The 57,671-nt window shown below is 35.3% G+C and carries 55 protein-coding genes and 3 pseudogenes (2 of these 58 cut by a window edge); 7 read left to right on the top strand and 51 right to left on the bottom strand.

The window, feature by feature from the left end; all coding sequences use genetic code 11:
• The 14 genes from BLE01S_RS06810 to BLE01S_RS06745 all read right to left on the bottom strand — a co-directional run.
• Positions 1 to 735, bottom strand: partial view of an ABC-F family ATP-binding cassette domain-containing protein gene (locus BLE01S_RS06810; RefSeq protein ID WP_066138825.1) — the beginning only. It extends 822 nt beyond the left edge of the window; the window shows 735 of its 1,557 coding nt (coding positions 1-735); it begins with the start codon at positions 733 to 735; the stop codon falls past the left edge of the window.
• Between the two features lie 327 nt (positions 736 to 1,062).
• The gene (locus tag BLE01S_RS06805) at positions 1,063 to 2,136 is read right to left on the bottom strand and encodes an NAD(P)H-dependent flavin oxidoreductase (RefSeq protein WP_066140985.1); all 1,074 of its coding nucleotides are present in this window, start codon (positions 2,134 to 2,136) and stop codon (positions 1,063 to 1,065) included.
• Between the two features lie 49 nt (positions 2,137 to 2,185).
• Entirely contained in the window at positions 2,186 to 2,386 is a 201-nt protein-coding gene (locus BLE01S_RS06800) for a hypothetical protein (protein ID WP_066138822.1), read from the bottom strand.
• Positions 2,387 to 2,487: 101 nt separating this feature from the next.
• A complete protein-coding gene (locus BLE01S_RS06795; RefSeq protein WP_066138819.1) occupies positions 2,488 to 3,477 on the bottom strand; it encodes a zinc-dependent alcohol dehydrogenase family protein in 990 nt (329 codons plus the stop codon).
• Between the two features lie 299 nt (positions 3,478 to 3,776).
• Positions 3,777 to 4,286 (bottom strand): hypothetical protein, encoded by a 510-nt coding sequence (locus BLE01S_RS06790; protein WP_082788674.1) that lies wholly within the window; start codon positions 4,284 to 4,286, stop codon positions 3,777 to 3,779.
• A gap of 46 nt (positions 4,287 to 4,332) precedes the next feature.
• Entirely contained in the window at positions 4,333 to 5,055 is a 723-nt protein-coding gene (locus BLE01S_RS06785) for an ATP-binding cassette domain-containing protein (RefSeq protein WP_066138813.1), read from the bottom strand.
• Entirely contained in the window at positions 5,055 to 5,855 is an 801-nt protein-coding gene (locus BLE01S_RS06780; RefSeq protein ID WP_066138811.1) for a hypothetical protein, read from the bottom strand. The genes BLE01S_RS06785 and BLE01S_RS06780 overlap by 1 nt, the downstream gene beginning before the upstream one ends.
• The gene (locus tag BLE01S_RS06775; RefSeq protein WP_066138808.1) at positions 5,848 to 6,396 is read right to left on the bottom strand and encodes an RNA polymerase sigma factor; all 549 of its coding nucleotides are present in this window, start codon (positions 6,394 to 6,396) and stop codon (positions 5,848 to 5,850) included. Before BLE01S_RS06775 ends, BLE01S_RS06780 begins: the two co-directional genes overlap by 8 nt.
• Before the next feature lie 18 nt (positions 6,397 to 6,414).
• Entirely contained in the window at positions 6,415 to 7,098 is a 684-nt protein-coding gene (locus tag BLE01S_RS06770) for a hypothetical protein (RefSeq protein ID WP_066138805.1), read from the bottom strand.
• Positions 7,095 to 9,245, bottom strand: a complete 2,151-nt coding sequence (locus BLE01S_RS06765) for an ABC transporter permease (protein ID WP_066138803.1) — start codon at positions 9,243 to 9,245, stop codon at positions 7,095 to 7,097. The genes BLE01S_RS06770 and BLE01S_RS06765 overlap by 4 nt, the downstream gene beginning before the upstream one ends.
• Positions 9,242 to 10,117, bottom strand: a complete 876-nt coding sequence (locus BLE01S_RS06760) for an ABC transporter ATP-binding protein (protein ID WP_066138800.1) — start codon at positions 10,115 to 10,117, stop codon at positions 9,242 to 9,244. Before BLE01S_RS06760 ends, BLE01S_RS06765 begins: the two co-directional genes overlap by 4 nt.
• Before the next feature lie 121 nt (positions 10,118 to 10,238).
• Positions 10,239 to 10,604 (bottom strand): hypothetical protein, encoded by a 366-nt coding sequence (locus BLE01S_RS06755; RefSeq protein ID WP_066138797.1) that lies wholly within the window; start codon positions 10,602 to 10,604, stop codon positions 10,239 to 10,241.
• 219 nt (positions 10,605 to 10,823) lie between these two features.
• Positions 10,824 to 11,846 carry a DUF4179 domain-containing protein gene (locus BLE01S_RS06750; RefSeq protein ID WP_066138795.1) on the bottom strand — a complete coding sequence of 341 codons (1,023 nt, stop codon included), beginning with the start codon at positions 11,844 to 11,846 and terminating at the stop codon, positions 10,824 to 10,826.
• Positions 11,839 to 12,372: a sigma-70 family RNA polymerase sigma factor gene (locus BLE01S_RS06745; RefSeq protein ID WP_066138794.1), complete on the bottom strand. Its 534-nt coding sequence runs from the start codon at positions 12,370 to 12,372 to the stop codon at positions 11,839 to 11,841. Before BLE01S_RS06745 ends, BLE01S_RS06750 begins: the two co-directional genes overlap by 8 nt.
• Positions 12,373 to 12,740: 368 nt before the next feature.
• On the opposite strand from BLE01S_RS06745, the gene BLE01S_RS06740 reads away from it, so the two are divergent.
• On the top strand, positions 12,741 to 13,283 hold the full coding sequence (locus tag BLE01S_RS06740; protein ID WP_066138792.1) for a hypothetical protein: 543 nt from the start codon (positions 12,741 to 12,743) through the stop codon (positions 13,281 to 13,283).
• A gap of 110 nt (positions 13,284 to 13,393) precedes the next feature.
• On the opposite strand, the gene BLE01S_RS06735 is transcribed toward BLE01S_RS06740, so the two are convergent.
• Positions 13,394 to 14,881: an MDR family MFS transporter gene (locus tag BLE01S_RS06735; RefSeq protein ID WP_066138790.1), complete on the bottom strand. Its 1,488-nt coding sequence runs from the start codon at positions 14,879 to 14,881 to the stop codon at positions 13,394 to 13,396.
• A gap of 547 nt (positions 14,882 to 15,428) precedes the next feature.
• On the opposite strand from BLE01S_RS06735, the gene BLE01S_RS06730 reads away from it, so the two are divergent.
• Positions 15,429 to 16,328 (top strand): DUF4349 domain-containing protein, encoded by a 900-nt coding sequence (locus BLE01S_RS06730; RefSeq protein WP_066138787.1) that lies wholly within the window; start codon positions 15,429 to 15,431, stop codon positions 16,326 to 16,328.
• A gap of 361 nt (positions 16,329 to 16,689) precedes the next feature.
• Here BLE01S_RS06730 and BLE01S_RS06725 read toward each other — a convergent pair whose 3' ends face one another.
• From BLE01S_RS06725 to BLE01S_RS06675, 11 genes are all read right to left on the bottom strand, one after another.
• A complete protein-coding gene (locus BLE01S_RS06725) occupies positions 16,690 to 17,472 on the bottom strand; it encodes an ABC transporter permease (protein WP_174521706.1) in 783 nt (260 codons plus the stop codon).
• Between the two features lie 5 nt (positions 17,473 to 17,477).
• Positions 17,478 to 18,281, bottom strand: a complete 804-nt coding sequence (locus tag BLE01S_RS06720) for an ABC transporter permease (RefSeq protein ID WP_066138784.1) — start codon at positions 18,279 to 18,281, stop codon at positions 17,478 to 17,480.
• A complete protein-coding gene (locus BLE01S_RS06715) occupies positions 18,278 to 19,255 on the bottom strand; it encodes an ABC transporter ATP-binding protein (protein ID WP_066138781.1) in 978 nt (325 codons plus the stop codon). The genes BLE01S_RS06720 and BLE01S_RS06715 overlap by 4 nt, the downstream gene beginning before the upstream one ends.
• Positions 19,256 to 19,418: 163 nt before the next feature.
• Entirely contained in the window at positions 19,419 to 20,756 is a 1,338-nt protein-coding gene (locus BLE01S_RS06710) for a CoA-disulfide reductase (RefSeq protein WP_066138778.1), read from the bottom strand.
• A 190-nt stretch (positions 20,757 to 20,946) separates the two neighbouring features.
• Entirely contained in the window at positions 20,947 to 21,591 is a 645-nt protein-coding gene (locus tag BLE01S_RS06705; RefSeq protein ID WP_066138773.1) for a rhamnogalacturonan acetylesterase, read from the bottom strand.
• 24 nt (positions 21,592 to 21,615) lie between these two features.
• A complete protein-coding gene (locus BLE01S_RS06700; protein ID WP_066138770.1) occupies positions 21,616 to 22,506 on the bottom strand; it encodes a carbohydrate ABC transporter permease in 891 nt (296 codons plus the stop codon).
• 29 nt (positions 22,507 to 22,535) lie between these two features.
• Positions 22,536 to 23,468: an ABC transporter permease gene (locus BLE01S_RS06695; protein ID WP_066140980.1), complete on the bottom strand. Its 933-nt coding sequence runs from the start codon at positions 23,466 to 23,468 to the stop codon at positions 22,536 to 22,538.
• A 108-nt stretch (positions 23,469 to 23,576) separates the two neighbouring features.
• The gene (locus BLE01S_RS06690; protein WP_066138767.1) at positions 23,577 to 25,097 is read right to left on the bottom strand and encodes an extracellular solute-binding protein; all 1,521 of its coding nucleotides are present in this window, start codon (positions 25,095 to 25,097) and stop codon (positions 23,577 to 23,579) included.
• A gap of 266 nt (positions 25,098 to 25,363) precedes the next feature.
• The gene (locus BLE01S_RS06685; RefSeq protein WP_066138764.1) at positions 25,364 to 26,536 is read right to left on the bottom strand and encodes an oligogalacturonate lyase family protein; all 1,173 of its coding nucleotides are present in this window, start codon (positions 26,534 to 26,536) and stop codon (positions 25,364 to 25,366) included.
• 104 nt (positions 26,537 to 26,640) lie between these two features.
• Entirely contained in the window at positions 26,641 to 27,285 is a 645-nt protein-coding gene (locus tag BLE01S_RS06680) for a YesL family protein (protein WP_066138761.1), read from the bottom strand.
• Between the two features lie 161 nt (positions 27,286 to 27,446).
• Positions 27,447 to 29,783 carry a helix-turn-helix domain-containing protein gene (locus tag BLE01S_RS06675; protein WP_066138758.1) on the bottom strand — a complete coding sequence of 779 codons (2,337 nt, stop codon included), beginning with the start codon at positions 29,781 to 29,783 and terminating at the stop codon, positions 27,447 to 27,449.
• 206 nt (positions 29,784 to 29,989) lie between these two features.
• Here BLE01S_RS06675 and BLE01S_RS06670 point away from each other — a divergent pair, with 206 nt between their 5' ends.
• Genes BLE01S_RS06670 through BLE01S_RS06655 form a run of 4 tightly spaced genes read left to right on the top strand, consistent with a single transcriptional unit; the run spans position 29,990 to position 34,062 of the window.
• Positions 29,990 to 31,036 (top strand): LacI family DNA-binding transcriptional regulator, encoded by a 1,047-nt coding sequence (locus BLE01S_RS06670; protein WP_111703471.1) that lies wholly within the window; start codon positions 29,990 to 29,992, stop codon positions 31,034 to 31,036.
• Complete coding sequence (locus tag BLE01S_RS06665; protein WP_066138756.1) at positions 31,033 to 32,193, top strand: Gfo/Idh/MocA family protein; 1,161 nt, start codon at positions 31,033 to 31,035, stop codon at positions 32,191 to 32,193. The genes BLE01S_RS06670 and BLE01S_RS06665 overlap by 4 nt, the downstream gene beginning before the upstream one ends.
• A 24-nt stretch (positions 32,194 to 32,217) precedes the next feature.
• Positions 32,218 to 32,946, top strand: coding sequence for a ThuA domain-containing protein (locus tag BLE01S_RS06660; protein ID WP_066138752.1), 729 nt, complete (start codon positions 32,218 to 32,220; stop codon positions 32,944 to 32,946).
• Between the two features lie 18 nt (positions 32,947 to 32,964).
• Complete coding sequence (locus BLE01S_RS06655) at positions 32,965 to 34,062, top strand: Gfo/Idh/MocA family protein (RefSeq protein WP_066138749.1); 1,098 nt, start codon at positions 32,965 to 32,967, stop codon at positions 34,060 to 34,062.
• A gap of 71 nt (positions 34,063 to 34,133) precedes the next feature.
• Here the strand turns inward: BLE01S_RS06655 and BLE01S_RS06650 are convergent, their stop codons facing one another.
• From BLE01S_RS06650 to BLE01S_RS06545, 23 genes and pseudogenes are all read right to left on the bottom strand, one after another.
• Positions 34,134 to 35,117 (bottom strand): hydroxyacid dehydrogenase, encoded by a 984-nt coding sequence (locus BLE01S_RS06650; RefSeq protein WP_066138746.1) that lies wholly within the window; start codon positions 35,115 to 35,117, stop codon positions 34,134 to 34,136.
• Positions 35,118 to 35,183: 66 nt separating this feature from the next.
• Positions 35,184 to 35,483 (bottom strand): DUF5316 domain-containing protein, encoded by a 300-nt coding sequence (locus tag BLE01S_RS06645; protein ID WP_066138743.1) that lies wholly within the window; start codon positions 35,481 to 35,483, stop codon positions 35,184 to 35,186.
• 1,216 nt (positions 35,484 to 36,699) lie between these two features.
• The gene (locus BLE01S_RS06640; protein ID WP_066138740.1) at positions 36,700 to 36,963 is read right to left on the bottom strand and encodes a phosphotransferase; all 264 of its coding nucleotides are present in this window, start codon (positions 36,961 to 36,963) and stop codon (positions 36,700 to 36,702) included.
• 99 nt (positions 36,964 to 37,062) lie between these two features.
• Positions 37,063 to 37,707 carry an HD domain-containing protein gene (locus tag BLE01S_RS06635; RefSeq protein ID WP_066138737.1) on the bottom strand — a complete coding sequence of 215 codons (645 nt, stop codon included), beginning with the start codon at positions 37,705 to 37,707 and terminating at the stop codon, positions 37,063 to 37,065.
• 56 nt (positions 37,708 to 37,763) lie between these two features.
• The gene (locus BLE01S_RS06630) at positions 37,764 to 38,297 is read right to left on the bottom strand and encodes a DUF4269 domain-containing protein (protein WP_066138734.1); all 534 of its coding nucleotides are present in this window, start codon (positions 38,295 to 38,297) and stop codon (positions 37,764 to 37,766) included.
• Between the two features lie 73 nt (positions 38,298 to 38,370).
• Positions 38,371 to 38,793, bottom strand: coding sequence for a GNAT family N-acetyltransferase (locus BLE01S_RS06625; protein WP_326255596.1), 423 nt, complete (start codon positions 38,791 to 38,793; stop codon positions 38,371 to 38,373).
• A 270-nt stretch (positions 38,794 to 39,063) separates the two neighbouring features.
• Positions 39,064 to 39,963 carry a M23 family metallopeptidase gene (locus BLE01S_RS06620; protein ID WP_066138731.1) on the bottom strand — a complete coding sequence of 300 codons (900 nt, stop codon included), beginning with the start codon at positions 39,961 to 39,963 and terminating at the stop codon, positions 39,064 to 39,066.
• A 68-nt stretch (positions 39,964 to 40,031) separates the two neighbouring features.
• Positions 40,032 to 40,438 (bottom strand): annotated as a pseudogene (locus BLE01S_RS06615) (NUDIX hydrolase).
• 23 nt (positions 40,439 to 40,461) lie between these two features.
• Entirely contained in the window at positions 40,462 to 41,367 is a 906-nt protein-coding gene (locus BLE01S_RS06610) for a dienelactone hydrolase family protein (protein WP_066138728.1), read from the bottom strand.
• 38 nt (positions 41,368 to 41,405) lie between these two features.
• A complete protein-coding gene (locus BLE01S_RS06605) occupies positions 41,406 to 42,125 on the bottom strand; it encodes a nucleotidyltransferase domain-containing protein (protein WP_066138725.1) in 720 nt (239 codons plus the stop codon).
• 73 nt (positions 42,126 to 42,198) lie between these two features.
• Positions 42,199 to 43,317 carry a DUF1835 domain-containing protein gene (locus tag BLE01S_RS06600; protein WP_066138721.1) on the bottom strand — a complete coding sequence of 373 codons (1,119 nt, stop codon included), beginning with the start codon at positions 43,315 to 43,317 and terminating at the stop codon, positions 42,199 to 42,201.
• Between the two features lie 26 nt (positions 43,318 to 43,343).
• A pseudogene (locus BLE01S_RS06595) lies at positions 43,344 to 44,093 on the bottom strand (metallophosphoesterase family protein).
• 413 nt (positions 44,094 to 44,506) lie between these two features.
• Entirely contained in the window at positions 44,507 to 44,968 is a 462-nt protein-coding gene (locus BLE01S_RS06585) for a GNAT family N-acetyltransferase (protein WP_066138716.1), read from the bottom strand.
• A 55-nt stretch (positions 44,969 to 45,023) separates the two neighbouring features.
• Positions 45,024 to 45,327, bottom strand: a pseudogene (locus BLE01S_RS21370) (DUF6886 family protein); the annotation flags it as partial.
• A complete protein-coding gene (locus BLE01S_RS21365; protein ID WP_369691403.1) occupies positions 45,285 to 45,476 on the bottom strand; it encodes a DUF6886 family protein in 192 nt (63 codons plus the stop codon). The gene BLE01S_RS21365 and the pseudogene BLE01S_RS21370, both read right to left, overlap by 43 nt.
• Positions 45,477 to 45,555: 79 nt before the next feature.
• Complete coding sequence (locus tag BLE01S_RS06580; RefSeq protein WP_066138713.1) at positions 45,556 to 46,128, bottom strand: GNAT family N-acetyltransferase; 573 nt, start codon at positions 46,126 to 46,128, stop codon at positions 45,556 to 45,558.
• Between the two features lie 111 nt (positions 46,129 to 46,239).
• Positions 46,240 to 47,055 carry a lipid II flippase Amj family protein gene (locus BLE01S_RS06575; RefSeq protein WP_066138710.1) on the bottom strand — a complete coding sequence of 272 codons (816 nt, stop codon included), beginning with the start codon at positions 47,053 to 47,055 and terminating at the stop codon, positions 46,240 to 46,242.
• Between the two features lie 336 nt (positions 47,056 to 47,391).
• Positions 47,392 to 48,198, bottom strand: coding sequence for a methyltransferase domain-containing protein (locus BLE01S_RS06570; RefSeq protein ID WP_066138707.1), 807 nt, complete (start codon positions 48,196 to 48,198; stop codon positions 47,392 to 47,394).
• Between the two features lie 113 nt (positions 48,199 to 48,311).
• Positions 48,312 to 48,770, bottom strand: coding sequence for an NUDIX domain-containing protein (locus tag BLE01S_RS06565; protein WP_066138704.1), 459 nt, complete (start codon positions 48,768 to 48,770; stop codon positions 48,312 to 48,314).
• A gap of 48 nt (positions 48,771 to 48,818) precedes the next feature.
• A complete protein-coding gene (locus BLE01S_RS06560) occupies positions 48,819 to 49,394 on the bottom strand; it encodes a histidine phosphatase family protein (RefSeq protein ID WP_066138701.1) in 576 nt (191 codons plus the stop codon).
• 173 nt (positions 49,395 to 49,567) lie between these two features.
• Complete coding sequence (locus tag BLE01S_RS06555) at positions 49,568 to 50,275, bottom strand: class I SAM-dependent methyltransferase (protein ID WP_066140974.1); 708 nt, start codon at positions 50,273 to 50,275, stop codon at positions 49,568 to 49,570.
• A 186-nt stretch (positions 50,276 to 50,461) separates the two neighbouring features.
• A complete protein-coding gene (locus tag BLE01S_RS06550) occupies positions 50,462 to 50,815 on the bottom strand; it encodes a hypothetical protein (RefSeq protein ID WP_066138698.1) in 354 nt (117 codons plus the stop codon).
• 315 nt (positions 50,816 to 51,130) lie between these two features.
• Entirely contained in the window at positions 51,131 to 51,838 is a 708-nt protein-coding gene (locus BLE01S_RS06545) for a DNA alkylation repair protein (protein ID WP_066138694.1), read from the bottom strand.
• A 322-nt stretch (positions 51,839 to 52,160) separates the two neighbouring features.
• Here BLE01S_RS06545 and BLE01S_RS06540 point away from each other — a divergent pair, with 322 nt between their 5' ends.
• Positions 52,161 to 52,679, top strand: a complete 519-nt coding sequence (locus BLE01S_RS06540; protein ID WP_066138688.1) for a thioredoxin domain-containing protein — start codon at positions 52,161 to 52,163, stop codon at positions 52,677 to 52,679.
• A 488-nt stretch (positions 52,680 to 53,167) separates the two neighbouring features.
• On the opposite strand, the gene BLE01S_RS06535 is transcribed toward BLE01S_RS06540, so the two are convergent.
• Together BLE01S_RS06535 and BLE01S_RS06530 are read right to left on the bottom strand one after the other, a co-directional pair.
• On the bottom strand, positions 53,168 to 55,261 hold the full coding sequence (locus BLE01S_RS06535; protein WP_066138685.1) for a DUF5054 domain-containing protein: 2,094 nt from the start codon (positions 55,259 to 55,261) through the stop codon (positions 53,168 to 53,170).
• 15 nt (positions 55,262 to 55,276) lie between these two features.
• Positions 55,277 to 57,671 carry the 3' portion of a glycoside hydrolase family 38 N-terminal domain-containing protein gene (locus BLE01S_RS06530; protein ID WP_231955812.1) on the bottom strand. 65 nt of this gene lie beyond the right edge of the window, so only the last 2,395 of its 2,460 coding nucleotides appear in the window; the start codon falls outside the window, past its right edge; the stop codon is at positions 55,277 to 55,279.

Here is a 57,671-nt window from a genome sequence, read left to right as displayed (position 1 = left end):
ATTATAATCCCCAGCATAACGGGTGATCTCTTGATTCTCCATATGATAAATAAGTTGAACAACGCTATTCAAGAATGGAATATCATGGGATATCAAAATGAACGCATTTGCGTAATTCTGTAAATAATTGCGCAACCAATTGATATGCTCGACATCCAAATAGTTTGTTGGCTCATCAAGTAGCAAAATGTCTGGTTTCTCCAGCAACAACTTCCCTAGCAAAACCTTTGTCCGCTGACCTCCGCTCAAATCATGAACATCTCGGTCAAGGCCGAATTCATCCAATCCGAGTCCGTTCGCTACTTCTTCTACTTTTGAATCGAGAATGTAAAAATCATTATGTGATAAGTCATCTTGTATTTGACCTGTCTCTTCAAGGAGTACTTCCAGTTCATCCGCATCAACCTCAGCCATCTTCGCAAAGAGTGCATTCATTTCCGCTTCTTTGTCATATAAATATTGAAACGCTGTCCGAAGTACATCACGGATGCTCATTCCCTGTTTTAATTCAACATGCTGATCCAAATAGCCGACTCGCACTCGCTTGGACCAACTGACTGTTCCTGCATCGGGCTCTAATTTACGCGTAATAATATTCATGAACGTAGACTTTCCTTCTCCGTTCGCACCAATCAACCCAATATGTTCTCCTTGCAATAATCGAAAAGACACGTCTTCAAAAATCACGCGGTCTCCAAAGCCGTGACTTAAATTTTCTACAGTTAATAAACTCATATAGCAAACACCTTTTCCTTAACTAAGATTGTTTCTACCTAATCAACATGTCCATAATTGAGACATTTGAATCTTTTTTATTATAAAGGTATTTTGTGGATGAGGATAGAGCGGAATATGATGAACAGCAAGATCCTTTCATAATAATATAATGTATGAAAGGATCTATAGGGACGGAGATTTATTCAAGTATCTTAACAATAAGCGGAATCGAAAACGGATTTATCTTTGATAAACTCAGTATATTGTTCGGATTTTTAGAGAACAGGGAAAGTGAATGGAAGAACAACATTACTTTTAGAAAGTGTTGTTCTTTTATTATGTAATTCAAGTAAGTCGTAATTTAGTTGCATCCGTTATGATGCTATTCATGAATGTTTCAACGGATTGATTTTTAGCCAATCTTGGACTTTGTCCAGACCAAAGCGACATAAAATCTTGATTATTTTGTGAGGAAGAAGCTTTTCTTATAGATTGTGTAAGTGTATTTTGAACTGGGAAATCAGGTAAATTCAGTTCGTGCTCCTGCATTTCTTCAATAAAGTTATTTTTAATCCCTCTAGCCCATTTTCCAGAGAAGGTTCGAGTTAAAACAGTTTGCTCTTCACTAGCTTGAAGGATAGCTTCTTTATGTAACGGATGTGCTCCACTCTCTATACAAGCTAAAAAAGCAGTACCCATTTGTACACCTTTCGCTCCTAGGCAGAGAGAGGCCATTAAACCTCTACCATCCATAATTCCACCTGCAGCAATTACTGGTATACTTACATTGTCAACAACTTGTGGAATAAGTGACATGAGCCCAATTAAACCTTCTTGAAAATTATTGATAAAATTCCCACGATGTCCGCCAGCCTCACTACCTTGACCGACAACAATATCCATTCCGATCCTTTCGATTTCCATTGCTTCACGCACAGTTGTAGCAGTTCCTATTAAAATAATTTGGTTTTGTTTTAATTCGGCAATTACTTCTTTGGTAGGAATACCAAAGGTAAAGGAGCAAATAGGAACTTTTTCTTCAATCACTATTTTTATTTGTTCGTTAAATAGTTCAGACATACGGCTAAAAGTAGGCATTTCCAATTTATCTTGTTGAACGTTTAATTTGTCACGAATGGGTTGCAGCACATTATTAGCAATTGTAATTTGGTCCTTTGAAACTTTACATTCATTCGGGATAAATAGATTTACTCCAAAGTTTCTCGTTGTTAGTTGTTTTACTTCCTTGATTTGTTTACGCAACTGGGCAGGGGTTAAATACCCTGCTCCAATCGATCCTAAGCCACCACTATTTGATACAGCAGCCACTAATTTCGCAGTCGTTATGCCCCCGGCCATCGGAGCTTGAATAATTGGATGTTCTATTTGCATGCGTTTCGTCATTTCATTATGAAGCAAAGATTGCACCTCCGCATATCCAAGAATACTTTTTTCATCATGATTAATTTTATTCGTCATTTTTATTTTTACTGATAACTTGAATTAACTCATCGAGCTTGGCATTTCTTTCTCGATCAGATATTGTCTTTGCATTTATAAATTTAATTACTTTAATTACAAAATAAATGCCAAAACCAAGAATGGCTAAATATAAAATGATAGGTATAAAAGCAAATAGAGCAAATAAACCATTTCCGCTATATTCCATTTAAATCCTCCTAAGTTGATCAATATAGTAAAATTATACAACACTTTTTTCCTCAATACAGTTTAATTAACAAAGTTGTATGACATACAACAACGTCTCTATTAACTGAATAAAAGAGTTTTCCCTTTGTTTCCGCTAGAGGATTCAACAAAACGAATAGCTTCATGAACCTCTGATAAAGCATAATGAGAATTAGGGATCATAAGCCTTAGTTTTTTATTGTTTAGTAAAGTGAATATATAGTCAAAAGTTTCTTGCCATTTTTCCACGGATACTTGTTGATTCCAATGCCTTAAATGAAACATTTTGACTTTTACTTTTGTTTGTTTAGAAATTTTTGCCCAATTTATAGGTTGACCTGATAAAAGCCCAATAGTTAATATAATACCATCAGGTTGAAGGCAAAAAGCTAACTCTGTGCCCTCTACTCCGCCCACAGAGTCAATGGCGGCGTTCGCTCCACGTCCTTCTGTTAATTCCATTACCATGGAATGTAAGGATGTATCTGATGTATTTATTACATCTGAAGCCCCTAATTGGAGTAGCTCTTTAGTATGTACATTATTTCTTGTCACAGCAATAAGTCGAAATCCGAGAATATTAGATAGTTGGGCAAAGATCCTGCCAATTGCAGAGCCGCCGGCATTTACTAATAATATATCTTCTGGTTTAAGTGCTAAAACGTCTGTACAAGTCAGCCATGCAGTTAGCGGATTGATATATAATTGTGCCGCAGTTTCATCCCTAATAGAATGAGGTATAGGAACAGCCAGATTTGCAGATGTTCTCACAAATTCTTGCCACGTTCCTTCTCCGCGTAAAGGAAGAACGCGCCTGCCAATTAGGTCATGAGAAACGAAAGGTCCTATTTCTTCAACAACACCAACCCCTTCATAGCCAGGTATGGAAGGCAAAGAAATACGATGAGAATACGTGCCAAAAATCGGTAATAAGTCAGATGGGTTGATTGGACGCATCGTCATTCGCACAAGGACCTCCCCATTCATAGGTTGCTGAATGCTTTTGTTTTCCACTTTCAATACATTTTCAGGACTCCCAAACTCGTAAAACGTAACACATGTAGCTTTCAAAATGATAAGTCTCCTTTAAAATGAAAAGTCGATGTAATATTACTATTTTAAGTGAAATCATCTAAAGAGCCAATTTATGAATTGTGAGCTTAATACAGTATCCCTTAGATTAATACATATATTAAAAACCACCCTTTAAGGCCCTGCTAGTTAAGGGTAGTTTCATTTTTATTTATGATTAAATGATGGATTAGTAAAAATAAGAGCAACAAAACTAGTTTATAAAGTTAGCGGAGTTTTCTATCTTAGGGAAGTATAACCTTATATCCTAAACGAACATAGTAGACAGTTTTTTGTTATCAATGATAATTACCCCATAAAACATGATTAATTGATTGTTGGAATTCAGCTACTTTTGTAAAATGAAGCAACATATCTTTGTCGCTCGTTCCAACATATTCATCTTTATCTACATTATAATATTGAACAATAGTAACTTTGTATATGCCATTTTCAATATCAATTTTATAACGGGAACAATTTTTATCAGGTACTTTATCACTTTCGAATTGTGCTGCCATCGTAAGACAGTCATAATCAACTAAATATAATTGATTATCGGTTACTTTTATATAGCCTTCCGTTCGTCTAAAGCATTTATGTTCTACTGTATTTGTACCTATTTTCACTTCGACGTTCCATGAATGTTCAATGCCTTCTTCAGTCATCTGGCACACCAAAATATGTCCATTTTTCATTTCATCATTAAAATGTTTCAGTAGTATATCTAACTCCCAATCTTCATCTACAAACGACTTGTACTGCTCGGCATTGGCCACTCCGATCAAATTAGTATCACCAGCATCCATATAAAATCGCATTTTGTCCTCCCTTTATCAACTTAAAAAACTGAAACTATTCAGTTATGAAATTCAATTTTTCTTTTATTAGATCAAGCTTAGTCGTCCCTCCATAAAAAAGTAACCCCCCATTGTCCATATAGAGTAAGTTTACATCTTCCGATTGCTCTATATCTTCTAGTATATGTGTACTAATGATCACGACGCTATGAAAGGAAAGTCTTTGTAGTTTGCGTTTGAAAAATAATCTTTCTTTAGTATCCAATCCTTCAAATGGTTCATCAAGTATGCAAATTCTCGGTTGGTTTATGAGTGCTTGAATCAGTCCTACCTTTTGTAATTGTCCTCCTGATAGTTTACTGAGTTTCCGTCTTCTATATTTAGTTAAATTTGATTCTTGTAACCATCCCTCAACTGTCGATTTAACTAGCTTATGAGGTATTCCTTTATGATACGCTATATAGGTTAAATACCTTATGACGCTCATTTCTGAGTGACCTTTGAAATGCTGAGGCATGAATCCAATCATTGTTCTTACTTCATCTATGCTTAACTGCTTTCGATATTTTCCTATCTCATTGTCACTAATCAATGTAGAATAATTGATCTCTCCATTATCGGGATATAATCCAGTCGAGAGCAGTTTTAGAAGTGAGCTTTTTCCCGCTCCATTTTTTCCAAGAATATACGTAATGCCAGCTGTTAATGTGCAATTAAGCTGATTGATAATTTTCGTTTTTTCTTTCACATATGTGACTTCTTTTACCGTAATCTTCATTAATTTTTCCTCAGCAAACGTTGTTTTACTAGAATGCTACTTAATAAGAGTATAGAAACAGTGAATATGCAAGCATTTATGAATAAAAAATAATCATTTTCAGGCAATTGAAACAAAGAAATGTATTGGAATTGCTTGTCGAATAAAATTTGTGTAGACCACACAAATACTGTCAGGATAACTCCAGTCTTTTGTCCAAACCACATCGTACTAATAAAACCAATCACACCAAAGAAGAATAGTGGTGTAAATGCACCAATTAAATACAAATAGGAGTTAGTATTTCCAAGGATAAAAAAACTCAATGGCAAAGTAATTATTAATTGTAATCCCATCACAAAAATAAATCGTGTAAACATTTGCTGGATCAAAGGATAGTAACTTAATGTTTCAATGATCTGATTCCCTTCGTTTTTAGACCGAAATGCATAGCCCATGACAGCAATCATAATAAGACTAATCCATTTAATCCAAGCTAAAAAACCAGTCATTTCATTTTGTGTATTTTGACTAATCGTAATCGTTAAGATGAGCATGATAACACCAGTCAGTAACCAACTAGTACTCCCATAAAAATTCCATTGGGATAAAAACGCATTTGTCACTTTTTCCTTTATCGTTTGTGTAGTTTGAGCGGTTTCCAACTCAGTCCTTATATCAATAGGCTTAATCTCTTCTACTTCTTTTATTTTTTGAATTAAATCTATTGTATTTTCTCTCGTTGGCTCTGGGGCAGTAAATCGATCAAAACGTTCTTTCCACTCATTTTCTAATCCCGCTAACTCTTGTTTTTTACTCATTTGCCCCCACTCCTTTTCTCTCATCCTCAATCAACACGCCCTCAAGCTGTTTTAATCCACGGGCAATACGGGTTTTTACAGTATTGATGGGAATATCTAATGTCAAAGCGATTTCCGCATATGTCAAATCTTGATAAAAACGTAAATAAAGAACTGTTTGATAATCTATGGACAATTGGTTTAAAGAATCAATCATCCATTGTCTTTCCAATTGGCGATCGATAATATGATAAATCTGCCCATCTTGCATATTCTTATCCGTAAAAAACTCTCGCTTTGTTGAGGATTTTTTCCAATAATCTTTACAACTATTTGTCGCTATTTTGTACATCCACGGTTTAAAATGATCTGGAGTATAGCCTTTTCTCCCTTGTTGATAGATTTTCAGAAAAGTATCCTGGACGATATCTTCAGCAAGTTTTTCATCCTGTAGTAAACGATACACATAACCATATAGAGGTTTATGATATCGGAAAACAAGTATATCTAATGCCGAGTCATTACCACATGACAATTGGCGCATATAATCTTCGTCTTGCATTCCATTCCCTCCACATTTCTAAGCAGTTTTTCGCATGTATTGTAACAGAGCTAATCCGGTAAGTAGCCCGCCAATTCCGATATAAAACAAGCGATTATATAGAATCCAATGATTTTCTATCGCAAAAAAACCACTCTCGCCATGGACAAACGTATACACACTGCCATATTTAATTAAAATTACATTTAGATCGCCTAAAAATATACCGCCAAATTCAGAACACATCCAAAATAGAATCCCAGCCAATAAACCGCCAACTGAATGTGCTCCAATCATAGTACCGGCAACAACAAATCCAATAATTGCCATGTAAACTGGAACTGTAAACACTAAACTTTTCCATACAAAAACTCCCATGGTCGGTGTCAAAACGAGTGTTACCACACTTAATAAGCCGATAAAAATAACCGCTGCAAACAGAATTCTTTCCATCGTGAATTTCCATCTAGAAAATGGATATGTCATTACTTGTAGATAAAACTTTGAATCAAAATCAACGGATAAGCACCATTGCAATATGAAGATCAACCATAACGGGGCTGCTCTTTCATAAATCACACTTGTTAAATCCTCGATCGTATAAGATTGGGAAGAATAAATGATATACGCAGCGATTGGAATGAAGAGCATGGTGACAATGGCATATAGGGAGCGAAACCAAAGTTTTAGTATTAGTTTTAGTCTGATCCTTAATCCATTCATTCGTTTGTTACTCCTTCGTATTTTTGCAAAGCAGCTTCCATGTCAAATATGCTCTTGTCATCCAATTGCTTATATTGTGTATAAAGAAACTTAACTACTGTGTTAAACTCTTCTTTACTTCTATCTTCATAACCATTTAATACATCGATAGGCTCAGGAACTTCACTAACTTCACTTGGTATCCCCCATGTAGATACATACCAATTCTTTAAACCAACCATTTCATGTAAATGACTTGTTATCGACCATTCCATCGCTAATCCCAATAATCGTACGTCTTCATTCTCCCAACTTGCATATTCATTCGTTAAGTATTCAACTATCTCATACGCAATAATTGAATCATCCACATATTCAAGACCTTCAGCATGCCAAATAAGAAATTCCTGACTAGGTGTAGAACGTGTAAGATAATAATGTTCATCATTCAAAATATAAATGACTGACGGTGTCATAGGGATATCCAGCCAATCCTCAATAAATTTCCAGGCTTGTTGATTCTTTTTAACTGCATTTTTAGCACCGTTAAGAATTTCTGGATGACCAACTATCCGAGTTTGACCAACCTTTACTTCCTCCAAATTCCCACCAACTAACGACAAACCATATAGAGAGGTACCGCTGTATATGCCAGCTTCTACTTCTGGTATCGTCAAAGCAAGTGGTATGTTACTATCTTCGTTCATAATTTCAACTGTGAATTCCGTAGGATAATCCTCAACCAACCTAGCATTTCTTAGTTCGAATTGGACATAATTGTTATTATGCTCTCGCGCAATCACTAATTGGCGTTTTCCGATGAGTGGATACCATCCTGCTTCTTTTGGAAGATACACTCTATGATTCTGAATGAAAGAATGCTCCACGTAGCCTTCATCACGATATTGTAAAACACTTCCATTATAAGCCAAGTTTACATTAAACTGTTCACCTGGCTCAATCATCTGATCAAAATGGACAATGACAAAATCACTTTCGCGTGAACAAGTCATAACTGATTTACTTGAGCATTCCGTCACATTTAATGCCTGTTGTAATGTAAGATATACATCTTTAACGGGAGCATCACCATTATGCTTAATCGTTAATTGACTCCTGACCTTAATTGAATTGTCTGTTTTCAGTAGAGCCGATAAATTCATCTGCTCCACTGAAAACTCATATTTTGTATTGTCCAAATATGTATCATAATATGAATTTTCCCATTCCCATTCAGCTAATCCCTTTTCATCCCGACCCTCAAATCCAGTTACATAATGTTCCCCTGTTGTGACATATTGTTTAAATGCCTGATCATATTGCACATAGCGAATTCCACTTAATATAATTGTCGGTATAAGTAGTGTGGCAATCAATACGGGGATAATCTTTTTTTCTCTTTGTACCCTTCGGTTAGAGCGAAATAATAAAATAGTTACAAGTATAAAAATGCCCCCGAGTAATAAAACGATGAATTGGTGCAATATCGTGGTTCCAAATACCCGATCGATTCCCCATATACTTTCATAAGGAGATTGAATAAACATATAATCAAATGGCGTCAATAAGTGTACTCTCGGATTATCAAATGTTAATGCGACCCCGGTATAATCAAACGGAAGTCCTAAAGTTAGTAACAAAATAGCCGGAATAAAAATATAAGCAAACATATTTTTCAATAGAATACCAAATAAGAAACCAAGAGAAATAAGTAAAATTAATCCGCCTTCCATTTGAACAAATACATAGAGGACGTTTTTAACTAAATCTCCAAAAGATATTTTCCCAAGCAAAAGCCAACTTATTTGAACAAGTAAAGTGATGAGTGTGATGCCAAGCGCGTACGTTTGAGTGACCAGCCATTTTCCAATGATCCATTCTGCATTTTTCACTTGGTACGTAACAATTAAAGATTCAAATTTATTTTCCCGATCTTTATCTGCCATATATACTGCAAACAAGCCGATCATTAATAGATTCAATAATAACAACCACATAAATCCTTGATAAAAAGCAGCAGCTCGCTCTTCATAATGAATGGGTTGTATTTCATAAGATATAATGATATATCCCCAACAAAGTAGATTAATAAAAAGCGGAATTGCTAAAAATTTATTACGGAATAATTGTAGCAACTCATAACGGAATATAAGTTTAGTCATGTTCATATTATCACTCCATTGATTAAGGCCATATAAGCATCCTCAGTCGAAGGCTTGATCAACTTTGCATTTTCATGCGGAGATTCTTTTGCAATAATCCGAAAAACAGCATTCCCTGCTTCCCTTCTGCTTGAAATAATTAAGTGTTCTTTTTCGACTATATCGTAATTAGCATATGGTACTTGAAACTCCCAGACATAATTGGCTGCTTTTTGTGCTAGGCTAGCGGTTGTCCCTTGAAACAGTAACCTGCCATTATTCAAAACCGCTAATCTTTCACAGCTTGATTCGATGTCACTTATAATATGGGTCGATAAAATAATGGAATAATCTTTACTTAGTCTTTCAATTACATTACGGAAGCGTATTCGTTCCGATGGATCCAGCCCTGCAGTCGGCTCATCAAGGATAAGTAATTTTGGATGACCAAGCAGTGCTTGTGCAATACCAATTCTCCTTTTCATTCCTCCTGAATAACTTTTAATTTTTTTATCAGCATGTGCGAGTAGATTCACCTCATCTAGTGTTTTTTCAATCTGAGTTACCCTATTTTTTTTATCCATAACACCTTTCATTGAGGCAACATAATGTAAAAATTCTCTACCAGTTAATTGTCCTGGTGCATGGAAATCTTGTGGTAAATAGCCAAGTATTTTGCGAACTTTGTCCCCTTCCTTTAACAAATCAAAGTCATAGATCGTTACATCTCCAACTTTAAACGGAAGAATCGTACTAAGAATTTTCATTAAAGTCGTCTTACCTGCCCCATTTGGCCCAAGTAGGCCAAAAAGACCTGTTTCAATATGTAGATTAATATTGTTTAAAGCTTCAAAATTACGATATGATTTATGTAATCCTTCTATTTTCACTTTATACATTTGTTCTCTCTCCTTCATCTATCTCTTCTTCTTACACGAATGGATCTAATATTTTGTTTCGCTTATTTTGTATTATTAAATAAATATGCATACAAAAATGGTGACTTCAAGGAAGTCACCATTACTTTCCAGCTAATAATGCCTTTTTAGCAAGTAGCATAGTAATAAATTGAGGTATGATATTTAAACAGCTGACCAATATGAGTAAGTGGAGTGGTGTTAGTGGTTTAAAATAACCAGCCCAAGGCTCATTACCTTGCATTTTAGTAAGGAAATAAAATGATATATCCATGGAGATAATATTTCCTAGAATAATAGCAATTGTATTTTTTGTGTATTTAGCAAAGAAAGCGATTATTGAGGTAGAGATCACCATAAGGAGATATCCGATCATGGAACCATTCGAGAAATCTTGATACATCGAGAAATATACAAAAGGAAAACAATACAAGCAAATGAATAGTAGATTAAATCCAAGACATTTCATTACATACCGCCTTAGCTCTATGTAAATGACTAATTACTCCAATTATAATATGATCGGCGCAATATGGAAGTAAAATCCTAAATTAATAAACTAAGTAAGGGGATCAATGGAAAATTCGGTATTAAATGATGTATTATTCACTGTTAATCTTTAATCAATAAAAATAAATGACTGAAAAAGCGCCGGGTACTATTCCGAGCGCTTTTTCAAAAAAATGGCCTATTTACTTTCCGCTAAAGGAACAATTAGTTCTAATTCTTTTATCTCTTGCCTATAGCCTTCATTATCTATGTCTCTTGGGACAAGTGTAAACGACTGAGGAATCGTATCCATTGGCGGCAGGGTAAGGATCATATGGCGGCCGTTATTATTTGCCATTCCACCTTGAATTTTTATCCCATCAAATGTATTACCTTGATCATCGATCGCGTAGAAATCGAACCATGGCCATGTATCATTTTCATCCATTTCAGCGGGATAATCGATCAATAAGTCTATTCTTGTTGAAAGCGGTGAGAACGTTACTCTGTCGGCTGTTATACGATAACCTTCTGCAACTTTCTCGGTTTTTACCTCAGGATAAAACTCTCGAATATCACCTTTTATTTTTTCTAGTGGGAAAGCAACCTTCCATTTCCCTTTATAACCGAATAGATCTTCACCATGAATAGAAACCTCTATATTATCCCCGAATTCATCATAATTAGTTAATGTGAATTGATGATGTTCTATTATTGTTTTGGAATTAAGATCATCTTGCCCTGTGGAACTTATTGCGGTTTTGAAGGGCATTCCATTAATATGCACATAATTATATCCGACCGCTTCTTCATTTAGTGATAGCTCTTTTTCTCCCGTATATACAACTGTAACGATTAATCGTCCACCATCATAAACGGCTTCTTTAACTGTCATCGTTAAACCGCCATGACTATCCTGTTTATCTATTACAGTAGTTAGTTGATCGCGTTTGATGTTATCTGAGGCTATTTCACCAAAATCCTGGTAGATTGACCCTATGATCGGTATATTTGATAAAGCTTCTGCCATCCCAGTAGAAACAAATCCTGAGCCGAGTATGCTAATACATAAACCACAAGCAATCAGTATAGACTGTTTCATGGTTCTGCTGGTCCTTCTCTTTTTCTTTGCCTGGAATATAGCTGCCTTCTCCCGTGCGAGTAACTTGTCTAAAGGTATTTCAATCTGATCAATTGAATCGTTAAACTTTTCTTTATTCATGCATATAGCCCTCCTTTAAAATCGGTCTTAGTTCTTTCTTCGCTCTATTTAAGTGAGATTTTACCGTTCCTTCCGGGTAATTCAAGATCGAGGCAATTTCTTTTATAGATAAATCATGATAATACCTAAGCAATATAACTGTTTTGTATTTGGAATCTAAGAATTTGAAGGCTTCAGATAAATCCATTGAGATTGCGATGGACTCGATGTCTTCGCTGGATATTATCTTTGTAAAAATATCTTCATCATCCGTTGTAAAATATCGGGCATCCTTTCGTATAAAATCAATAGACTTAAAAACAAGCATTTTTGTAATCCAGCTAGAGAAACTCTCTGGCTTTTTCAGTGTTTTCAATGATGTATAAGCTTTATAAATTGTGTCCTGATAAATATCAAGCGCATCCTGTTCATTTCTAACATATGAATAGGCTGTTCTATACAATTTCTCACGAACAGTACCGATCAATTGTTCAAAGGCTTCATCATTCCCTTTTCGGGCCTTTTTTACTAATTTAACGATATCCATTTTTGATTATCCCCTCCGTTTCATAATAAAGTCGATTGAGAGAATAGAAACGTTGCAAAATAATGTAACAATGCTATTTCTATTTATTCTTGGATGAGCCAAAGAAATCTAAAACATGTTGGGCTCGTTTCTATATATAACAAAATTGTATCCATAGAAATATAGGTATTACAGGTACATTATAATGAAATAAAATGTTTGAACAGCATAATTTGCGGGCAAAGATTAATGAAACGCCACATATTAAATATTTAAACTCTATGTTTATTGTAATGGATTTGTAATAATTGAATTTACTTTGAAATATATGAAACTTTTTCTATTAGTTAAACGTCTATTATATACAAGCATCTGAAAGGGTGGTAAAAATGAAAAATAAATTTTATGCGATTATTCTAATGTCTTTATTCTTAATAGCGGCGGGAGCATTTCATTACGATGGATCACAAAGTAGAGCAAACGCAACCGAAAATAGTAATAAAGTGAGTGAAATCAACGCTGGAGAAACTCAACATTTAATAAACAGGAATAGTAAACAAGCTGAAAACGAGATAATTATCGATGGCGAACGATTTGAAAATATCATGGAAGAAGAAAAATTTGCAGATCTAAGTAAGATAGCACAAGACAGTGATGCAAATCTGTATGCCATCCCAAATAGCGGTCAATTTGCAATAGTAAAAGATGGAACGCCAATTTTTCGAATGAGCACAGGCATTAAAGCAGCGAGTGTGGATCATGTACACATACTTTCCGAAGCATTTGCAATAGGAGGAATGGAGGAATTTAACAATTTGCCTAAGAATATTGATCAAGTTTTGAAAACAGGTGAAGAAGTATATGTTGAATTAAGTGAATATGAAGGCTATGTAGTTTATCAAGAAGATGGATGGATCATTGTATCTTGGTAAATGCTTTCCAACACTCTTCAAAAAATAATACCCATCCCCCTTCCTATCTTTTGAAATAAAAAACGTCATCCATTAAAAATTGGATGACGTTTTTATTGTATCTAATAGGGTTATTCCCCTTCTTTTTGTGGTAGATCATCCTCTTTTGGCTCTGCACGGTATACAGTAAATGCTAAGATCACTGCTACAATAGATATGGCAAAAGAGATAAAATATACAAGTTCAACACCTGCCACCATTGCTTCACTTATTGTTGCTGGGTCTTTAGGATTATCTGCGTTTTGTAAAAAATGGAGCTGTCTCGCATTCATTATACTGATAAAAACAGAAACACCAATTGCGCCCGCAACAGGCTGTAATGTCGACATCACTGCCGTGCCATGTGGATACAATCGTTTAGGCAATTGATTTAATCCGTTTGTTTCTGCAGGCATCATAATAGCTGAAACAGTTAGCATGATAAGCACGTATCCAAGTATGACAACCCATAAGGATGTATCAGCAGTTAGTCTACTCATCATGAACATCGTCCCACTTAATACAATTGTTGCTGGAATCATTAATAATCTTGGACCGAATTTATCAAAAAGATGGCCCATAAATGGTGACATAATTCCATTTAAAATACTTCCCGGCAATAGAATGAGACCGGCAGTTGCAGCAGTTAAAGCTAATGGCCCTTGCATATATATCGGTAAAATAATTTCCGAAGCAAACATTGTCATGATAATAATTAAGAACATTAAAACCGCATGAGTAAACATGGGATATTTAAAAACCCTTAAATCCATTATTGGTTCATCTAGTTTTAGTTGTCTAAATGAAAATAAAACAATCCCTATAACTCCAACGATTATCGCAATAGCAACATTGGGACTAAGAAATCCATCTGCACTTTCCCCTACGGCACTAAAGCCGTATACAATCGAGCCAAAACCAATAGTAGAGAATGTAATTGATAATATGTCAATCTTTGGCTTTGTGACTTCTGAAACATTAATTAAATATTTGTAAGCAAATGCAATAGAAAATAAAGCAAAAGGAATAACTGTAATAAATAAATAGCGCCATCCTAAATATTCAACAATAATCCCAGAAAGCGTTGGTCCAATAGCAGGTGCGAACATGATTACAAGACCTATTAATCCCATAATTTTCCCACGCTTATGCGGCGGAAAAATCAATAGAAACACATTAAATATAATTGGCATTAATAAACCTGTTCCAACAGCCTGTGTTAAACGCCCTACTAATAATATAGGGAAATTAGGTGCAATAGCACTTATTATCGTCCCAATAGTGAAAACGATCATAGTGCTTAAAAATAATTGGCGGGTAGTAAACCATTGCAATAACAAAGCAGATATGGGAATAACTACTCCCATCACAAGCATAAATCCTGTTGCCATCCATTGCACAGTTGTTAAAGATATTGAAAATTCATCCATTAGTGTAATAAGGGCAATATTCAATAGCGTTTCATTTAATATCGCAAAAAAAGCACCAATAATGAGTGAAAGCATAATTGGTAAAACCTTAAAGTCAGGATTATCGGCCAAATATTCATATTTCTTTGGTTCGTTAATATTATCTTTCATATACAAAAAACCCCTTCTGTCTAAATCATTTTTTAATCACAATTTCTAGCTTGTGTTAAAAAGTAGACGAAAAGGAGTATGCATATAATAGGAAAAATATTGAAATACATTCACACGAGCAACTCTGTCAATGATATTTTAATAAGAGAGTAGTCTCTCTCCCTTTTATTATTTGGATTTCTCTTAAAAAGGCAGACCAATTCCGTTAACTCCACACACAAGTAGAGACTTTCAAAGCTATTCAATTAGCCAAGCAAAGTTAAATTAAACCAGAATTTGATACATACCATTTTAATAAAATCCTCCGTTCAAAAATTTGTAGTCCAAATGTAACATTTTTTTATCAAATTAGCAAGCGTATAACGCCTATTATTCTAATTAGCACTTTGGTTTGCGCTAATGTCAATAGCGGGCTTTTCTCGTTAACTCTCCCCTTCTTTTAATAAAATTGAGTTTAAATAACTAATAATTGAAATATATATTTTAATCCTATGTAACCTTTTTAAATGGGATACGTCTACATATTTAACAGATAGGGGGCGTTCTGATGGGAAAGGGAAATAAGCTTTTATTAGTTTTATGCTTTTTCGTTCTATTGTCAGCATGTAGTACAAAGAATTCGAGTGAAAATGCTAAAATGGATGAGTATTCTCAAAGTTCTGGTGAAGTGGCTATACAAACGGAAATGGATGTAGAAGAAATGGTTTCTGACACAGAAAATGCCGTCGATAAAAAACTGGATGTAGTCACATCTGACAGAAAGATTATTCATCAAGCACAGTTGCATCTAAATGTAGAAAATATTGAGCAATCCTTGCATTCGTTTGAAAAAAAGGTGAATGATTATGGTGGATACATCGTGGAGTCAAATGTATATCGGGAAAATGAGGATGCTATGAATGGTATGATCACAGTGCGAATTCCAGAAAAACATTTTCAGCCTTTTTTAAAAGACGCGGAAGGCGAAGCAACTAAAGTTTTAGAGAGGAATGTGACTGGACTGGATGTCACTGAGCAATATGTTGATCTCGAGTCTAGATTAAAGTCGAAACGGGTTGTAGAAGAAAGATTACTTAATTTCATGGAAAAGGCAGAAAAAACGGAAGATTTATTAAAAATTTCCGATGACCTATCTAAAGTACAGGAAGAAATGGAAGTGCTTGTTGGACAGATCAAGTATCTAGAAAACCAAACTTCTTATTCCACAATTAACATATCAATGCAGGAAAGTCGCGTGGTTGTTCCTGGGATAGACAATAAAAACTTAAATACTTGGGAAAAAACTAAAAAGCAACTTGTTACTAGTACGAACTTTATTCTATCTGCTATTTCAGGATTGACCGTATTAATAATTGGAAACATACCAGTTATTTTGTTATTGCTTATTATTGGAGCAGTGATTTATTTTAAAGTGAAAAGGAAGAAAAAGAATCAAGATATAACATGATTAAAGCCTAGGTTAATCATCATGATATTACAAGAAAGCTACTAACGAACAGTGATGGCCAGTATTAATCGACAACGGCTTGTAAACAATTTTTCATAGCCAGTAAATGTTGATTGACGGCTAGTAAGTTGCTCGCAACGGCCGGTATTCCTTCAGTGACCGGTAAACATTAAAAACATAGAAAAGCGATCAAATCATCGGAAAAATGAGTTTTTAAAGGTCTACTCATAGTATGATTATGATTGTCTCCCAATAGAAACAATACAGTTCCGAGGTTCGGTACTCAAAAAGTAATCCACTTAAATGGATTACTTTTTTATGTTTATATAGCAATTAGGTTAATCAATACGTCAAAGCTAATTTATGACCCTGTTGACCGATAGTGTTTCACACCAAATCTCCAAACTAGTAAACAAGGAAGAATAAATATAATCCCAGCTATGGGTGCCATCATATATACAATGGAATTCCCCTCGTTTTTATCTAATAAATACATTAACGGTAGGTAATTAACAGTGCCAAAGGGTATGATAAATGTAAAAAACTTTGCTACCCATTTATGATAAATATTTAAAGGGTATTGTGCCATCTCCCTTCCACCATCTGTAAATATATTTACTACTTCAAGGCCTTGGATCGTCCAAAAGCACATCGTCGCAGCAAGGATGAAAATCCCAGTAAATATAAATACTCCACTAATAATCATCAGTATGAGAATACTAGCTTTAATGATACCCCATTCAATTGGCAAATTACTTAATGCCCAAATTAAAACAATGATACTTTGAATTAGTCTGCCAAACCTTGTAAACTCAAATTGTGAACCCATTACTTGAATAATCGTATTCCTTGGACGCACAAGCAGGCGGTCAAAATTCCCATCTCTAACAAGACTGGAGAAGGCATCGAACCCACGAGCAAAGCACTCACTAATCGAAAAAGCCATATGAATGACGGCAAAGCAAAGTGCAACCTCGAAAAAACTCCACCCTTTAATCTGTCCAAAACGCTCAAATAAGAAATATAATCCAGCGAAAACGGAAAGCGGGATGAAAAACTGACCAAATGATAGAAGTAAAAATGATGTTCTATACTGCATTTGAGATTTAAATAAAATTTGGAGATATTTAAAATAGAGACTCAAACTGTTCACCCTCCCTGTACAACTACTCTTCTTAATGCCTTATTAAAAGCAAATCTTCCGAGTAACACTAGGACGACCAGCCAAATAAGTTGAGCTAGTATTCCGATGATCGCTTCATTTTGTGGAATATGTCCTGAGTAAACGCGAAATGGAAAATCTGCTGTTAATCGAAAAGGTAGCATATAAGCGATATTTTGCAGCCATATAGGCATAAACGGGATCGGAATCGTTAAACCGGCAAAAAACTCCCCAATTACCCCAAAAACAAGCAATGATCCAACTGGAGACATCGTAATAAAGACTGAAATATAAATGAACATAGAAATAGCAACTAGGAGCAATAATCCTAGAATCATAGATGTTAAAAATAAGAGAAAGGTTGTTACATTTAATGGTAAGGTCATTCTATATGGCTGCGGTAGTAAAAAAGCAATGATTAGAATTGGAAAGCTGCGAAGGATGGCACTCGATAGCCGTTGTGCTAATAGTTTTGCATACCAGAAACCATAAATTCCACAAGGTCTGCAAAGTTCATATGCGATATTTCCACTAGTAATCAGGTCAAATAATTCATTGTCACGGAACCACAGCATAATGAACGCAAGGAATGCTTGTTGTAGCCAAATATATGTAACCAATGCTTGAAATGAAATAGGCGGTGTTTGGATGGCATGTTGATAAAATGCCTCAAAAATCATAATATACATAAATCCCCAAAAAAACTGTGTAGCTACGCCGGCAAATGCAGCGGCACGATATTGCATACCATTAAGAAGTCGCAGTTTTAACACAGAGATATATGGATTCATATTTGGTACTCCTTATAAAGCTGGACGATAATCTCTTCGATTGGTTGTGCTTCGATAGAGACATCAAGCAATTCTACCAGTCTAGAAATTTGAGAGATCACTTCTGCTATCATTACTTTTTCCGTATTTATGCTAAGAACCGCTCTTTCTGAAGTTTGAGAATGAACTGTAACTCCGTAAACGTCGAATGACTTTATACTTTCTCGGTAATCTACCGTAATTATTTTATGTGAACCATATTTTTTCCGAAGTGCCTCTAACTTGCCATCATACAGTAAACGCCCCTTACCGATTAAAAGAACCCTGTCAGCGAGGGCTTCGATATCATTCATATCATGCGTAGTAAGAATGACTGTAACTCCTTTTTCCTTATTAATGGTTTTTATGAACTGTCGCACGGCAATTTTTGAAAGGGCGTCAAGTCCAATGGTTGGCTCATCTAAAAATAAGACACTCGGACTATGTAAAAGTGACGCTGCGATTTCACACCTCATTCGCTGACCTAGGCTTAGCTGACGTACAGGTGTGTAAATAAGCGTTTGTAGATCAAGTGTTTCGACGAGCAGGTTGATATTGGCTTTGTACTCATCGTGAGGAATTTTATAAATGTCGCGAAGAAGCTCAAAAGAATCAATAACAGGTACATCCCACCACAACTGAGAACGTTGTCCAAAAACGACGCCAATATTTTTGACATATGATACTCGCTCCTTCCAAGGAGTGTATCCCATAATGGTGCAACTTCCACTATCGGGGACCAAAATTCCACTCATGACTTTGATTGTTGTGGACTTTCCAGCCCCGTTTGGACCGATGTAGCCGACAATTTCCCCTGGTTCAATAGAAAAAGAGATATCATCCAATGCTTGAACAATCGTATGCTCACGGTGAAATAGCGCTTTCACTGAATTCATCAACCCAGTGGAGCGCTTGGCAACTTTGAAAGACTTATTTAAACCTTCAATAGTAATCAAGTATTTTCTCTCCTTTATTTGGCAATCAGAAGGAAGATAATACCATTATTTAACCACCGTGTCAATCGCTTTCATACATATTTTCAAGTGTTTTATCTTTTTTGTTGACATCAATCAGCTAGGATAGATGCCCACAACTGATTGATGCCTTGCTGAAACTAGCTCACCTCCAAGAATGTCTTCTAGCTGCCTGCTGGATTGGGTCCCATGTACTGTTATAAGGAGGTGCATAACAAAGATCAAGGTCCTCTAGATCTCTCATTGTCATACGGTTAAAAAGAGCGGTAGATAAGACATCAATCCGCTTATCCACCCCTTCCTCTCCAATTACTTGTCCACCAAGTAATTGATGATTATCATTTCGATAAATTAACTTAATAAGAATAGATTTTCCCCCTGGATAATACCCAGCAATATTATTTGTTTCCAATTTTATCATTTCGTATGGTAAGTTTAATGATTGTGCTTCTTTTTCAGAAAGTCCTGTCTTGCCTAAAGATACATTCATAAATTTGATAATAGATGAACCGGTAATTCCGGAGAAGGGCCTTTGAACACCTACCATATTGAAACCTGCAATTCTTCCTTGCTTATTTGCAGTGGTCCCAAGCGGGATGTAATCATCTTTTTCTTTCACTATATGATAGTGAACAGCACAATCTCCTGCCGCATAAATATCTTTTATACTCGTTTCCATATGCCGATTTACTTGAATTGCATTTTTAGCATTAAAGATAATGCCCGTATCTTTTAAAAAATTCGTGTTTGGCGTGATGCCAGTAGCAATTAAAACAAGATCCGTCTTATACACATTGCAATCCGTTTGTATTGACTCAACTATTTGTTCGCCGTTGATTGCTAGTACATTCTCATTAATGACTACTTCAATTCCTTGTTTAGAAGCTTCTTCGTGGATAAGTAATGCCATATCTTCATCAAATATATTTGCCAGATGTTTGCCCCGTTGAATAATCCGTACATGTTTATCCATCATTTTGAAACTTTCTGCCATTTCCAAGCCGATATATCCACCGCCAACTATGGTGATATCATTTATATCTTTACCCATATCATTCATTATTTTATGGGCATCTGGTATGGTTTTTAACGAATGTACATGTTTTAGGTCTATTCCTTTCCAATCTGGGATATGTGGACTTGCTCCAGTTGCAACTAATAATTTATCATATTCATACTTGAACTTTTCTTCCGTTAAAACATTCGTAGCGTGTACAACTTTTTTCTCTGGATCTAACTTATTTACTTCGTGATATATCATTGCATCAATACCATATTTATTTCGAAATGTATCGACACTTCTAGCGATAAGTGCATCTGTTGAAGGAATAATCCCACTAATAGTGTAGGGGAGACCACATTGACCGTAGGAATAAACTCCGCCTTTTTCAAGTGTTAGTATTTCAGCGTCCTTATCGTTTCGGATAATTTCCATAGCAGCACTCATGCCTGCTGCGTCCCCACCGATAATGATATATTTCATTTTAATCCCCCTTTTAGGAAAAGCTTATATTTATCATATTATAAAATTAGAGTAATGGATAAGAATGACCTTAGAATAACTTTGGATAGGAAAATTCAATAAAATGAGAAAAAAGCTAGCAGACCCTAGCTTTATATTAATACCCGTTATATTGTTTTTTTAAAGCAAATAAGTGAGATTTACTCTATTTTTAAAAATTCTCTTCTTCACTTATCATTTCCATTAGCTCTTTTGCGACCATTTCTGCCACTTTTTCCGCGCCAGCTTCCGTATAATGTGTACAATCCTCCCCGTCCACAGAAATCATAAATAACTTCTCTGCTGCTTCATAACCAATCGAAGTAAAATAATTTAGACTAATATAATTTAAATCGATTAACGGAACATTTTTTTCTTCGGCTACTTCCTTCATTGCCTGACAATAGTTTGGAAAATCATTTATAAATTTCCCGTGCACGACATGCAACCTACCGACCGGTGTAATAAGAATAGGGATTGCATGCTTCTTTCGTGCACCATCAATATACAGTCTTAAATATTGTTTATACGTAGTGCTTGGTTCTGTATAACGTTCAGGTCGATTGATCGAAGAATCATTATGCCCCATTTGAATAAGCAAATAATCATTAGCGCTAATCTCTTCTAAAATTGCATCTAACCGCGATTCCTCTACAAAAGTCTTCGTGCTTCTACCTCCGATTGCATGATTATGAAAAATGATATTACGCTTACAATATTGATCGATGTATTGACCCCACCCCGCCTGTGGTGATTCATCCTTCTCATATGTTTGAACCGTAGAGTCACCAGCTAAATATACTTGTATCTTTTTCATCACTTTATGTCTCCTTCCTCATTATTAACCTTTTACTGAACCCAATAGCATCCCTTTCGCAAAATGCTTCTGCAAAAATGGATAAACTACCAAAATGGGAATTGTTGCAACAACAACTACAGCAAGCTTCAATGATTGATCAGGAGGCTCTACATAATCACCGCCCATAGATGTTGCATCAGCTCCTAAAGATTGTGACAGTATAATAATTTGTTGAAGTAATACTTGTACTGGCAACTTTGTATGATCATTAATATATAATAAGGCACTGAAAAAGTCGTTCCAGATAGCGACTGCATAAAACAATGCAAAAGTAGCCAAAACCGGTGTTGAAAGTGGTAGCATGATCCTCCAAAAAACATCGAATTCCGTTGCTCCATCCATTTTTGCCGATTCCTCAAGTTCAAAAGGAATATTTTGAAAAAAGGTTTTTACAATAATTAAATTAAATGGATTGATAGCCAATGGTAATATTAATGCCCAATAGGAATCTAGCAATCCAAGATTCTTCACTACTAAATACGTCGGGATCATTCCACCGCCAAAGAGCATGGAAAAGATCACCATATTCAAGAAAAAGTTTCTTCCTAATAGATGCTTTCTTGCTAGTGGATATGCCATGGAAAAAGTGAAAATTAAGCACACAATGGTACCTACTATTGTAATGAAAATCGAAACGAGTAAACTTCTTATAAATGTAGTCGTTGAAAAAATATATTTATAAGCATCCAAAGAGAAAATTTCTGGAAAGATAAAAAAACTTCTTCTCGCTAATTCTGCTTCAGTCGCAAATGAGCCGGCTATAATGTATGCAAAAGGCAAAACCGTCAGAATTCCAATAATCCCAAGGATGGTGATATTAAAAACATCAAACACCCTTCCAGCGGGAGTATTATGTAACTTATCTAAGGACATAAAATACGCCTCCTTTACATTGTTTTTCCTTAAAAAATCCCTTCTTGTCCCAACTTTTTAGCTAGTTTATTGGCTCCTAAAACCAACACAATTCCAACTATAGATTTAAATAAACCGACAGCTGTACTATAACTGAATGCCCCTTGCGTGATACCAACAAAATAAACATAAGTATCAAATACATCTGCAACTTCTCTATTTAAGGAATTCGTCATCAAATAAATTTGCTGAAATCCAGTATCGAGAAAATTTCCAAGACGTAAAATCAGCAATATAACAATGACACTTCTGACAGCAGGCAATGTAACGTGCCATAATCTTCTAAAGCGCCCAGCCCCATCAACAATAGCAGCATCATATTGTTCAGGGTCGACTGACGAAAGAGCGGCTAAAAAGATTATTGTTCCCCAACCGGTTTCTTTCCAAATAATCTGTAACATGATCAAAGGTCTAAACCAAGTATTAGATGCTAGAAAGTTAATTTCCTTACCAGTAAATGTTGATACAAGTTCGTTTATAGCTCCCCCGCTCGTTGTAAAAAATATATACGTAATACTTGCGATTATTACCCATGACATAAAATGCGGTACATAGATAAGTGTTTGAACGGTTCGCTTATATATTTGTTTTCTTAGTTCATTTAGCATTAAAGCCAGTATAATAGGAGCCGGAAAAAAGAAGACCAGATCCAATACGGCGAATATAAAAGTATTGCGAAGCAATCTCATAAAATCTGGATTTTGAAAGAAGTTAATAAAATGATCAAATCCAACCCATTTGCTTTGTAGTACTCCTAGAAAAGGAGAATAGTTCTGAAATGCGATGACGATTCCCCACATTGAAAGATATTTAAAAACAATAAAGTATAATAAACCGGGTAATAATAAAAGATACAGCCACCGATCGCGTTTTAGACGTGCAAGTACACTTACTTTTTCTGTTGACTGTATGTTAGGGGACATTTGTAGATTTCCTTCTATTTGCGGTTCTTTGCTACCTCTCAATTGGACTCCCCCTCCCTTTCTATCAAAATTATTAGAGCAGGTTGTATACCTGCTCTAACTCATATTTCATTTTGTGTCCTCATATAATTGATTTATTTCTTCAATATATTCCTTACCTCCGCTATTCATCCAAAGCTTGATAGCTTCATCAACGCCTTTTTCATCAATTTGACCAACAATAAACTTAATGCGAGCATCTTGGATGATATTATCGAGCTGTTGGCCTTTTGTTGCATAGACATCCGAAATAAGTGATGCGGCTGGATCAGGTACTACAATATTTTCATTTTCTTTCATAAGCGCATCTTCTTCTTCACGTAAAACTGACATGGTTGGTTTATAAAAGCGGTCCTCTGGAATTCCAGTTTGGAACTGATTTAAGTCCGTGTATTCATTTTGCATGGACTTATTATCGGCGGACAAAGAGATTAATTCACCGTCTTTTAATTCATAGTGAGTACCTTCAACGCCGTTATATGCTAAATTTTGTGCTTCGGATTCGCTTAATTTATCAATAAAAGCTAACACACGTTGTAACTCTTCTTCTGTTTTCACGCTTGTTTTAGGGATCGTGAGCATTCCTGCATAACCTAGCGTCGGCAAAGTACGTTCTCCTTTTGGTCCAGCTGGGGCACCTAATACACCAATAGGATCTTCCAAATCTGTATTCGCCTTCATCATTTCTTCTTGTGTGCGGTGAGCCCGATCAAGTACATCTACAATGACACCCGTTTGTCCATTCAGTAACGGATCTCCCCATTTAACAGGATCCATTACAGCAAAGTCTTCATTAATTAAACCTTCATCATATATTTTCTTAAAAAATGTTAATGCTTCCCTGTATTCATTCGTCATAAAATCTGGTTGTAATTTACCATCACCATCTTCTCCCCACTTGTTCGGGGCGCCAAACCAAATTTGCATAATATCTAACGGACCTGCATATTTTGAAATGACCATTCCATAGGTGTCATCTTTTCCGTTACCATCAGGATCATCATTTGTAAAGGCTTTCAAAACATTGTAAAATTCGTCTATTGTTTTTGGCATGTCTAATCCTAAATTCTCAAGCCAATCTTTCCTAATAGTCACACCATTTCTTCCAAGTGGTCGCCCGCGATAAATACCATATATTTTCCCATCAATCATACTATTTTGTAATACAATTTCATTCGCTTGGCTTAAATTTGGGTAATCTTTTAAATAGGGCCCTAATTCCCAAAATGCGCCATCACGAACTGCACTTACAAAGCTTGGAGGTTTTCCTTCTATCATAAGAATATTAGGAAGATCGCCAGACGCCAAAGTAATATTCACTTTTTCCGAGTACTCATTTAATACCCATGTTACGTCAATGTCAGTATCTGTAAATTTCTCGAGCTCTTTTAAAGCTGGACTGTTTTTTGTTGGCGGTTCAGGTTGATAGGCCGTCGTCATAATTGAAATTTTGTTCTTATAACCTTCACCATCTGCAGTGCTACCCGTTTTTTCTCCTTTACCAGAACAAGCTGCCATTGATGTAACAAGCAAGGTAGATAATATTCCCATACTTAGCTTTTTACTAAAAGGTGTCTTTCTTTCTTGCATGTAACTTCCCCCTTATTTCGTTTTAGCTGTTTTCGAAAGTTCATTGCTTAAAATGAAACTTCAACAACTTACCCTAAATTTAGAATACTGGATACTTTCCTGCAATGGGAAAAAATTGTCCCCACAAACACTTGATAAAACAATGTTTAAGGCAGGTTTTAGCATTTTCTTGTATAATCACATTTTTTTGAGATCAATCTACTAAAATAATAAAAGGAGGCCGATTGTTGTTTTCACCAGTAAAAAGGAATGTTATTCATTTTATTTTACTTAGCATGTGGAAGCTCTTTTAAATCAGGTACCTCCACCATGTAAACTTGACCATAACCACTTTGATCACTTGTAAATAATAATTTTTTACCATCAGGACTAAATCTTGGATGGACATGCGTCTTTTGAACATGAAAGCTACATCGATGTCTACATAAAATTAATGGACCTTTCAATTGGCCAGCTGATTTTTCCCATAAAAATATGTAGTCTTTATTGTTTGCTCCATAGGCACTTGATTGTTGACCATCTCCGACGATAAGGTCTCTTTCATTAGAATGAATATGCATATTTTGATATGGAAACTTATATTCATCACATTCACTATTGTCATACTTGATTGTGCCGAAAAATTTTCCTTGTTCAATTTCTAGTGAATCTGTATAACCGTGATAACCAATATGCGTGCCATTGGCGAGCCAATATTCATGTCCTGCGTATTCATTTACTTTACCTTCTCTGATCTTCCACTTTTTCCGTGTATGAAGGTCCATTAACCAAATCCGGTGATCAATATGGCTCCATGGTCCCTCATGACAAAATGTAATAAGATGGGGAACTGTTGGCGATGCATTAACATGCCCAATCCATCGGTTGTCCTCATGAATAATTTCATTCATTCCGTCATTTAAATGTAATAAGTGGATTTGACAATATGGTTTGGCGGCCTCCATCTCTTCAAAACCAATATAACCACCCGATAAATTGGTTGGAATGTGAGAGCTCATATCCTCAGTCAATCCAAAACAAAGATGTTTCCCATCAGCTGTACAACTAAGATTGCTAAAGTTAAAAGCATCTGGACTAGTAAAAATTACCTTTTCCTCGTATGTTTTCAGATTGAGAGCAATGATTGAATCGCCGACCGTGAAATATACCTCTGGTTTCACCGGATTAATAAACGTACTTTGTAATCCGTGCGTCATACTTGTGTCTAAATCTGTCAATTGAATCAGTTCACCATTTAATAGATCAACACTAAATAAATTTGTTTGATTATCCCTGTCTGATACAATAAGCATTTTATTTTCGTCGTCATACCAACCATTATTCGTAAAATACAAATGAAAACTATGTGCCATATGATCTGTTAACTGCGTAATATTTACGCCTGTTAGTGAGTCTTTATATGATTTTATTTCACTTGGCCATTTTTTCCCCTTACTCAAATTCCTCACCCCATCTATGACAGCGCATTGGATTAGCTGTTATTTATTTTTTGCCTAGATCTATTCTTATCCCTGTATACTAAGTGGTTGTCTGCTTCGGTTATTTATACAGAGTGCTCAATGAAATGCTCAGCTGATTTCATTGACTTTTCATAGCTATGAAAAGTTTGAAAAGCAATTGCCATAAGTATGTAGCTACATAAACTTACACCAAAGAATGGGATGACTCCTGGTAAAGTTAATAAGATAAAAGACGTTACAAAAAAACCGGCAATTAAAATCAAAGTCCATATGGGCTTTACGAAGCCTATCATGACCGCCTTGTTCAAATACTGGAAAAAAGGTAATTCATACTGTACATAAAGAGGAAACAAGATTAGGGCTGTGGCTAAATAAATAATAACGATAAAGAAAGTAAAAAATTTTAAAGTAAAGAATAGGATTCCTACTTGATTTACAAAATATTGTATATTTATCGTCAATATTAAACCAACCGCCGCCATGATAAGGCCTAATCCATTCGCTTTTAGAAACTCCTTTTTAAATGCTTCTTTATATGTTCTATAGATAGAGAGATTAGCATCCTTCATGATCCATTTTCTAATAACAGTAAAAAGTGCTACCGTGCTAGGTGCCCATCCAAATACAATGCCACCTAGCAGTGTAGATCCTATCCAAAGGATATTAAGATATGCCATATTCATTATGAATTCTGAAGCACGATATAATTTTCCTGTTAAGCCATTCATTTGCTACTGCAACTCCTTTCTAAATATTTCATGGATATGAAAACTTACAGATGATAATGGATTGGCATAAGGACATTCTCTTAGCTGAAATCTGTTAACATTCATATTTCCACCTCCTAAAAAAACTAACATCATGTGTATCTACGATGTTAGTTTTATATTTATTTTCCTGCAATTGTACTTTTTTGCATTTCGTTCATTCTTTGAGTTTGTCGGTATTGACTTGGGGTCACTCCCACCTGTTTTTTAAAGATTCGATTGAAATAACTATGTCTGTATCCAACCTTCTCAGAAATGTCACTTATTTTTTCATCTGTTGTGGATAGAAGTTGTTTAGCTTTTTCTATTCGCAAATCAGTTAAATAATCAATAAAATTAATCCCTACAATTTCCTTAAATGTTTTACTAAGCGTATACGGATTTGTATTTATCTGGTCAGCATACATTTCAAGTGAGATATCTTCCATATAACTTTCCTGAATTTTAGCAATAACCTGCTCAACTAATTTTTTCCTTTCATGATTTTGTCTTCCTTGCAGTTTGATCATGAAAGGTCTGATTACATCTTCCATAAAACAATGAATGATACTACTAGGTTCTCTATGTTGCATTAACTTTTGCATGATATCCTCTCCATCGTAAATTTCTAAAGGATGAAAGCCCGATTGCATGATTTCCCCTTGAAATGAATTAAACAAATGAATAACCCCTTGTTGAATATTTATTTCCTTTGATTCATTTGCTATTAATTCCAGCATGAATTTTTGTATGAGCTCTTCGAAGTCTTCTGTTTGTTCCATACGAATCGACTGAATTAATTTCTTTTCTATTGTGAACGGATAATATATTCCTTTGAGCAGATTTGATTTTTCTTCTTCCGGTAAATGAATCACTTGATTTTTATCATTAAAGTAACGTAGACGCTTACCATGCTTAACTTTTTCGTATATTGTAGGTATTTCTTTTATTTTGCTTGTCCGATCGCCAATAGTCACAGTGACTTGTAAATTTAATATCTCATTGATCGCTTGCGTTACAATATTTGCAAATTGCATTAAAGATTCATTTGTAGAAAATCTCTTCTCCTCTATGATGAGGATGCCAAATGATAAATCATGAAAATCCATCATTTGAATATGAACAAACTGTTCTTCTGCCAATTCTTTAATAACATTAGAAGCAACAAATGAGATGGTGCTATCCTCACTTTGTGAAAAGCTTCCTTTAATATGCTGCACACCTGTTAACTGGATATCTATAAATAAAAAGGAAGGATTTTCAATCTCCCATCCGTATCCTTTCATTCGTTTATACAAGTCTCGCTCTGAGTATTCCTCTAAATGCCCCTGAGTTAGCTGCATCAAAAAACCATTTTTCAATGCAGGGATATGAGTAAGTAGCTGATTTTGTAGCTGTTGACTGTTTTCGGCCAGCTCATGCCACTTATCCTCAATCAGTTTGAATTCATTTGTCTTCCTGGTGGATGATTTTTTATCTTCAAATATAGATAGCGCTTTCATTAATTTTTCTAATGGACTATATATTTTTCTAGTAGCAACCCAAGTAATAATAATAGATAAAATAAAACCACTGACACTAATAAGAATAATTATCTTAGATAAAACAATAATTGGTTTAACGATGGCAGTCATAGGTGAAATGGAAATATAACTCCATTCTGCATTAACTCTTTTCATCTCACCAAATGAAACAGAATAATTGCTCCCATTCCATTCATACATGAAAGATCCTCTGGGCTCTTTTTGTTCTAAAATTTTAGCATGTAAATCTTGTTCGTATCGAAAATCTTGCATACTATTCGTCGCCGCTATAAGATGGTCGTTTTCCACAAGAAAAGCAGCACCTTCATTATATGGATTTAATTCCTTGACAAGTTGGGTGATTTTATTAGATTCAAGTTTTACAATAAGTACATTATTAGATTGTCCCGATGGAATATTATGAATTAAGCCAAATTCTAAGCTTGATTTTCCTTTTTCTTTGGATAAGGTTTCGGGAAGTTCTCGCCAATAAATACCTCTCTTATTAGAAAGAAGCGATTGTAATTGTTCTGTTTCTTTCATATTGGTCAATGGATTATATTCCGGGTTAAATAGAGTTTTCTGTTCTGCATCTACGTATAGATAAGCCTTAGCTATCAAAGGATTGCTTTCTTGTAACATGAAAACAGATTGTGTAAGATTATGGGTCTTTGAGAATTCTTTTATAAAGTTGATTTCATTTAAATCACTAGTTAATTCTGGGTCAAATCCTAAGTGAGCTATATTCACTTCCAACTCTTGGAGCTGACTATTTAAATGTTTAGCTTGCTGATTCACATGCTTTTGATGGAGTATCTGCAGTTCGTGTTCAATTTTCTCGGCACCAAACCAATATATCGCTCCGCCAATAATCATTCCTGGAATGGATGTTATTAAAAGTATGATAATAAAGTTTCTACGAAAATAATTACCCTGTAACCAAAATTTCTTATTCATATTCAGCCTCCTTTTAATAGTTGTCGGATAAGTGCGAATATAACGGACTTTATCATATCATATAATTATAGTAAACTATGTATTTTTTTGTAAAATAAACAATTTTACTCTCGATTATACTCACTTTAAAGAATTGTGTAATAATTACCAATTCGTATTGACAATATATCGATTATTTGGGAAGATGTACACGTGTACATAAAGTATTGGAGGGGATCTCTTTAGCTAAGCGAAAAGATGTAGCAAAATTAGCCGGCGTGTCCGAGGCGACAATATCTCGTGTATTCAATAATGTCGGACCAATCCGTGAAGAAACGAAACAAAAAGTGTTGAAAGCGGCTAAAACACTCAATTATCAACCTAACGCACTTGCTCAAAGCTTTGCTACTGGAAAAAGCGGAAACATTGGTGTGATTATACCTTATTTACCTAAAGTTCATTTGTTATCCACCCATTATTTTTCTGGTATATTAAGTGGCATTGGTATTCAGCTTGGAAAGTGTCAATACAACTTACTCGTCATGTTTCAATCTCCCCATGAACCAAAAGATTATGTTCAGCTTTTCCGTTCGCAAAAAATTGATGGGTGTATTATTCTTGGAGCAAAAAATGATGAGCAAGAAATAAAAGAGATTGAAAGACTTCATGAATTAAAACTTCCATATTGTTTAGTAAATCAAACATACGAAGGTTACCCGTTTCATTCCGTAGATGCTAAACATACTGAAGGTAGTTTTCAAGCGGTGTCCCTCCTACTTGAAAAAGGATTTAAACGAATCGCTTTTATCAATGGGCCTCTAGAATATTCTAACAGTATGGAACGATTAAAAGGCTATAGAGATGCCTATTTAAATGTTGGTATTGAACCACCATCGGAGTTGGTATTTCAAGGGAACTACAGCCGTACTAGCGGGATACAATTATCTACAGAGATTGCACCCCTTATGTCTAATATTGATGCCATTTTTTCTGGTAATGATCGGATGGCAATTGGTTTAATGCAAGGCTTAAGTAAGCATGGATATCACGTTGGCGAAGACTATGCACTCATCGGCTATGATAATTCTGATGTTGCTAGCATGGTTCAACCTCAATTAACGTCTGTACAGGTTCCCCTTCTTGAAATGGGCGAAATGGCCGCAGAAAAAGTGTTAAATGAGCTCAATGGAAAATCAGTAGTCCTTCAAGAAAGACTACCTGTTACCTTGATAGAACGAGCATCTATTCAAGTAAAAAAGGAGATGAGAAAATGAATTCTATTAATATTGGAATGATTGGTTATAAGTTTATGGGCAAGGCACATAGTCACGCGTATCGTGATCTGCCTATGTTTTTCCCTAAAAGTATTAGACCAGAAATGAAAGTAATATGTGGAAGAAATCCAGAAGCTGTTGCAGAAGCTGCTTCCCAGTTTGGTTGGGAAGAACATACGACTGATTGGAAAGAGCTATTAAAGCGTGATGATATTGATTTAATTGATATCAATGCACCGAGTGATGCACATAAAGAAATTGCGATGGAGGCTGCAAAAGCAGGAAAGCATATTTTTTGCGAGAAACCGTTAGCGCTTACACTTGATGATTCTAGAGAAATGTTGGCTGCTGTAGAAGCTGCTGGTGTAAAACATATGGTTGGTTTTAATTATCGCTTTGCCCCTGCTGTCATGTTGGCGAAAAAATTGATCGATGAAGGTAGATTAGGAGACATTTATCATTTTCGTGCTTGGTTTTTACAAGATTGGATCATGGATCCGGACTTCCCTCTCGTTTGGAGACTACAAAAAGAGGTTGCAGGTTCTGGATCGCATGGCGATTTAGGTGCGCATCTTATTGATATGGCCCATTACCTTGTCGGCGATATGACGGAAGTAATTGGCATGAGCGAAACGTTTATAAAAGAAAGACCGATTCCAGAAGAAATGACTGGATTATCGGCAACTAGTAGTAAAAGTTCTGAAAAAGGACCTGTTACTGTCGATGATGCCACATTATTTTTAGCTAGATTTTCAAATGGTGCGCTTGGGAGCTTTGAAGCAACCCGTTTTGCTGCGGGTCATCGTAGTACAAACTCCTTTGAAATTAACGGAAGTAAGGGTAGTGTGATTTTTGATTTTGAACGCATGAATGAATTGCAAGTGTATTTTACAGATGATAAAGAAGATGTCCAAGGTTTCCGTCGTGTGTTAGCAACGGATGCGGCACATGCTTATTCAGAGGCTTGGTGGCCAGCTGGACATACGATTGGCTATGAACATACTTTTATCCACTCATTTGTTGAGCTGATGGATGCTTTCCGTGAGGATCGTCAGCCGGTTCCTAATTTTGTTGATGGGGTAAAATGCCAGCAAGTTCTTGAAGCAGTTGATTTATCTATAGAAAAACGCCAATGGATTCAAATATCTGACCTTTAATATAATAAAAGGAGAGTGTATTTTATGACGAAAAAAGCGCTAATTGTACAAGGTGGTTGGGATGGTCATGAACCAGAAAAAGTAGCGTCCATTTTCCAAGATATCCTTAAAGATGAAAACTTTGATGTAGAAGTAGCAGATTCACTTGATGCATATGCAGATGTTGAGAAGCTGAAGTCACTTGATTTAATTGTCCCCCACTGGACAATGGGTGAAATCGAACAGAAATATGTGAATAATATTTCCCAAGCAGTAATAAGTGGCGTTGGCTTAGCAGGTTGTCATGGTGGTATGTGTGATTCTTTTCGTAAAAATGTAGATTGGCAGTTTATGACTGGAGGAAATTGGGTCGCTCATCCAGGTAATGATGGTGTCGAGTATATGGTTAATTTTAAACATTCTTCTAGTACTCTTTTTGAAGATATGGACGATTTCAAAGTAGTTAGCGAGCAATATTATTTGCACGTAGATCCTGCTGTTGAAATACTTGCGACAACTCGTTTTCCTGTAGTTAGTGGGCCGCATTCTACGAACGGATCCGTTGATATGCCAGTTGCTTGGACGAAACGTTGGGGGCTTGGACGTGTATTTTATAATTCACTAGGCCATGTAGCAAATATTGTAGCTATGCAAGAGGTATCTCACATGATGAGAAAAGGCTTTTTATGGGCAGCAGAAGGAAAAACACTATATCAAACAAATTCCACAAATAAAAATGAGCCGGTATATACAGGTATGGGAGATAGCCAATAACTACGAAGGAGGAAGAATATGAGTAAAATCAAAATTGGTATTATCGGTTGTGGAAATATTAGTTCTATCTATATGCAAAATATCCCAAGCTTTGATCATCTTGAACTTGTTGCCTGTGCTGATTTAGATGTAAACAGGGCTCGTGCTCAAGCGGAAAAGTATCAACTTTCACAAGCATATACAGTTAAAGAAATACTTGCTGATCCAAACATCGACCTTATCATTAATTTAACAATTCCAAAGGCGCATGCTGAAGTATGTATTCAAGTTCTTGAAGCGGGAAAACATGTATATGTAGAAAAACCACTAGCAGTTACACGTGAGGAAGGTAAATCAATACTTGATGTGGCTCAAAAAAATGGTTTACTCGTCGGCAGTGCCCCGGATACATTTTTAGGAGCCGGGATCCAAACTGCCCTTCATTTAATAGAAAGCGGAGAAATTGGTGTACCAATTGGTGCCTCTGCGTTTATGATTGGTCGTGGACATGAACATTGGCACCCAGACCCTGCCTTCTATTATGATGTAGGTGGTGGACCAATGTTTGATATGGGCCCTTATTATTTAACGGCTTTGATTGCGTTATTAGGTCCAATTAAGAGATTATCCGGTCTAGCAAGAATTAGTTACCCGGAACGAACCATTCTGAGTGAACCAAAAGCTGGAACGAAAATTAATGTCTCTACAGCCACGCACATATCTGGCACACTTGATTTTGATTCTGGGGCCATAGGAACAATTACAACAAGCTTCGATGCATTCGGTGGCTCTACCCTCCCTCCAATAGAGATTTATGGCAGTGAAGGTACATTGCTTGTCCCTGATCCAAATACATTTGGAGGGTCTGTGAAACTGCGTAAACGCGATGAAAAAGAGTTTATCGATATTCCATTAACACATAACTATGATGAGAATAGCCGTGGCATCGGTGTTGCGGATATGGCAAATGCGATTCAAAATGGAACGCCTCACCGTGCAAATGGGCAACTCGCATATCATGTGTTGGAAGCGATGCATGGATTTCACGATTCTTCTGAAAGCGGTGCCTTTTATCATATGCAAAGCACTTGTGAGAAACCGGAACCATTTCCAGTCAAACATAAAATATCAATTTAAAAAACTATTACATTCTAAAATGGAACCTATTCACAATCGAATAGGTTCCATTTTAAATAAACGAATGCTTATTATGCCATTATTAATGCCTTTTCCCTGGTGATCTCCCATTGCAAAGGTTTACCTTGCAAATAAAGTTTTAATTCATCCAGCATATACTCCCCCATCCGTTGGCATTCTTGTGACAATGAGCCTGCGATGTGAGGTGTTAAAATAACATTATCCATAGTGAAGAGTGGTGATCCGTCTATTGGTGGTTCAGGATAGGTAACATCCAAAACTGCAAAAAGATCCGAACGTAGCTTTAATACCTCAATCATTTCTTGCTCATTTACTACTGCTCCCCTTGATGTATTAATCAATGTAGCATTGTGTTTCATTAAGGAAATAAGTTCACCATTGATTAGTCCAACGGTTTCTTTTATCCATGGTGTATGAAGTGACACAACATCTGAACGCTGGAAGAGTTCTTCCAGTGAACATAGCTCTACTTGTAACTTCTCAGCATCCTCTTTTGAAACGAAGGGATCGTAGGCAATAACATGAACATCAAATTGCTTTAGTATCTCACACACTTTTCGTCCAATCATACCAAGCGATACAATTCCAACGGTTGAATGATAGGCCCCAGGAACCTCCATTTTTTTTATATGTTTTTGCTCTTTTTTTGTCTTGAGAACATATGACCAGCCTTGTTTTAATGAAAATAAAATTTGCGAAAGTGTATACTCGACAACTGGTACTGCATTTGCCGCAAAAGCACTAGTAATAGGAATGCCTCTTTCCCAAAATGCATCTGTCGTGATGTGTTTGATGGAACCTGCTCCATAAAAAAGCGCTTTCAAATGTGGGGCAGCCATCAATAGATTATCATCCAAAACAGGACAGCCCCATCCAGAAAAAATAACTTCTGTATCGGCCAACAATGCGGGATTTTGTTGAATTGATTCTTTTGTTTGTGGTTCTGCGTAAACGTCGATGTACTTCTTTATTTCTTCATGGACACTTCCGTAAATTAGATTAAAGTCATCTAATATAAATAAACCTTTCAGCATTTTAGTCCCCTCTTTCTTTTCGTCTTTTCTTATAAAAACTATTTCATCATTATTAGGTATACGGCTCTAGCTAAATACTTTTAATAAAACGTATGCAAAAGCTGCTATTAATATATTTGGTAAGCCAACAAGCAGGATTTTAGTCGTGGAACTCAATTGTCTTTTTCTATCTGTCTCATTTTCCGATTGATGCTTTACTCGGGATCTTTCACCATCAGCTAATGCCCCGATAGATAAACTAGCAAGTATAATTGCTAATAAACTTACGGTTCCAGATATGATGTAAATAAAATTCCAATCTATTATTAAGAATGAAATAATAATTCCCGAAAATGCTAGGAGTAAGCCAAAGTAAATGGGTTTCATACTTCTGACACTTCCCTAGAAAGTTTATGTAAATCGCTGTTCTCGCAAACTTTCTTGCTTTTTATCAAGTAGTGCGGATAGGTTGTTGGCTAACCGTGAGCCAACTCGGCGTAAAAGCCTATGGGCACTCAACTGCCCCGCTCCGCATAAGTGTAGCGCTTTCTCTCCAATCACCCTAAAAGTAACAAATCCTTAGAAAAGAGCCATGTAAAATAGATAATTCTTCTACTTTGAAACGGTGGATATAATGGTATATTACAATCTCGATCAAATCGCTAATTATGTTTTGCTTTTATGATTAGCCTTTTGAATCTTTATTTTACATGAAAATTAGCAAGAGATTTTTTGTAAACTTGGCACAATCTCTAATTCCAGTTCGTCTATTTAACAAACTATTTCTTAAGTAGATAAAGTATATCTTTTGTTTAATCGCTCTTGGTCTAATGAATAGCTTACTTAATCAATTTCATGCTAACATACACTTTATCAGTCATTACAACCTCTTTTCGTATAGTTTATTTACTATTTTACCATTTCAGTTATTTTATTCAATTGCTAAATTACTAGTTATTAAAAAGCTCTTACCATTAAGCATGATCAGGTTAAAAAGTCACATTTTCTGGACTCAATCATAATGACAAAAGACATCTAATCTTATGAAAATGAAAATCAGTGATCTATCTGATAGCTAAAAACATTGTAAATTCAGTAATTTAAGTGTATAATGTACGTAGTTAAAGATTATATTAAAAAGACCGTTTGGTGCGTCAACACCAAACGGTTTAAGCAATAGCAGGTTCCCTTCAAGGGGGATCAGCTTCCATAGAGCAGGAATAACCCATCCCTACGAGCCGTTAACTCAAGGATGGGTTATTTTTTTTGGTTAAATGCCAGAACCGTTATGATTAAGCTTGCAAAAGCTACCGCAAACATTAACGCCTCGAATACTGACATCGGCACCACCCCCTTTCTTGTGGGAGTGAGCCAACCACCCTTGAGTTACCCTATGCTATTACATACTTCATTATATCACACATACGTTCCCTTTGGAGTTATGTTAGTACAAATATAATCACTAATCTTTGGATGATGAGTGAAGAAGTTTATTATATATTTCCTCATATGGATTTTAGTTTATTTAGATTTTCAGCTAACCAAATCATTTCTTCAAAGAAACGTGCTGGTGGTCTGATATTTAGATTCATATCTGAATGTATCAACATGTACTTTCCATATACCATAGCAATCTTAGAGCATTTACTAAGTAATCTTTCGATAATAAATATGTTTCAATATAACCATTCATAAAAGTAACAGCAAGGGTAACATCAAATCCTTTTTCATTCAAGGCGCCAGATAAAATTGCTCTTGCTATATCTAGTTGTGGATAGTCATATTTCAATCTATCAAAATCTAAAATGGCAGTTATTTTATTTCCTTTAAATAATAGATTATCCATCCAAAGATCACGATGAGCCAACCCAGTGTTTCTGAGATTAAAGTGTTCTATCCATCACCTTTTCAGTATAGAAAATCTATAATACTTAAATTAACTAAACTAAAATTAATTCTTAAATCATTATTCTCCATCCCATTCACTTAGAAACGTTTCTAGATAATCTTCCATAAATAAATGTTTTCTTTCCGCTAATTTTTTAGCATAATTCGTATTCATAATCCCTTTCAGTTTTAATAACTTCTCGTAGAAGTGATTAATTGCTGTTGTCATTCCATCTCGATATTCTTCCTTAGTCATATACTCTCTCGATTTAATAGTTGGGTCATATATAATTTGACCTTTAGATCCAGAATATACGAAAGTTCTAGCAATACCGATAGCACCCATTGCATCTAGGCGGTCTGCATCTTGAACAATTTGTCCTTCTAAGGTTTTCATAGGTGGTTGCCCGCCACCTTTAAATGACATGGTTGAGATTATTTCGATAATTTTCGTTTTCGATACCTCGTCTACTTTTAATTCCAATAACCAATTTCTTACCTTTGCAATACCTGTTGCTTCAATTACATTCAATTTCTCATCAGCAATATCATGGAGCAACGCCGCCATTTCACAAATAAACATATTTGCGTTTTCTTGTTTCGCAATCTTTTTAGCCATTTTAGTTACTCTATAAATATGCCACCAGTCATGACCACTGGGTTCCTCTTTTAATTCTTGTTGAACAAATTGTTCTGTTTGAAAAATAATCTCCGCTTTATTCAATTGTTTCACTTCCGTTCAAAGTATATGACACTAGTCATTTAGTTTAATCACATATGTTAAACTATAATCCCTTTCTCTTTTCCGAATTCAATTAGTCTCTCGTAAGGATCTCCTTTTAGACCTAATATATTACAAAAAGCAGGTTCTGTTTTAAAGCCTTGTTGCTTCAGTCTTATAACTTCTTCTTTTAATGTTGGGAACTGCTTCAGTAATGTTTGTTCTATTATCATATGTAAATAAGCATATTGTTGTTGTACAGGTTGAGCTTGACCAAATAATTCAAATTCAAATCCTTCAAATATAAAATTTGCTTTTATGATTGGTATGTTTCTAATAATCGTACTTTTAAGTAAAAAATCTTTTTTACCATTGTATAGAGCATTGATTCTAGTCTCAAATTTCTTGAAATTATTTACTTCCATAATAATATCTAAGTCAGAACTTTCAATATCAACTTCAATCGGAATCGTGCCACAAAGGACTGGCGTATAGTCAGATAAATCATTCATTATTCCTAAATCATATATTGCGTTATACGCTCGTTTTTGTTTCTCACTTCCGAAGCGTAAATAATCGATATCATTGATCACAAGAAACCTCCTTGGTTCTAATAGAAACAACCTGCATATATGTTATGTACAAGCACCGTTCAGATGAATATGTTTAAACCATCTTATACATGAGGATGTCATCAACATATTCATTTGTATTTAGCTTAATTGCTTTCACTTTGCGTCCTTCTTCAATAAATCCCATACTTTTGTATAAAGCTATCGCTCTATGGTTCGTTGCGAGTACTCCTAAGCATACCTTCTCAATCAATGGGTTCAACTCTGCCCAATTCAATAGTTCATTAATAAGCATTTTTCCAATACCTAAATCTCTAAAATCTTTATGGATCATTATTCCTAATGAACCAGTGTGAAGCAGTCTCTTTCGGTTTTGTGATTGGAATATCAACCAGCCAACAACTATACTATTCGTCTCTGCCACTATGATCGTTTCTCTTTCATTCTCTAAAATTTTTTGTATCCATTTTCTTTGTTGATCGATAGACTTGTTGAATTCTTCTGTAACTGTTATCATAAATTCATTTTCTAATATAACTGCTCTTTGAATATCTAAACAGTTTTTGCATCATTTAACTGTCCTGTGCGGATGATAACTTTATTAAGCTTTTTAATCTCTAACATACTTAGCCTCCATTATATATTTGTATCATGGAAAACAGAGTAATCAGTAGAATGAAAAGATGCTCTGTTTACAGTGAGATAATATCACTTTCTAGGTTTATAGCCTATCGAAAAATGAACATTACTAAGAATATAGTTCCTAGCTCATCATTATACTCAATTGTTAACGTACCAAACTGTTTCTCACAAGAAACCTATTATTAAATTGAATAGGTATACCTACCCCATCTTTTTCAGCATGAATATGCAAATGGGGTTCACTTGTATTTCCCGAATTACCTACTTTTCCTATTTTTTGTCCTACATTTACTATCGCATCTTGGTTTACTGTTACACTACCATTTTGCATATGCGCTAAATAAATAATCGCATCTGTATTTTCACATGATAAAGCGACATAATTACCTGTTGGATTTTCCGAATCAGCTTCTGGTGGTGTTAAATCAGGTAACTCATTTTGCACTTCAACAACTTTCCCGTTACAGGGACTATGCAGGTCATCTTCGTAAATATGATATTTTCTAAGTTCTTTTGGATAAAGACCATTTGCGCGTGTGCCAAATTTATTTAATTTCAGAATATCCAAAGCATATTTTTGAGCAGGATATGCCTGATGATAGTTCATTTGTACATGATTTCCACCTTGCCCGATATAGTAGGTCCCATCTTGAAGAGGAAAAGATAATTCAATTGTTGCTTCATCAGTTGTATAACTGGAAATGATAAATATATTATAAATACTGAATATTAAAAGAAGGAATATATTAACACCAAGTGTAACTTTTTGATTGATTTTATATTTTATTTTGAAAGGTAATTTACGTACCTTTTTCCAAGAATTAAGCAGTGCTATAACAAATAATGCTAATACAAGAAAACGGAAATAGTAGCCGACCCAACTCCAATTTCCTGATTGAAATATCCAAACAACTATTACAGTAGTAGTTACTGCATCTAACAACCATTCCGCCTTGCTTTTAAAAGCTGCTTTCCATAGAACGAAAATAAATACAGCTGGTAAAACAATCAATATGCCTATTGAGAAAATAAGTGAAACGGACATTTTACATCATCTCCTACATAATTCTCATAAAGGTATTACAATCGCATCCTTGTCTTTCCTTCATAGATTTATATCCTTTCGCGTGTATAATGATTCTTCAGAAATTCATCAAGAATCTTTTTATGGCTTTTTACAATATTATTAGGTAATTGATCGGGATAAAAAAACTCAAATGTTAAAGATTCTGATGTATCTACCAATAAATTACCTTTTACATTTTTAGAAAAATATGCAATTGTAACTACATAAAATTCATCGCCATTTTCAGCTTTTATATAGTTTTCTGCACCAGAATAAACATTAATTAATTGGAGATCATCAATTTTCAAGCCAGTTTCTTCAAAGACCTCCCGCTTTGCAACTTACGTTGCTGTAATAAAATCCTCCCACATTCGTCCACAATAATTGTGACAGCATCTACAAATATTAATGGTCTATGGCCAACTATTTTTCTTAGTTCTTCAACATACCCCAAACGAAACTCCTCCTTATTCCTCTCTATAACCACTTCTGCAAAAATGAGATGATTTCGTATCTCATATCTTCCGTTTCAAAGTGTCCAATATTATAACGCTTTAACTGCCATGCCTCAGATACATTTTGTTCCTGATAAACTTTTTTTAGTTGCTCATCAATAATATCCAATCCTTTGGCAGGCGTTAAACGATCATAATTACCTGCAAGGCTCAAATGAGGACGCGGCGCAATCAGTGAGTTAATATCTGAGGTTGTAAAATGATTAAGGAGATTTGGTACAAAATAATAGATACCATGGCCGTCTAATCCTTGACTTTCTATTAATGTATGAAAATCGCATAAACCACATAAATCAATGCATACTTTAATTCTAGTCTCTAAAGCTGCCAGCCACCACGACATGGTACTGCCCATAGAAATACCCATCGTACCAATTCGATCTGAATCCACATCCGAGCGAGATGATAAATAATCAATAGCGCGTAAATTGTCATACACCATATTTCCCCATAATACTTGACCCTTCCAGAGCATTTCTTTAAAAAGCTCCGTTTCTGTTCTTCCTCTTCTTTTACCAAATCCCCAAGCATCTGTACAGAGAACAGCATATCCTAATTTTGCTAATTGCTCTGCATACGGAGGGTTTTGCAAATAATGATTGCCTTTAATTAGTTCATCCTTACCAAGTTCATAATTTCCCCCGTGTGAATGATTAAATAGAATGGTTGGAAAAGGAGGCTCCCCTTTTAATAGTTTTATAAAATAGGCAGGAACCGATTCCACACCATTTAAATCGAGCAACCAATCTTCCTGTATATAGTGAGGTAATGCTTCTTCCTTTAGCTTTTTTGCGGAAATTGGTTGCGACTTTGAAGGTAAATCTCCAAGTAAATTGTACAATTCTATCCGTTGTTCTTTGATAGTCAATACGCTCCACTCCTTGTAAAATTCTTTTACGCGACAGTTTAATTTTTACCTAGCGAAAATCCTGCAAAAAGCCGTCCACCATACGGGTCTAAAACCTCATCTATTAATTTAACTATTTTGTTTTTATTCCCTGTTCTATAAAAATCCTCAAAAGCTTCCACAAACGCCTCGGTAAAGTTCTCATCAAATTGTTTTAAAGCACGGATGATCCACTTTGATGCACCGATCCACTGGCCATTCGTCCTTAACACAAATTCATGAACCAACTCGGCCAGTGTGCTAGCAATACATATATCTTCCGCTCGATTATTACTACCTAAAAAATCATCCAATGCATCAGAAATAAAATATTGCTTCGTTTTAATTGTTTCTTGTGACCATTTTTCAGGACCTTTCATCAAGATATCATTCGCTTCTTCTCTTATTGAGTCGATAATACCGTCATCTATTAAGACAATCCCTTCGGAGACCATTCTCGGCATCGAGGGTTTTGCTACTTTACAATCCATCTCAAAAAAGTGTTTATAAGAAGTCAGATTATGGACAAATATCTCTATTGGCCAACCAAACTCAATGAAAGACTCTCGGTAAGAAGAATCAAGACTTTGATCAAATATAACAATATCAAGATCAGAAGTTTCTGTTGCTTCACCCCTAACAACGCTTCCAGCTAATAGTGCACCTTGGCAATTTGGATAATTGTATAAAATAAAACTTTTGGCAGCTTCTATTGGCTTTAATCTATTCGTTTTTCCCATTCTAATCACCCCATTATGTTATGAATCAGCAAGTAAGTAACACTTATGAACGCTCTTTAAATAATTGAATCAATTATGAACGCAGTTTTACGCTATAATGCTTCATTGATTTCGGTATTCCTTTTAACTCAAATACCCCACTATAAATCAAATGCCTAATCCGATATTCCAAAAAGAAATCACTAATCATTCCATCCATTTGAATTACTATTTCGCCAATCACTCTTCCAGCCTTAATAAAGTCTTTGTTTACTTGCTCGTTATGCAACTGTTTCAATGTATTTACGATAAGTGGGTCATAGTGAACTTCAGGCACACTGATTAAATCTTCATTACACCATAAACGTAAGATTTTTTTTGATTGACCTAGTGTTCGCCATTTTCTTTGCATTTGAATTCGATCCTTAGTAGATAGTGGAATCAATGGTTTGAATCTTTCGAAAATATATTTTAAATTTTTGGGTCTAATCTGACTCGTATAGAACACAGATTGAGCATCATCTTTGCGACTTATATATGTACTATATAGATCCGTGGAGTGAAGAAGAAAAATATCATTAGCCCTATCTCGCAATAAATGGACGATAAAATGAACACCTGATTGCTCATCAGCGTTATTAGCATACCAAATATAAATTGGAACTTGATCTGGTATACCCTCTATTTCTAGCAGCGCATTCGTAAATTTATTTTCATATTCATCATCATTTTCACTTGAATTAATATTTTCAAATAACCATTCATATCTAAATGTTTGCCCCACTTTTTCCTCTAGCTTCCACATCGGTCCAATCGAAAAGAGGTCTGGAAAAGCAATGACGTTTTTAGGTTGATCTAGTCCCACTTTTAAAGAACCAGCTGCAGATTCTGAGGAAACGATATGGAATGATTTAGATAATTCTTTATTAATGTTGGATAAATTGCGATGTTTTTGAATTTGCTTATTAATTTCTTTTAACATAATGTTTCTATCATCCTGTTTCATTAAGTAGACTCTACCTTCAAGTGGTTTGCTTTCTTCGTGATCAAATCTAGCAAACTCATCCTCGTGATTTAATTCAAATGTTTCCCATTCTCCGACTGAAACTAACTCAGATGCGGTTAAATAATTCTGTGTTTTAATATTATAAACAAAGACTACATTAGGCTCTATGAAAAAGTAGATAAATGGATGATTCGCTTTCGTTTTCATTCCAGCAACTCCTTGTTATTTCCACATTAGTTTGATGTATCATCCAAATGTTGGTTCCCATAAAATACTTTTAAAATAAAATCTTGGGAGGGTATATTCAGTTTCTGATAAGCAAGTAGAAATTCCTTATTATTATAGGGCACTTCATTGAAAGAAACGTTAATACTACCATTTCCTCCAATTTTTATTATAGTGAAAGGTGCCAATGGATTGTGATGGCAACCTAAAGAGCTTGGATTAAGATAAAGTCGCTCTTTCGACTTAAAATGATGGATCACATGATGGTGCCCAAAACAAACGATATCAGCATCAGACTTTTGGTATATTGCATCAAGCTTTTGTGCACTCGGTTGATAATCTATTGGTAAATATTCACCTTGTTCGTTTAGATGGTAGTGGACAAACAGAAAATTCCGACCATTGTAATTAGCATAGATGCTCTTTGGTATTTGTGATAATGGAGAAATAAATTTAGTGTCTAATCAAGACGCAATCCATTTATGATGTTCCTTTTCTTCTCCTATACTGGCTGGATCGTTTCCTTCGATTATATTTACCACTGCCTTATCATGATTTCCCATAACAACAGATATATCTTTTCTCGAAAATATTAACTCAAGTACACTATTCGTTTCATGACCAATACCGATTAAGTCACCTAAACAATAAATGTGATCGATTTGCTTCTCTTTATCCAATTCGGTTAACATTGCTTTTAATGCCGAACTATTACCATGAATATCGGTAATAATCGCTATATTTTTATCTGTATCCATAATCGGCCCTTCTCCTTTATTTATGGGGTTCGATAAACTGTACCAACAGTTAACGAGAAATCATTATTAGTAATTCTACCTTTCTGATCTACTAATAAATTCATGGATATGGTAATTGATAAAAGTAATAACTGGAATAAAAAATATTAATACCACAACCCCTAAACTGCCCAATAATCCATCTGTCTCTTTATGGAATGTCTGGCTGTCTATTCGGAGTAAGATCACCACTGCTATTACTAATAAAACTGTGTTTATACAAAAAACAACGAACATTCCAATCCATTTATTTCCTAGCTTTCTTATTATCCAGAGAGAGGTTAGTGTGGATGCTATTAATGATAATAATAAAATCATTAGAACTAAAATATTCAGAATTACTCCCCCCTGTACTGTACTGATATGTAAAGTTATTAAACTTTTTTGTATACAAATTCTCGGTATGGTGAAAACCCTTGTTTTTGATAAAACTCTTTAGCTACATTGTTGTCAAACCAATAATCTAATTCAATTAGATCAATTCCATTATTTTTAGCAATCGCATATACTTCTTCCATTAGACGAGAGCCATAGCCTTTGTGTTGCTTTGTTTCATCTATGCTTATCTGATGTACATAGACAGAATTATACGCCTTTTTAAAGGCATCTTCTGTGTAATCTCTTATCCCAATCCAGGCATAACCAACTGCTACATCATTATCTTCTACTAGTAAGAAAATAAAGCTTTTATTTTTCATACACTCTTTAAAAACATCTTTTATCTCCTCATAATTATATTCCTTGAAGTATGAAGGATATAATGTAGAATGCAGATCATGCACCTGTTTATTCAACTTAGCAATTAATTGATAATCCTTTGATTGACTGATTTTCATCGTGTATCTCCCTTGTGAATGTATTGGTTTTTAAATATTTCTCATTCGAACATTTTCATATAAAGTTACTGGGATCCTTATCAGTCTGGGGCATAGAATATAAATCTGGAGTGAATCTCAATTCTACCTTCTCACTTAAAATTTTCTCGATTAAACCGTTAACTAGCTCTAGTTTTTCTGGAGTAATTTCCTTATATGATATATAGTAGCCAGCAGTTTTAGCTTCTAAAAATAATTCAAATGTCTCTTTAAAAAATGTATAATTTAGTATCGCGAATTCGTTCTATCCATTGATTTTCCATAACTATAATTTTATCTACATTTGAAACGGAAAAGAATCTATCTTCATCTTTCTCATCCGTCCATTCTGCTTTTCTCTAGGACAATCCCGAGGAAAATAATAATGAGCGGAATGTTCTTTATCAATCGCATACAACCGGGGAAAGTTCTGGAAATGCTTTTGATGGTCTAGGTTTAAATATTGCGATACTTGGGTCCTCGCTAAAATGGTATAACAATTTCAATCCCCCCGTCATTTGATTATATTCAGATCAGCCTACCTGGATACATTACTACTAATCGACCTGTCAATTTGTCACATCCATACGTACAAAATTATCTCGTAAAACATGGTATTCTCTATCTAAAATACTCATCATCACATCTGTTTCAAATTTATCCTCAATATAAGCCCCTTCTCTTTCAACACCTTCTTTTACAAATCCGCATTTCTCATAACAAGCGATGGCCCTGTGATTGTATGCTAAAACCCTTAGATCCACTCTATGTAACTGTAATTCTTCAAAAGCATATTGCAATACTAATTGCGTAATTTCAGTCCCTAAACCTATTCCCCACACGGAGGGATCAAACAGTCCGACAGCGTATCTTGCTCGGTAATCATCTTCACTGACCGTTAATCGTGCTTGACCAATGCAGCGACCCGCATATTCCACACACCACTCAAGTTTATTTGATAATATATTTTCTATGAATATTCTTGCATCCTTCATTGTCAGCGGTTGCAAATCGTGCGTGTCCCCGCCATACATTCTGGTGAGTTCTTTATTTCTTCCACATTTGAAAAAGTCATTCAAATCATTTTCTATCGGCTTCCTAAGTAGAATTTTTTCCCCTTTTATCGTAGGAGACAGATTCATTTCATCACCCTTATATGTTTTTATGATGAAGCATTTTACTGAGACACTTCCAGTTATTATAAGTCGTGCAAATATTGTTGTTCCCATCTATTGTATTTGATAGTACTAAGATTAAATCCACTCGGCGAACCAGGCGACATAATATGCTGCTGGAAGAAATAAGAGTTGTGCCATCATTGTGCCAACTAATTTTGAACTAATCATCGTCAAAGAATAGCTTTTTAAATAAATATACTTACTTTGCTTTTTTACAACTCTATCAGCTAATACGGATGCTTTTGGATCAATAAACAAGGTTAATAATATAGTAGCAATGCCATTGATGATACCAGATGACATTAAAGCTGCTTGAGCATAATCGTTCGGAACTAATATAGAAGCATATATAGAAGATAGTACCCCAACTGTAAAGACAGCAGAAATAATGACATTAATAACAAAAAGTCGTTTAGGGATTGTTTGAAATGTGATTCCTTTTAAGTATGATAACCTAGGTAGCTTAAAACAATTTATTACTTTTTTGATCCCATTTAAATTAAATTGATGTATAAATAAGGCAACAACTGATCCACGTTCGTTCGATAATTGTACAATGGCTCTAGAAAAGATATTGATGAACGTAGGAAATAAAAGAATGCCCAAAAATACACCGATCGACGTAACACCAATTAGAATTCTGTATTGTTCTTCGATGAAAATTAATTTTTGAGAGTCAGGTGCCTCCGCGATAAGTTTTGCTGTTAATGGTTGCTGGATCATAGTAGAGAATCTTGAAATAATAACGAGCGTACTAAATAATGATAATGCTGTTGCAATTAATTTTACTCTAGCTCCCGATATCCTCGTAGAATAAGCTAGTGTCTCAATCATAGTGACAACCAACAGAAAAATAGAGATGATTATTACTTTGCCAGTGATTAATTCCATAGTAGGTCTCCTTGGAAAAATATTCTAATTGTATTATATACTACATTAATGTTATTAACTCCCAAAAATGTATTTTCTAATTTAAAATTAGGATGTAATGGTGTGGATTCTAGAGATGTAAAGGAAATAGTATCTTGTTAAAAGAATGCTCTGACGGGGTTAATAGACGAAGAATTTCTAATGTTGATTTTATAGAAGATTGGTACGAATATAGGTACTCAGGGAGAGGTCCCTACTAGGTCTCTCCCGATTCCAAATGATCAATTAGCAGGGATTAATTAATCTTAAAAATACCATAATATAAGATCCTTTAGTGTATTATTATCTAACCTAATATTATTGCTTACTCTTCTTTCCTTCTACCGCTAATAAATACATTGTTTGGGATTCAGCCGAAGTATTTATCCATTTACGAAAATCCTTTTCAGCCTGTGACCTTTGACCTTCACTGATAAATCCATCGTTAACCATTTGAATACCTTTGATTGCAGCGACATCTGCCCAGATTGTAATTTGGGTTTGGAAATTAGTATCAGTATGTTTAGTGTATTCACTTTGCTTCGTTGTTTTTATATCTGAAAGTCCCAACTCACTAAACATATCCGGAAGATGATCAGCTATTTCATTATCCATCCCCGCATCTGAGCGCCATCGTAAAAAGTCATCATAGAAATCTTGCATTGTTTTAGGGATCTCCGGTTCCCAAGATATTTTAGTATGATTATAATCAAGAATTAAAACGCTGCCATTATTTTTGACAGCTTGCACCATTTGCTGTAAAGCTGCTTTGGGTCTAGATAACCATTGAAGGACCCTTGCAGAAGTAACTATATCAAATTCATTTTGATAGGGTAATTGATAAATATCACCAATCTCAAAAGAAATGATAGGATTATCTTTGTACAAGTGACGTGCTTTTAATATTAAATCTTGATTATTATCTATTCCGATGACGCGACCCCTTGGACCGACAACTTCTGCAATCCCAGATGTGATTGCTCCCGTTCCACAACCTACATCAAGGACGGTCATCCCCGGTTTGATAACCTCTGCCAATCTCTTATGCGAATTTTCAAGTGTCCGTGCATCGATAATACTTGAATTTTGTAATGTCGCTCTATCCTTTGCTACTTCAGCTCCCATAAAAATCCCTCCATTTACAGACTGAGTTCCTACTATTCAGAAAAAGGAAATCATTATCACTCCACATGTCCAGTCGAAATATAAAGTGTGGTTAACTCATAAGATGAAGTCCATTAATAATACTCTAGTAGCTTTTCATCAATTTCGTCTATATAGCCAATGTCAGTTTTTTGATCCCAAAATATAATTTGTTCAGTCTCTTCATTTTCTTCAAAAGGTCTTAACTCCTTGATATCACCAATAAATAATGCGCCGTATTCCATTCTATCATCTGGTTTTAATTGTAACTTCATTAATCCTTTAAAACGTATATCATCAATCCTTTGATTCGTTTCCTCAAATAGTTCTCTTACAGCACATTGCCTAGGCGTTTCTCCCTCATCTATCATGCCGCCAGCAAGTTCCCAATGTTTTCTCCATTTATTGAACATGATCAGGAATTTTTCTTGATATTTAACTACTACTAGAGAATGAGTTAGTGGTGCATCTGCTACATAGTTCATTATTTCATTTTCCTCTACAATTAGAAAATCAAGAAAAACATGCCCACTTTTGTTTATTAAAATCGTCATATGGTCCTCCCACGTCTATAAAGATTTAAAATGAAACCAATCTACTTGTTATTCGTTAGCTGAAAAAGAGTATGAAGTAGCATTCCAATGTGTAGAACCTGTTTTTCTTTTACCTTTCCAGCCCATTTTTTGCAGTTCCTTTGCTATCAAAAGATTAAAAAATCCATGTCCAATTAAAGCGACTGAGTTATATTCCTTTGCATATGCCACTAATTGTTCTGCCGCTGTTTTAGCTCTTTGTTTGGCTTTACCAAAAGATTCACACTGCTTAGAATAGCCAAAGAACCATAGGCACCTAAATATAACGGCCCATATCTGTGGATGTAATTTAATTATCATTACATTTGTTAACGGAATTGGTAACTCAGTCTCACGAAATAATGGTTTGGAAATCGTTTTAGTATGTGGCTTTAAAAACTTGGCCGATTCGATCGCTCTTTTCAAATCACTTGAAATGACGACATTCGTGGTTGCTATTTTTTCAAGCGTTTCTGAAGGATAGGATCGCTCTTCAAACACTCCATTCCTATCATAATCTTCAATCCAATTCTTAAATCCTTCACTATTAATCCGGTTATTTATTGTTAAGGTAGATCTGCCATGTCTAATCAAAGTAATTTCCATATGTGTCTCCTGAAGTCGATCTATTTTTATACCGCTGTTATTGCCAAATAGAGAAAACACCATCGTTTTCTCTTTGGAACAGGTCTTCTGAGTTTAACAACCCTATCTATACCCGCCTCCTGCCCATGATAAGTTTAATTTAAGAGAAAGAAGGATAACAGGAACATCCTCTTTCAGTTACACTTTTTTATTTTCAACATGGAATCAGCGTTGACTTGAAATTCATACCCAACTTTAACCTCTTCAACTGTACATCCTTTATCTGTGAGATAAAGGATTAATTCATCTAAATGTTCATATCGCTTTCCTTCAAGATCTACTAAAGGGAAAATACAAATCTCATCACTAGAAACCCTTAATAACTCATTTAGTGTTTTCATATGAAATTGATAATCTAGTCGATCAGCGTACATAAAGAGAAAATGTGCCGAAAAAATAATATCAAATTCATTATCTTTAAACGGTAATGTAGGTAAAGTAACGGGAATATATCTTTCACTTATTTCCTTTCTATTATTAGAACAATCTTTTAACGCATGCAAGCGATGTCCTCTAAGATCGTCTATATCATTGAAGTAATCCCAAACATAATTATCCTTTACTTTTTCTATATGTTCCATCGCATGTTCAATATCTTGTAGACCTTTCATCTCGAGATCTTCTACCGAATGATAATAAGCAATATCACATGCTGTTATATCTAGCCCTATCTTGTTGCCGGATGCAGTAAATGAACATGCTCCTGCAGGACAATCAAGTATTTTCTTTCCTTCAAGCTTCTCTACTGAAAGAGAAAACATATCTAAATATTCTTCAAAAGTTCTTCCTATAAAAATAATTCTCTCTAAATCTAACTTTTTACTCAGCTCAACTTTACTCAGCTCAACTTTACTCATCTCAGCTCACCTCTTCTAACAAGATTCTCATTAATTATATCGCTAATATTATGGAGGATTAATAAATATTAATGCAACTGCACTAATATTTAACTTTCATATAAATCTCCTCACATAGCCATTTAATATCTCCGATAATTCATTAGTCCTTATGGAAGTTGAATCCCTCTTTTATAAAAGAATACTAAACAATAAATAAAATATGGAACTGCTTATTAATATAAATAACGCTTGCAAATAACTAAATACTTTCACTTTACTTTGTTGTTTTATACCTCCAATCTCATAGGCAACTTTCCAATTGATTGGAATGAAAAATGATGTAAATAACATACCAACAAAAACTGTTATAAAAAAAAGTTTTAAGTAATTTGGTATATTTAAATCAAAAAGGAAATTCCCTAACACGAAAAACGGGACCCCTATCCAAAATGCGAACATAACGATAAGTAAAAATGAAGCAATAATCAATAACATAAAATTTTTTCTTAAAACTGACGAGTATACTTTGCTGTATACACCCATAATCAACCTCCTCTAATATCTATTTCTAATGAAAGTAATAAGATTCATGGATTATTAAAAAGGTATTAATGGATAATACTTGTATATGATTTACCATATTTTACCCGAAGAGCTCCTAGTTTGGAAGCATTTCTTTAAACTAAGTTCAAAAGTATCTTCTTCAATTCTTTAAAGGATATATTAGTTAATATTTGATTTATCAAAACCAAGTTCTGTTAAAGTGACTTAGATCAATAACTACACCAAAAAGAGTGTCAATCCTTCTCGGATCAACACTCTCATTAAATGAGGATTATTACGTGATGTTGATAATTATTAACATCTTACATATTTTCTTTTGAAACCTAGCCTCCCTCTATCGACTTCTTTTTGAATACTGTCGTAAGCGTTTAGGAAACTGTTTTTTTTCTTGTCCCTTTTAATTTCTACTGTACCTATTGCCTTTGCAGTCTCAACTGCCTTTTCATGAAGCGGCAAATATGAAATCCCTACGGTGTATAGAAAATTATTCATTGAGGCTTTTGTTCGTTCGGGAGAATCGTGAATTGTGTTTTTAACCATTTCAAGCATATTGGCAATCTTAATTTCAGAAAACTCAAGGTCCTTGCGATTACCTAAAAGCCAGCAGTAGCAACTCCAACCCGCAGACATCCTTAGCTCTTCACCGCATCCAATCCATTTATCAGCAACTTCTTGTGCAATATCTGCTTCCGCTAAAGTTACTGCAACGACATAATCAGATAGCATATAAAAATATGCGGATTCCATCCAACGATCAAAATCCGACTCAGTCATTGCTTTTGGATCTGCAATAATGCCTGCAAAGTACATTGCATCGTAGTTCCCTGTGGCATAAAGCTCATCAGCTAAAGCCTGATTTATTTTTATTTTCTTTGAGATTGGTTTCATAGCGCCAGTAGCCACGCCAAAAAGCGGCTCGTGTGCACCATTAGATAAGTATATTTTTTTAGTTCGTTCCTTGCCGAGGGCTTCAAGCTCCTGCATAACCATTTCTAACTTCACGTTTAACACTTCCTTATTTATGGAGTTTTTTTCCTAAGGTTTTGCCCATCCAATCCATCATCACTATCCTATAACAAACGCTTATCATTTGTCAGCCATTAAGTGCATGGTGTTATATAGGAAAGCACTAAATGTATGATATTGGTCTGCAATATTCTCGTGTCATTCAGAAATCAATATTTAAAATACTTCTGTTGTTATTTACAATTAATTTAGAGATTAGACTTAAAATAGAATACATAATAACTATAAAGTTGATTATTTAGGTAGGGATTGTTATGATTAAAAAATATGGTGAAACTTTGGAAAGCGAGTGAGTAAAATGACAGATCAGATAAAGAATAGACAGTTCAGTTTTGGAAAGAAGGACGCTGCGGTAAAGGTTGAAGTGTTCTTAAATTTAACTTGTCCTTATTGCGCTACATTTTATGGGGTTGCAGAAGTGGTGTTAAAAGATTACTTAGAAAATGGCCAAGTTGAATTTATTGTAAAGCATTATGATAAGCCAAGAGAGATGCTTTTAAACGGAACACTAGTTAATCTGTTCCTAGATTATGAGAACCCTTCGCGAGTAAAAGAAATATTAAGGGATTTATTTGAGACTCAAGGGCAATGGGATCAGTTGAACAATCAAGAAATCAAAAATCTATTAGTGCAAAAATATCAATTAAAAGAAGAACCGAAAAATACCGAAATTAGTCTGAATGTAACTACAGAGGCGATCAGCAGAAATGTGAAAATGGTGCCTACTGTATTTATCAATAATAAGGAATTTCAATATCCTACAGAATTATCTGCAACCGAATTGAAAACACAAATCGAAGAAGCGTTAGCAAAATAGCATAACCTATGTGTTAATTTTCTAGAATACATAATATAAGCGATTGTAGAATAAGAAGCTAACGCAAATTTTATTTCGATTATAGACTAAATACCATGATGCTTATTACATCATGGTATTTAGTTTGGCCGGATTTAATTATATGTATGATGAGTTGACCCCCTAACCTCCCCACATCACTTCATTTATTTTCGTAAAAAGATAATAGTTTACATGTACATTTTTCCAAAATCATAGCCATACTGCTGATCATTTTCATTCATTATGATTGTCATCATATTTCCGTGTATGCTGATAATAATATTGTTCTCTTCTATATTCATTTAGTATTTCATCTCAGAATATAAATCGAATGGGGTTTCCTCATTAAAATGTAATTTTCTTTTTTTCATATCAAACATTTTAATTGTACCGCCAATGGAAAATTCATAGAAGGAAAGATTTCTATTGAACTTCTTATTACGCTGTTTCCCGGCCTTATATAATAGTCAATTCTTATCACAAGCTAATTTTGCACCAAAACGGAAAAGCATATCGTCCTCAAACCACGCTGGAAAATTCGTCCCCCACGTGTTGTTAAAGAGATTTACATAAATTCCGTCATTTAATGATGGTTGTTGATTGTCAAAAAGGAGTAATCCCCGACGACCAAAAGAAAATACAGGTGCATCAAAGCTCTGGATAGATAGGTTCCCTTCAATACCTTGATAAGTTAGCCCTTCTTTTGTCAAAGCATGCATATTGCGATTTCCATTCTCTACCACATCATATGGGGAAAGTTTTTCATTTAATTTCGCCATTTGCCAGCGGTACGGATTAGCAACAGTCAAACTAGTCTCTAACCAATATGCTTCTGGCATGCGGTTCGCTTCTTTACTATTCCATTTTAGACTTCCAACAATTTCTTTGCGGATTAAATCGATTTGATATGTCAGTCTTATTTGTTTAGGTACGCCCCACTGTGCTTGCTCGTAAGCTGTAAAAACTAAGTCAAATTCGACATCAACCACATCAGCTAGCTGCTTCATGCTCGACCTTGCAATCGATGGCATTAATACTTCATGTCTAATCTCCTGATAAGCCTCGATTCCACGTTTCGCAAAATCGACTAAAGCCCAACTAGATGTCCAACGCGTTAAACGACTGTACTTACTTAAAAAATTACTATAGTTCGCAAAATCAAAACGTTCATAAGATAGTTTACCAAATTCTTTACCATCTTTTAGTAAGCGATGCCCATTCACTTCTAACTTATTCATGCCCCCGGTTGTCGAAAATGCAAGGCTAAAACCTGCAAATTGATACGTTTTACCAGGTATTACAGCTTCTATGCTCGTTTCTAAAGGTGTAATTGCTGAGCGTTTGCTGTCCACTGCTTCCAGCGCTTCTTGACGACGCTCCTCATTTAAAGCTGCGATCGCCTTATGCAAGTAGTCTCTTTGTTCTTGCCATGACGCTTCATATAAACGGTATGACCTCCGATTCGCGTCTGATTGACTCTCGATATTTGTACTAATGAGAGACATCAAATCAGCAAAATCCATCGTAGTGCGATCATGATTAAAGGTAATTTTATCTTTGGCTCTCGCCGCTTTAAAATCCGCTATCCGGTAATTCCGATAATCGGGTAAAAAGACATTGCCATTACCACCCCAAGTATGTTCTGCAATTAACATTAATTGCTCTGAGAAATCTTTGTACTCTTGGCTATCGATTACCATTGCACCACTATCTATCCAGCTATCACGTAAATCTAATAGGATTTTATAATCCGCGATTTTCTTCGGATCAGAAGAAACGCCATGAATCCAACTATCAGCTATTTCTTCTTCAATCACTGGTAATGTATCTTTTTTCGCCCATGCCGCTGTCGCAAACTCATCTAGGCTAGATGCAACTACCTCTACATCAGGGTATTCTTCTACTAATTTAGCAAAAAGTGCTGTCACTTCCGCAGTATCTTTAGGTGGCCCTTGGTTATCATGGCTATGGGCAAAATAGAGCATATCTTGCCATCCATCACGCATGAATGTTTCCCCATAATCCTGTGCATAATGGACAACGATTTCCGACCCATCTTTCGCGCGCCAAACAAACATCTCCGGTACATTTGGAATCGCAGAGCTCGCATTCACGCCAATGTGTAAATACTTCAAACCCGCCTCCGCCATTAATGGAATAATCGCAATCGAATGGCCTGGCACATCCGTCATTTTCGCTGCAATTGTTTGTTGCTTATATGTCAAATCGAGTTCCTTGGAAATCGACAAACCATACTCAAACAAACGGCGGTCCATCAGTTCTGTATGTGTCGTCACAGGTAAGCCATGCCACTTAATGGTACCATTTTTGATCGCTTGTTCCATTCTTGCTTTATCTTCTTTCGCCACCTCTGGATGGTTAAGGTAATAATCAATCAGCCATGACCCTGTAGTCCAAACAAATTTTGTTGGTAATGCTTCTCCAATGGCTAAAGCCCGAGGAATAAAATCATCTAAATATTGGGTTGTTACTCTTTCTGCAAGATCAGTAAAGCCAATATCTAAGTGCGTTTTAAAGACTACATGTAATTTCTTTTTCATTATCTATTTCACCTCTTAGCCAATCTCATTTTCTTGCGGATTATATGCAAAGGCAACCAAGCCTTCATTTAATTCCTGACATTTCTCGATCAATGCTTCTGGTGCTTCATTGTCTCCTGAGAGATATAACTGATAGTCGAACTCATAAAAACCAGATAAATCAACTTTGAAATTCGTTTCCCAGAAGTTATTCATCACCCATGAATACACAAGGTCTTTATTTTTTATCTTTGTCTGTTCATTGCTTAATTCAATCTCGTGATGTGCTAAAGTTCCAAGCGTAACTAATGGATTATCTTTGAGAGCGACCAGCAAATCTTGGTCTTTATTTTTAAAGATCATGCCATTTTGTAATAAATAAAAGTCAATATTACTTCCAGGAATTTGGTCAATCGCCGGTCTAAAGACAGATCCTGTTTTCTCTGCATATAGTTCGTGATTCTCCCCATCACCAAAAGGCAGTGGAAGGTATAAGTTTTCTGGTGCCCACTCATTTTGTTTCTGAATCCGAACAGTTACAGCAATTTTTGGCAATTGTTTATAAACCCTTAACATAACCACATACATATTGGTACCTTCTAAGGCAAACTCCATCTTAATTGTCGTGTACAGCGCGCCATCAGCGATTTGATCAATTGCAACCAATTTGGCAACATCACGTTCTGTGATACGGCCTTTACGATTTCTTCCCATTCTACGTCGTTCTTGGCATGCATCTGTAGTAATTGGTGTTTTCTCATATACACCTGTAAAAGGGGCATGTACTGCATGAGGGTGGATCAAGTTCTTACCTGTTGCTTTAGCAATCATTTGTTCAATTCCTGTCGTATCATTAAAAGTAATCCGGTAATGATCTGTTTCAACAATATGATGATTCGTCGGTCGCTCGTAACCAGGATACGGAGCTAAATCCGATACACCATCATTTCCGCGATAGGCATGGTTAGATTCTGTTCCACCAGCTGGTTTATCCATTATTTGGCGAACTTTAACTAAGCGATCTTGTTTAGCAGCTAATGAAATCTTAAATTCGATATCATTTCCACCAGGCACCATCACAACTTGGGATGCTAGAATTTCGTTCGTTTGACAATCTACGACCTCAATAAATCCGTCTTTTTTGAAATGAAAATATTCGCCATCTACATCTTCCCAGTGCTTAATATGAACCTTCGTATAATCAGTCACAGGGCGCTCATGCGGGTTAATAACCTTAAAATACTTCTCACGATCAGCCTGTAATGATTCTTCGCCTAAATTAGCCAATACCTCATCTAAATTTCTTGAAATAAGTGAGTTTGCGTTTACCGCATAGGCACCTTTACGATAATCTAAATCATTCACTAACGTATTCCAAGGTTCACCCACTGAAGAAGAATAGCCCCAAGTATGTTCCGCATACATCATCAATTGATGCTCAGCGTCTGCTAAATATATTGGATTACCTAGTTGCCCATTAGGATCTAGTTTCTTCGATAATTGATATTTTCGTTGCGCATCGCGATAAATTTTCGTTGGGGCAGGTGTCGAACCGACTCCGTCAGCCCACCAATCAGGCCAATCACCAGCATAAGTAGGTATATCAATTGTTTCATTGCGTAAAATCTCAAAGAATTGATTTAAAGTGACCACTTCAAACTCAATTTGCTCGCCATGTTTCTCATTAAAACGATGGATAATTTCCATCATTCTCGGATTCGGCGGGGCATTGTCAGTCATCACACCAGAAATCATTGCTGGGACAAATGCGTATGGATACCCTTCCATTTCCAGATTTTTAACATATCTAAAGACCCTTTCTTCCGTAACTTCAAATTGATCTGTATCCCAATCTCCACTAAACTCGTCACGAATTTGGTAAGAAATATTCGTATTAGGTAGTAACATAAATTCATTGCCAAGTTGGTAGTGATCACCATTCCATACTAAAACTTTATTCCCATTTGGTGTTTCCCAAAAGAATGGTGTTTGTTTTTTATATAAAGGAAACATGCCGTGATGTGTATGTAAACAAGAAAAGAAGTTTGTAATCCCATTTTGATACATTGCCTCAGCATAACCCCAAGAATAGCCATTAATATCAGCAGTCATTGCGGAGTTTAGTTTCATTTGTTTCTCATTAGCATAGTTGCGGCCATCACTTAACTTTTTAGCTAAAACATCCATGTCCACTAACTCCGTTAAATTTAAATAAGTTAAAGATATATCAATTAAGCCTTTATGCACATAATGCTCAAATTTCTCTTGCTCTTCTATCGTACTATTCTTCAAAAACTGTTCCACTTGCCAATAGTTTTCACAAGTATATTTATAGCCTTCCCATTCAGGCTTTTTCCCCGCTGTTATGTCATCTAAAATACGAATGACTTTTTTAATATAATCGACATGAAAACGCTCAATTTTCTCTTGG

Origin of the sequence: Lederbergia lenta NBRC 16444, from assembly GCF_001591545.1 — a bacterium.
GTDB lineage: Bacteria > Bacillota > Bacilli > Bacillales > Bacillaceae_C > Lederbergia > Lederbergia lenta.
This window is presented reverse-complemented; position numbering and strand designations above follow the sequence as displayed.

Coding starts and splice junctions, on each gene's coding strand:
- BLE01S_RS06565 (WP_066138704.1), bottom strand. CDS start 48,770: ATGACGATTTTAATAAACAAAAGTGGGCATGTTTTTCTTGATTTTCTA.
- BLE01S_RS06645 (WP_066138743.1), bottom strand. CDS start 35,483: ATGAAACCCATTTACTTTGGCTTACTCCTAGCATTTTCGGGAATTATT.
- BLE01S_RS06755 (WP_066138797.1), bottom strand. CDS start 10,604: ATGAAATGTCTTGGATTTAATCTACTATTCATTTGCTTGTATTGTTTT.
- BLE01S_RS06560 (WP_066138701.1), bottom strand. CDS start 49,394: ATGGAAATTACTTTGATTAGACATGGCAGATCTACCTTAACAATAAAT.
- BLE01S_RS06735 (WP_066138790.1), bottom strand. CDS start 14,881: ATGAAAGATAATATTAACGAACCAAAGAAATATGAATATTTGGCCGAT.
- BLE01S_RS06785 (WP_066138813.1), bottom strand. CDS start 5,055: ATGAAGATTACGGTAAAAGAAGTCACATATGTGAAAGAAAAAACGAAA.
- BLE01S_RS06585 (WP_066138716.1), bottom strand. CDS start 44,968: ATGAAAATCAGTCAATCAAAGGATTATCAATTAATTGCTAAGTTGAAT.
- BLE01S_RS06750 (WP_066138795.1), bottom strand. CDS start 11,846: ATGAATAAAGAAAAGTTTAACGATTCAATTGATCAGATTGAAATACCT.
- BLE01S_RS06720 (WP_066138784.1), bottom strand. CDS start 18,281: ATGAATCCATATATCTCTGTGTTAAAACTGCGACTTCTTAATGGTATG.
- BLE01S_RS06665 (WP_066138756.1), top strand. CDS start 31,033: ATGAATTCTATTAATATTGGAATGATTGGTTATAAGTTTATGGGCAAG.
- BLE01S_RS06730 (WP_066138787.1), top strand. CDS start 15,429: ATGGGAAAGGGAAATAAGCTTTTATTAGTTTTATGCTTTTTCGTTCTA.
- BLE01S_RS06650 (WP_066138746.1), bottom strand. CDS start 35,117: ATGCTGAAAGGTTTATTTATATTAGATGACTTTAATCTAATTTACGGA.
- BLE01S_RS06570 (WP_066138707.1), bottom strand. CDS start 48,198: ATGGGAGCTGAAGTAGCAAAGGATAGAGCGACATTACAAAATTCAAGT.
- BLE01S_RS06620 (WP_066138731.1), bottom strand. CDS start 39,963: ATGTCCGTTTCACTTATTTTCTCAATAGGCATATTGATTGTTTTACCA.
- BLE01S_RS06700 (WP_066138770.1), bottom strand. CDS start 22,506: ATGTCCTTAGATAAGTTACATAATACTCCCGCTGGAAGGGTGTTTGAT.
- BLE01S_RS06625 (WP_326255596.1), bottom strand. CDS start 38,793: ATGATAACAGTTACAGAAGAATTCAACAAGTCTATCGATCAACAAAGA.
- BLE01S_RS06550 (WP_066138698.1), bottom strand. CDS start 50,815: ATGGGTGTATACAGCAAAGTATACTCGTCAGTTTTAAGAAAAAATTTT.
- BLE01S_RS06745 (WP_066138794.1), bottom strand. CDS start 12,372: ATGGATATCGTTAAATTAGTAAAAAAGGCCCGAAAAGGGAATGATGAA.
- BLE01S_RS06680 (WP_066138761.1), bottom strand. CDS start 27,285: ATGAATGGCTTAACAGGAAAATTATATCGTGCTTCAGAATTCATAATG.
- BLE01S_RS06710 (WP_066138778.1), bottom strand. CDS start 20,756: ATGAAATATATCATTATCGGTGGGGACGCAGCAGGCATGAGTGCTGCT.
- BLE01S_RS06675 (WP_066138758.1), bottom strand. CDS start 29,783: ATGAATAAGAAATTTTGGTTACAGGGTAATTATTTTCGTAGAAACTTT.
- BLE01S_RS06580 (WP_066138713.1), bottom strand. CDS start 46,128: ATGAATCTGTCTCCTACGATAAAAGGGGAAAAAATTCTACTTAGGAAG.
- BLE01S_RS06790 (WP_082788674.1), bottom strand. CDS start 4,286: ATGGATGCTGGTGATACTAATTTGATCGGAGTGGCCAATGCCGAGCAG.
- BLE01S_RS06765 (WP_066138803.1), bottom strand. CDS start 9,245: ATGAACATGACTAAACTTATATTCCGTTATGAGTTGCTACAATTATTC.
- BLE01S_RS06605 (WP_066138725.1), bottom strand. CDS start 42,125: ATGGGAAAAACGAATAGATTAAAGCCAATAGAAGCTGCCAAAAGTTTT.
- BLE01S_RS06705 (WP_066138773.1), bottom strand. CDS start 21,591: ATGAAAAAGATACAAGTATATTTAGCTGGTGACTCTACGGTTCAAACA.
- BLE01S_RS06690 (WP_066138767.1), bottom strand. CDS start 25,097: ATGCAAGAAAGAAAGACACCTTTTAGTAAAAAGCTAAGTATGGGAATA.
- BLE01S_RS06740 (WP_066138792.1), top strand. CDS start 12,741: ATGAAAAATAAATTTTATGCGATTATTCTAATGTCTTTATTCTTAATA.
- BLE01S_RS06775 (WP_066138808.1), bottom strand. CDS start 6,396: ATGCAAGACGAAGATTATATGCGCCAATTGTCATGTGGTAATGACTCG.
- BLE01S_RS06655 (WP_066138749.1), top strand. CDS start 32,965: ATGAGTAAAATCAAAATTGGTATTATCGGTTGTGGAAATATTAGTTCT.
- BLE01S_RS06760 (WP_066138800.1), bottom strand. CDS start 10,117: ATGTATAAAGTGAAAATAGAAGGATTACATAAATCATATCGTAATTTT.
- BLE01S_RS06695 (WP_066140980.1), bottom strand. CDS start 23,468: ATGTCCCCTAACATACAGTCAACAGAAAAAGTAAGTGTACTTGCACGT.
- BLE01S_RS06660 (WP_066138752.1), top strand. CDS start 32,218: ATGACGAAAAAAGCGCTAATTGTACAAGGTGGTTGGGATGGTCATGAA.
- BLE01S_RS06800 (WP_066138822.1), bottom strand. CDS start 2,386: ATGGAATATAGCGGAAATGGTTTATTTGCTCTATTTGCTTTTATACCT.
- BLE01S_RS06575 (WP_066138710.1), bottom strand. CDS start 47,055: ATGGAATTAATCACTGGCAAAGTAATAATCATCTCTATTTTTCTGTTG.
- BLE01S_RS06535 (WP_066138685.1), bottom strand. CDS start 55,261: ATGAAAAAGAAATTACATGTAGTCTTTAAAACGCACTTAGATATTGGC.
- BLE01S_RS06600 (WP_066138721.1), bottom strand. CDS start 43,317: ATGAAAACGAAAGCGAATCATCCATTTATCTACTTTTTCATAGAGCCT.
- BLE01S_RS06780 (WP_066138811.1), bottom strand. CDS start 5,855: ATGAGTAAAAAACAAGAGTTAGCGGGATTAGAAAATGAGTGGAAAGAA.
- BLE01S_RS06770 (WP_066138805.1), bottom strand. CDS start 7,098: ATGAATGGATTAAGGATCAGACTAAAACTAATACTAAAACTTTGGTTT.
- BLE01S_RS06540 (WP_066138688.1), top strand. CDS start 52,161: ATGACAGATCAGATAAAGAATAGACAGTTCAGTTTTGGAAAGAAGGAC.